46 protein-coding genes, 1 tRNA gene, 1 pseudogene and 1 riboswitch (1 of these 49 running past the window's edge) are annotated in these 57,524 nt (G+C 62.9%); of the genes and pseudogenes, 21 read left to right on the forward strand and 27 right to left on the reverse strand.

The window, feature by feature from the left end; genetic code table 11:
• Nucleotides 1-153 precede the first annotated feature (153 nt).
• Nucleotides 154-1,320 (reverse strand): pyridoxal phosphate-dependent aminotransferase, encoded by a 1,167-nt coding sequence (locus tag NKH67_RS28250; protein ID WP_353032257.1) that lies wholly within the window; start codon nt 1,318-1,320, stop codon nt 154-156.
• 111 nt (nt 1,321-1,431) lie between these two features.
• On the reverse strand, nt 1,432-1,854 hold the full coding sequence (mscL, locus tag NKH67_RS28255) for a large conductance mechanosensitive channel protein MscL (RefSeq protein WP_352488570.1): 423 nt from the start codon (nt 1,852-1,854) through the stop codon (nt 1,432-1,434).
• A gap of 232 nt (nt 1,855-2,086) precedes the next feature.
• Here mscL and NKH67_RS28260 point away from each other — a divergent pair.
• Nucleotides 2,087-5,574, forward strand: a pseudogene (locus tag NKH67_RS28260) (PAS domain-containing hybrid sensor histidine kinase/response regulator).
• A gap of 3 nt (nt 5,575-5,577) precedes the next feature.
• On the opposite strand, the gene NKH67_RS28265 reads toward NKH67_RS28260, so the two are convergent.
• Complete coding sequence (locus tag NKH67_RS28265; protein ID WP_502893818.1) at nt 5,578-6,240, reverse strand: response regulator; 663 nt, start codon at nt 6,238-6,240, stop codon at nt 5,578-5,580.
• Between the two features lie 119 nt (nt 6,241-6,359).
• Nucleotides 6,360-6,791, reverse strand: coding sequence for a hypothetical protein (locus NKH67_RS28270; protein WP_353022806.1), 432 nt, complete (start codon nt 6,789-6,791; stop codon nt 6,360-6,362).
• 126 nt (nt 6,792-6,917) lie between these two features.
• Between NKH67_RS28270 and NKH67_RS28275 the strand changes: the two genes are divergently transcribed.
• Nucleotides 6,918-7,268, forward strand: a complete 351-nt coding sequence (locus NKH67_RS28275; protein ID WP_023677366.1) for a DUF952 domain-containing protein — start codon at nt 6,918-6,920, stop codon at nt 7,266-7,268.
• Nucleotides 7,265-8,341, forward strand: coding sequence for a quinone-dependent dihydroorotate dehydrogenase (locus NKH67_RS28280; protein ID WP_352541314.1), 1,077 nt, complete (start codon nt 7,265-7,267; stop codon nt 8,339-8,341). The genes NKH67_RS28275 and NKH67_RS28280 overlap by 4 nt, the downstream gene beginning before the upstream one ends.
• A 3-nt stretch (nt 8,342-8,344) precedes the next feature.
• Here the strand turns inward: NKH67_RS28280 and NKH67_RS28285 are convergent, their stop codons facing one another.
• Nucleotides 8,345-9,769 (reverse strand): MATE family efflux transporter, encoded by a 1,425-nt coding sequence (locus NKH67_RS28285; protein ID WP_352685317.1) that lies wholly within the window; start codon nt 9,767-9,769, stop codon nt 8,345-8,347.
• Nucleotides 9,770-9,819: 50 nt separating this feature from the next.
• Here NKH67_RS28285 and NKH67_RS28290 point away from each other — a divergent pair, with 50 nt between their 5' ends.
• The gene (locus NKH67_RS28290; RefSeq protein ID WP_353022805.1) at nt 9,820-10,722 is read left to right on the forward strand and encodes a histone deacetylase family protein; all 903 of its coding nucleotides are present in this window, start codon (nt 9,820-9,822) and stop codon (nt 10,720-10,722) included.
• A gap of 4 nt (nt 10,723-10,726) precedes the next feature.
• On the opposite strand, the gene NKH67_RS28295 is transcribed toward NKH67_RS28290, so the two are convergent.
• Entirely contained in the window at nt 10,727-10,990 is a 264-nt protein-coding gene (locus NKH67_RS28295) for a DUF6460 domain-containing protein (RefSeq protein WP_023677362.1), read from the reverse strand.
• A 131-nt stretch (nt 10,991-11,121) separates the two neighbouring features.
• Here NKH67_RS28295 and NKH67_RS28300 point away from each other — a divergent pair.
• A tRNA-Gly gene (locus NKH67_RS28300) sits at nt 11,122-11,195 on the forward strand.
• A 316-nt stretch (nt 11,196-11,511) separates the two neighbouring features.
• Here the strand turns inward: NKH67_RS28300 and NKH67_RS28305 are convergent.
• Nucleotides 11,512-12,501, reverse strand: coding sequence for a LysR family transcriptional regulator (locus tag NKH67_RS28305; RefSeq protein ID WP_352685289.1), 990 nt, complete (start codon nt 12,499-12,501; stop codon nt 11,512-11,514).
• 317 nt (nt 12,502-12,818) lie between these two features.
• Between NKH67_RS28305 and chvE the strand changes: the two genes are divergently transcribed.
• The 4 genes from chvE (at nt 12,819) to araD1 (ending at nt 17,985) form a co-directional block, all read left to right on the forward strand.
• Nucleotides 12,819-13,883 carry a multiple monosaccharide ABC transporter substrate-binding protein gene (gene chvE, locus NKH67_RS28310; RefSeq protein WP_352470121.1) on the forward strand — a complete coding sequence of 355 codons (1,065 nt, stop codon included), beginning with the start codon at nt 12,819-12,821 and terminating at the stop codon, nt 13,881-13,883.
• Nucleotides 13,884-13,982: 99 nt separating this feature from the next.
• Complete coding sequence (gene mmsA / locus NKH67_RS28315) at nt 13,983-15,515, forward strand: multiple monosaccharide ABC transporter ATP-binding protein (RefSeq protein WP_352470119.1); 1,533 nt, start codon at nt 13,983-13,985, stop codon at nt 15,513-15,515.
• A complete protein-coding gene (gene mmsB, locus NKH67_RS28320; protein ID WP_292659525.1) occupies nt 15,512-16,804 on the forward strand; it encodes a multiple monosaccharide ABC transporter permease in 1,293 nt (430 codons plus the stop codon). The genes mmsA and mmsB overlap by 4 nt, the downstream gene beginning before the upstream one ends.
• 188 nt (nt 16,805-16,992) lie before the next feature.
• On the forward strand, nt 16,993-17,985 hold the full coding sequence (gene araD1 / locus NKH67_RS28325; RefSeq protein WP_353032259.1) for an AraD1 family protein: 993 nt from the start codon (nt 16,993-16,995) through the stop codon (nt 17,983-17,985).
• 30 nt (nt 17,986-18,015) lie between these two features.
• On the opposite strand, the gene NKH67_RS28330 is transcribed toward araD1, so the two are convergent.
• Entirely contained in the window at nt 18,016-19,110 is a 1,095-nt protein-coding gene (locus tag NKH67_RS28330; RefSeq protein ID WP_352470117.1) for a 2'-deoxycytidine 5'-triphosphate deaminase, read from the reverse strand.
• A 130-nt stretch (nt 19,111-19,240) separates the two neighbouring features.
• A riboswitch (SAM riboswitch) is annotated at nt 19,241-19,318 on the forward strand.
• Nucleotides 19,319-19,388: 70 nt separating this feature from the next.
• Between NKH67_RS28330 and NKH67_RS28335 the strand changes: the two genes are divergently transcribed.
• Nucleotides 19,389-20,579, forward strand: a complete 1,191-nt coding sequence (locus NKH67_RS28335) for an O-succinylhomoserine sulfhydrylase (protein WP_353032261.1) — start codon at nt 19,389-19,391, stop codon at nt 20,577-20,579.
• 36 nt (nt 20,580-20,615) lie between these two features.
• On the opposite strand, the gene NKH67_RS28340 is transcribed toward NKH67_RS28335, so the two are convergent.
• On the reverse strand, nt 20,616-21,770 hold the full coding sequence (locus tag NKH67_RS28340; RefSeq protein WP_353032263.1) for a ceramide glucosyltransferase: 1,155 nt from the start codon (nt 21,768-21,770) through the stop codon (nt 20,616-20,618).
• A 227-nt stretch (nt 21,771-21,997) separates the two neighbouring features.
• Here NKH67_RS28340 and apaG point away from each other — a divergent pair, with 227 nt between their 5' ends.
• The gene (apaG, locus tag NKH67_RS28345; RefSeq protein ID WP_352470114.1) at nt 21,998-22,390 is read left to right on the forward strand and encodes a Co2+/Mg2+ efflux facilitator ApaG/CorD; all 393 of its coding nucleotides are present in this window, start codon (nt 21,998-22,000) and stop codon (nt 22,388-22,390) included.
• 6 nt (nt 22,391-22,396) lie between these two features.
• On the opposite strand, the gene NKH67_RS28350 is transcribed toward apaG, so the two are convergent.
• The 3 genes from NKH67_RS28350 to NKH67_RS28360 all read right to left on the reverse strand — a co-directional run bounded on the left by NKH67_RS28350 (nt 22,397) and on the right by NKH67_RS28360 (nt 25,695).
• Nucleotides 22,397-23,407, reverse strand: a complete 1,011-nt coding sequence (locus NKH67_RS28350) for an Hsp33 family molecular chaperone (RefSeq protein WP_352501705.1) — start codon at nt 23,405-23,407, stop codon at nt 22,397-22,399.
• A gap of 162 nt (nt 23,408-23,569) precedes the next feature.
• Nucleotides 23,570-24,481, reverse strand: a complete 912-nt coding sequence (gene argF, locus NKH67_RS28355) for an ornithine carbamoyltransferase (RefSeq protein ID WP_352470112.1) — start codon at nt 24,479-24,481, stop codon at nt 23,570-23,572.
• Between the two features lie 14 nt (nt 24,482-24,495).
• Nucleotides 24,496-25,695, reverse strand: coding sequence for an aspartate aminotransferase family protein (locus NKH67_RS28360; protein WP_353032265.1), 1,200 nt, complete (start codon nt 25,693-25,695; stop codon nt 24,496-24,498).
• A gap of 354 nt (nt 25,696-26,049) precedes the next feature.
• On the opposite strand from NKH67_RS28360, the gene NKH67_RS28365 reads away from it, so the two are divergent.
• A complete protein-coding gene (locus NKH67_RS28365) occupies nt 26,050-26,574 on the forward strand; it encodes a GcrA family cell cycle regulator (protein WP_023677348.1) in 525 nt (174 codons plus the stop codon).
• Nucleotides 26,575-26,664: 90 nt separating this feature from the next.
• Here the strand turns inward: NKH67_RS28365 and NKH67_RS28370 are convergent, their stop codons facing one another.
• The 3 genes from NKH67_RS28370 to NKH67_RS28380 all read right to left on the reverse strand — a co-directional run bounded on the left by NKH67_RS28370 (nt 26,665) and on the right by NKH67_RS28380 (nt 29,894).
• Nucleotides 26,665-27,672 carry a magnesium and cobalt transport protein CorA gene (locus NKH67_RS28370; protein ID WP_353032267.1) on the reverse strand — a complete coding sequence of 336 codons (1,008 nt, stop codon included), beginning with the start codon at nt 27,670-27,672 and terminating at the stop codon, nt 26,665-26,667.
• Nucleotides 27,673-27,788: 116 nt separating this feature from the next.
• Nucleotides 27,789-28,514, reverse strand: coding sequence for a phosphate signaling complex protein PhoU (gene phoU / locus NKH67_RS28375; protein WP_353032269.1), 726 nt, complete (start codon nt 28,512-28,514; stop codon nt 27,789-27,791).
• A 117-nt stretch (nt 28,515-28,631) separates the two neighbouring features.
• Nucleotides 28,632-29,894, reverse strand: coding sequence for an ATP-binding protein (locus NKH67_RS28380; protein WP_352501704.1), 1,263 nt, complete (start codon nt 29,892-29,894; stop codon nt 28,632-28,634).
• Nucleotides 29,895-30,091: 197 nt separating this feature from the next.
• Here NKH67_RS28380 and ppk2 point away from each other — a divergent pair, with 197 nt between their 5' ends.
• Nucleotides 30,092-30,994 carry a polyphosphate kinase 2 gene (ppk2, locus tag NKH67_RS28385; protein ID WP_353032271.1) on the forward strand — a complete coding sequence of 301 codons (903 nt, stop codon included), beginning with the start codon at nt 30,092-30,094 and terminating at the stop codon, nt 30,992-30,994.
• 24 nt (nt 30,995-31,018) lie between these two features.
• Here the strand turns inward: ppk2 and NKH67_RS28390 are convergent, their stop codons facing one another.
• The 3 genes from NKH67_RS28390 to NKH67_RS28400 form a co-directional block, all read right to left on the reverse strand.
• Nucleotides 31,019-31,768, reverse strand: coding sequence for an enoyl-CoA hydratase-related protein (locus NKH67_RS28390; RefSeq protein WP_353032273.1), 750 nt, complete (start codon nt 31,766-31,768; stop codon nt 31,019-31,021).
• Nucleotides 31,769-31,783: 15 nt separating this feature from the next.
• The gene (locus NKH67_RS28395) at nt 31,784-32,422 is read right to left on the reverse strand and encodes an acyl-homoserine-lactone synthase (protein WP_023677342.1); all 639 of its coding nucleotides are present in this window, start codon (nt 32,420-32,422) and stop codon (nt 31,784-31,786) included.
• Nucleotides 32,423-32,519: 97 nt separating this feature from the next.
• Complete coding sequence (locus tag NKH67_RS28400) at nt 32,520-33,251, reverse strand: helix-turn-helix transcriptional regulator (protein WP_352470107.1); 732 nt, start codon at nt 33,249-33,251, stop codon at nt 32,520-32,522.
• A 271-nt stretch (nt 33,252-33,522) separates the two neighbouring features.
• Between NKH67_RS28400 and NKH67_RS28405 the strand changes: the two genes are divergently transcribed.
• Nucleotides 33,523-34,374 carry an ABC transporter substrate-binding protein gene (locus NKH67_RS28405; RefSeq protein ID WP_352501702.1) on the forward strand — a complete coding sequence of 284 codons (852 nt, stop codon included), beginning with the start codon at nt 33,523-33,525 and terminating at the stop codon, nt 34,372-34,374.
• Between the two features lie 14 nt (nt 34,375-34,388).
• Here the strand turns inward: NKH67_RS28405 and NKH67_RS28410 are convergent, their stop codons facing one another.
• Complete coding sequence (locus tag NKH67_RS28410; protein ID WP_023677339.1) at nt 34,389-34,799, reverse strand: tellurite resistance TerB family protein; 411 nt, start codon at nt 34,797-34,799, stop codon at nt 34,389-34,391.
• A gap of 238 nt (nt 34,800-35,037) precedes the next feature.
• Here NKH67_RS28410 and NKH67_RS28415 point away from each other — a divergent pair, with 238 nt between their 5' ends.
• A complete protein-coding gene (locus NKH67_RS28415) occupies nt 35,038-36,693 on the forward strand; it encodes a lysine--tRNA ligase (RefSeq protein WP_353032275.1) in 1,656 nt (551 codons plus the stop codon).
• On the opposite strand, the gene NKH67_RS28420 is transcribed toward NKH67_RS28415, so the two are convergent.
• The 7 genes from NKH67_RS28420 to NKH67_RS28450 form a co-directional block, all read right to left on the reverse strand.
• Entirely contained in the window at nt 36,656-37,495 is an 840-nt protein-coding gene (locus NKH67_RS28420; protein ID WP_353032277.1) for a thermonuclease family protein, read from the reverse strand. The two genes, NKH67_RS28415 and NKH67_RS28420, sit on opposite strands and share 38 nt — an antisense overlap.
• Before the next feature lie 11 nt (nt 37,496-37,506).
• Nucleotides 37,507-38,151, reverse strand: a complete 645-nt coding sequence (locus NKH67_RS28425) for a S24 family peptidase (RefSeq protein ID WP_353032279.1) — start codon at nt 38,149-38,151, stop codon at nt 37,507-37,509.
• Nucleotides 38,152-38,233: 82 nt separating this feature from the next.
• Nucleotides 38,234-40,453 carry a 3-hydroxyacyl-CoA dehydrogenase NAD-binding domain-containing protein gene (locus tag NKH67_RS28430; RefSeq protein WP_353032296.1) on the reverse strand — a complete coding sequence of 740 codons (2,220 nt, stop codon included), beginning with the start codon at nt 40,451-40,453 and terminating at the stop codon, nt 38,234-38,236.
• A gap of 12 nt (nt 40,454-40,465) precedes the next feature.
• The gene (locus NKH67_RS28435; RefSeq protein WP_352541294.1) at nt 40,466-41,674 is read right to left on the reverse strand and encodes an acetyl-CoA C-acetyltransferase; all 1,209 of its coding nucleotides are present in this window, start codon (nt 41,672-41,674) and stop codon (nt 40,466-40,468) included.
• 31 nt (nt 41,675-41,705) lie between these two features.
• Nucleotides 41,706-42,875, reverse strand: a complete 1,170-nt coding sequence (locus tag NKH67_RS28440) for an acyl-CoA dehydrogenase family protein (RefSeq protein ID WP_353011848.1) — start codon at nt 42,873-42,875, stop codon at nt 41,706-41,708.
• A gap of 239 nt (nt 42,876-43,114) precedes the next feature.
• On the reverse strand, nt 43,115-44,911 hold the full coding sequence (locus NKH67_RS28445) for an acyl-CoA dehydrogenase (protein ID WP_353032282.1): 1,797 nt from the start codon (nt 44,909-44,911) through the stop codon (nt 43,115-43,117).
• A gap of 237 nt (nt 44,912-45,148) precedes the next feature.
• Nucleotides 45,149-45,610 (reverse strand): MerR family transcriptional regulator, encoded by a 462-nt coding sequence (locus NKH67_RS28450; RefSeq protein ID WP_023677331.1) that lies wholly within the window; start codon nt 45,608-45,610, stop codon nt 45,149-45,151.
• A gap of 551 nt (nt 45,611-46,161) precedes the next feature.
• On the opposite strand from NKH67_RS28450, the gene NKH67_RS28455 reads away from it, so the two are divergent.
• From NKH67_RS28455 to NKH67_RS28470, 4 genes are all read left to right on the forward strand, one after another.
• Nucleotides 46,162-50,019: a peptidoglycan-binding protein gene (locus tag NKH67_RS28455; protein ID WP_353032284.1), complete on the forward strand. Its 3,858-nt coding sequence runs from the start codon at nt 46,162-46,164 to the stop codon at nt 50,017-50,019.
• 191 nt (nt 50,020-50,210) lie between these two features.
• Nucleotides 50,211-51,134 (forward strand): sulfite exporter TauE/SafE family protein, encoded by a 924-nt coding sequence (locus NKH67_RS28460; protein WP_023676949.1) that lies wholly within the window; start codon nt 50,211-50,213, stop codon nt 51,132-51,134.
• Nucleotides 51,134-51,925: a TIGR02186 family protein gene (locus NKH67_RS28465; RefSeq protein WP_352448631.1), complete on the forward strand. Its 792-nt coding sequence runs from the start codon at nt 51,134-51,136 to the stop codon at nt 51,923-51,925. The genes NKH67_RS28460 and NKH67_RS28465 overlap by 1 nt, the downstream gene beginning before the upstream one ends.
• Before the next feature lie 108 nt (nt 51,926-52,033).
• Nucleotides 52,034-53,290, forward strand: a complete 1,257-nt coding sequence (locus NKH67_RS28470; RefSeq protein WP_352470096.1) for an Hsp70 family protein — start codon at nt 52,034-52,036, stop codon at nt 53,288-53,290.
• A 5-nt stretch (nt 53,291-53,295) separates the two neighbouring features.
• Here the strand turns inward: NKH67_RS28470 and NKH67_RS28475 are convergent, their stop codons facing one another.
• Entirely contained in the window at nt 53,296-54,198 is a 903-nt protein-coding gene (locus tag NKH67_RS28475; protein ID WP_353022789.1) for a LysR substrate-binding domain-containing protein, read from the reverse strand.
• A 279-nt stretch (nt 54,199-54,477) separates the two neighbouring features.
• Here NKH67_RS28475 and NKH67_RS28480 point away from each other — a divergent pair, with 279 nt between their 5' ends.
• Both NKH67_RS28480 and NKH67_RS28485 read left to right on the forward strand, forming a co-directional pair.
• A complete protein-coding gene (locus tag NKH67_RS28480; protein WP_353032286.1) occupies nt 54,478-57,408 on the forward strand; it encodes a molybdopterin oxidoreductase family protein in 2,931 nt (976 codons plus the stop codon).
• A protein-coding gene (locus tag NKH67_RS28485; RefSeq protein WP_352470094.1) for a 4Fe-4S dicluster domain-containing protein crosses the window boundary here: on the forward strand, nt 57,405-57,524 show its 5' portion. Its footprint extends 615 nt past the window's final position; only the first 120 of its 735 coding nucleotides appear in the window; it begins with the start codon at nt 57,405-57,407; its stop codon lies beyond the right edge, outside the window. Before NKH67_RS28480 ends, NKH67_RS28485 begins: the two co-directional genes overlap by 4 nt.

The following is a 57,524-nucleotide window of genomic DNA, read 5'->3' on the forward strand; positions in this document are numbered from 1 at the left end:
ACGGACGGCTCCCTTGTTTGAGATCTCAACGAACTCATTCTGGCACATCCGATGCCGTCGGGCGCCGTCCACCCCATCATGCCGTTACAGTGGCCGAGAAGTGCAGCGATCCAGGTTGCCTGCGCCCGTATCCGGCTCCGTCCGACCCGAACCTCACACAGCCTTCATCCATTTCGCCAGCCGGTGCGCGGCTTCCTCGAGCTGGTCGAGACGGCGGTGGAAGCATAGCCTGAGAAAGGATTCGCCGCCGGGGCCGAAGGCGGTGCCGGGAGCCAGGCCGACATTGGCGCGGTCGACCATGTCGAAGGCCGCGGCGCGGGAATCGGTGATGCCGTCGACCGCGAAGAACAGATAGAATGCGCCCTGCGGCACGGTGAACCGCGCCCTGCCGGTTTCGGCGAGAATGCCGCACACCAGGTCGCGCGCCGCCCTCGCCCGCTCCACCTGCTCGACGATGAAGGCGTCGCCCTCATCGAGGGCAACGACGGCGCCGCGCTGCATGAACTGCGCAACGCCGGACGTCGAATACTGGACCAGGTTCTCGAACACCTGCTGCAAGGCGGGATGGATCTTGATCCAGCCGATGCGCCAGCCGGTCATCGCCCAGTTCTTGGAAAAGGAATTGACGAACAGGATGCGATCCTCATCGGCCATGATGTCGATGAAGGACGGCGCGCGACTATCGTCGTAATGAAACAGCGAATAGATCTCGTCGGCGATGATCCACAGGCCCCTTTCGCGGGCAAGGTCGAGGATCGCCTGCAGCGTCTCCTTGTCGGCGGTCCAGCCGGTCGGGTTGGACGGCGTGTTGACGAACAGCGCCTTGGTCCGCGGCGTGATCGCGGCTGCGATCTTGTCGACATCGCAGGACCAGCCATTGCCCGACTGGTCGAGCGTGACCGCGACCGGCACGGCGCCGGCGACGCCGGCGGCGGCGGCGAAGTTCGGCCATGCCGGCGACAGGTAGACGAGTTCGTCGCCCTTGCCGGCCACCGCGTCGATGGCCATCTGGATGGCATGCATGCCGGAGCCGGTGACGATGAATTCCTCGTTGGCGAAAGTCTTGCCGAAATGCCTGGTGTAGTAGCGGGCGAGTGCCTGCCTGAGTTCGGGAATGCCCCGCTGCCAGGTGTAGAAGGTTTCACCGCCGGCGAGTGCCTTGGCGGCGGCATCAGTGATGAAGGCAGGCGTCGGCAGGTCGCCCTCGCCGGCCCAGAGCGGGATCATGCCGTCGCGGCCGCGGCCACGGTTCATGACGGCGACAATGCCGCTTTCAGGCGCCGCCCGCGCTTCGGCGCGCAGAGTATCGATCAGGGTCATGGATGGGTCCGTTTTCGTTTGCTCGACTGCTAGCGTGTTTCAGGGCGGACGAAAACAGAAAACCCCGGCCGCAGGCGACCGGGGTTTTGGTCCAGAAAGTTGCCGCAGGCGCTATTTTCTGGCGAGGAGATCGCGAATTTCGGTGAGCAGCGCGACGTCGGCCGGTGGCGGGGCAACCGGGGCGGCCGGTTTCTCGCGCTCCAGCCGCTGGCGCAGATTGTTCACCGCCTTGACCATCAGGAAGATGATGAAGGCGAGAATGAGAAAATTCAGCGCCACGGTGATGAAGCTGCCATAGGCGAAGACCGCGCCCTGTTTCTTTGCCTCAGCCAGCGATGTGGCGTTAACGGCCGAGGACAAGGGCAGAAAATAGTTGTTGAAGTCCAATCCGCCCAAAATCGCCCCGATGACCGGCATGATGATGTCGTCGACCAGCGAGGTGACGATCTTGCCGAAGGCAGCGCCAATGATGACGGCGACGGCCAGGTCCATCACATTGCCCCTTGAAATGAATTCCTGAAATTCTTTCAGCATTCGACCCTCCTTGTCCTGACCGGCCGTGCTGCCGTCCACGCCTCGGCATCGACCGGCCGGCAGAATAGCAAAAACCTGCGGTTGCGACAGGCGCAAAGACGTGTTTCCCCGGCCTTGATTGTGCGAAGCCGCGGCCATAATGCGCCGAAAGCCGCGATGGACTCGGTCGCCAAGCTGTGATTGCGTCTGCAAGGCCGGATGAAAAAGCCGGCGCAGGGAGGAAGTTCGAGCCGTGCAGGGCTGGTTCATCGTCATCATCGCGATCGCCTACGTGACGTTGCTGTTCGTCATCGCCAGCCTGGGCGACCGGCGCTCGACTTCATCCGGGCCTGGCCGCGCCCGGCCCTTCATCTATGCGCTCAGTCTCGCCATCTACTGCACCTCCTGGACCTTCTTCGGCTCGGTCGGCCTGTCCTCCGAGCGCGGCCTCGAGTTCCTCGGCATCTATATCGGACCGGTGCTGGTGTTTGTGTTCGGTTTTCCGCTGCTACAGCGCATCGTCAGGCTGGCCAAAACCGAGAAGATCACCTCGATCGCCGACTTTCTCGGCGCCCGCTACGGCAAGAGTTTTGCTGTCGCGGCGATCGCCACGCTGATCGCGACCATCGGCGCGGTGCCCTATATGGCGCTGCAATTGAAGGCGATCTCGGGCTCGGTCAGCCTGATGGTCGAGCACTATACCGGCTCGCCGCCGTCGTTCGATCCGTTCGTCAGCGACATCTCGCTGGTCGTTGCCATGCTGCTGGCGCTGTTTGCGGTGCTGTTCGGCACGCGCCACGCCGATGCCACCGAGCACCAGGACGGGCTGGTGCTGGCGGTGGCAGTCGAAACCGTGGTCAAGCTCGCCGCCTTCCTGGCAATCGGCCTGATGGTCATGTTCCTGATCTTCGGTGGGCCAGGCGACATGTTCGACCGGCTCGCCGAAAACACGCAGGTGCGCCAGGCGATGGGCTACAACACCTCGCTCGCCACCTGGCTGGTGCTGACATGCCTGAGCGGCTTTGCCATCCTCATGCTGCCGCGCCAGTTCTACGTCACCATCGTCGAAAATCGCAGCGAGGCCGAGCTGCGCACCGCGACATGGGTGTTTCCGCTCTATCTGGTGGCAATCAACCTGTTCGTGCTGCCGATCGCGCTGGCCGGCCTGGAACTGGTCGGCCCCAGGACCAGCAGCGACCTTTACGTGCTGTCGCTGCCGCTGTTCAGCGGCCACGACGTGCTGGCCATGGCCGCCTTCATCGGCGGGCTGTCGGCGGCGACCGCAATGGTGATCGTCGAAAGCGTCGCGCTGTCGATCATGATCTCCAACGACCTGGTCATTCCGCTGTTCGTGCGCCGGCTGCTGCGGACCACGACATCCGAGAACGAGGACTGGTCGACGCTCATCCTCAATGTACGGCGGGCGGCGATCTTCATCATGCTGTTCATCGCCTTTCTCTACTACCGCGAGAGCACCAATAGCGCGCGGCTGTCCTCGATCGGCCTGATGTCGTTCGCCGCGATCGCGCAGTTCGCGCCGGCAATGATCGGCGGCCTGATCTGGCGCGGCGCCAACGGAAGGGGTGCCGCACTTGGCATGGTCGCCGGCATCGTCGTCTGGAGCTATACGCTGCTGCTTCCCTCGCTCGTCGCGCCCGATACCGGCATCCTCGTCCACGGCCTGTTCGGCTTCGATGCATTGCGGCCGCAGGCTCTTTTCGGCACCGTCGCCGAGCCGCTGAACCATGGCGTGCTGTGGAGCCTGTCGATCAACACGATTTTTTTGTGTTCGGCTCGCTGTCGCGCGCCTCCGTGCCGCTGGAACGCATCCAGGCATCGATCTTCGTGCCGCGCGAGGCGGGGCCGCTGCCGAGCCTGCGCCGCTTCCGCACCACCATAACCGTCAACGACCTCAAGGACACGATCGCGCGCTATCTCGGTGTCGAACGCACCGAGCGGTCATTTCAGTCGTTCGAAAAGAGCGGCGGCACTTCACTGCACGGCAACGAACAGGCCAGCATGGATGTCATCCGCTTCTCCGAGCAGCTTCTGGCCAGTGCCGTCGGCTCCTCTTCGGCGCGGCTGATCCTGTCGCTACTGCTGCGCCGCAACGACCGCGAATCCAAGGACGCCTTCCGCCTGCTCGACGACGCCACGGAGGCGCTGCAGCACAATCGCGATCTGCTGCAGATCGCACTCGACCAGATGGAACAGGGCATCACTGTCTTCGACCGCGATTTCCGGTTGATTTGCTGGAACCGCCAGTACCGGGCGCTGTTCGACCTGCCCGACGAGATGGGCCAGGTCGGCGTCTCACTCGATCGTATCCTGCGCCACCTTGCCGAGCGCGGTGACATACCGGCAGACCAGCGCGTCACCATGCTCAACCGCCTGACCAGCTTCGTCAGCCCATGGCAGATGGAGCTGAAGACCAGCGGGCGCATCCTGGAATTGCGCTCCAATCCGATGCCGGACGGCGGCATCGTCGCCACCTACGCCGACATCTCTGGACGCGTCGAGCAGGATCTGGCGCTGAAGCGCGCCAACGAATCCCTGGAACAGCGAGTGAAGAGCCGCACCGCCGAGCTCACCCGCGTCAATGAGGAGCTGGCGCAGGCGCAGATGCTGGCCGAGGAGGCCAATCTCGGCAAGACCCGCTTCCTCGCTGCCGCCGGCCACGACATCCTGCAGCCGCTGAACGCCGCCCGCCTCTATTGCTCGTCACTGATCGAGAAGACTGGCAAGGGACCTGCCGGCAAGGCGGCGATGAACATCGAATCGTCGCTGGAATCGGTCGAGACCATCCTCGGCGCGGTGCTCGACATTTCGCGCCTCGATGCCGGCGCGATGAAGCCGGACGATACGAGCTTCGGCCTCGACGGGCTGCTGCGCCAGATCGGCAACGACTTCCGGCCGCTTGCCGCCGAAAAGAAGCTCGAACTCTCGATCATGCCGTCGTCGCTCAGCGTCATGACGGACCGCAATCTGCTGCGCCGGCTGATCCAGAACCTGGTCTCAAACGCCATTAAATACACGCGCCATGGCCGCATCCTGGTCGGCGTGCGGCGGCGCGGCGAATTGGCCGAGATCCAGGTTATCGACACCGGCATCGGCATTGCCGGCGACAAGCTCAACACCGTCTTCCGCGAATTCACCCGGCTCGACGAGGGCGCACGCGAGGCGGAAGGCCTCGGCCTTGGGCTCTCCATTGTCGACCGCATCGCCCGCGTCCTGCGCCTCGAAATCCGGATCTTCTCCAACCCAGGCAAGGGCACACGCTTTTCCGTGTTGCTGCCGGTGGTGGCCGTGCAGGCACCGCGGCGCGAGGCCGAGGCGAAGCCGCCTGCCCGTGCCGCGGCCTCGCTTGCCGGGCTCCATGTGCTCTGCATCGACAACGACGCCCGCATCCTCGACGGCATGCGGCTCCTGCTCGAGGGTTGGGGCTGCAGCGTCGACACGCTTTCCGGCGCGGAGGATCTCGACAGGTCCGGCATGCATCGGCCGGACATCGTGCTTGCCGACTATCATCTCGACAACAGGACCGGCCTCGAATTGATCGCCCAGTTGCGTGCGATCCATGGCGAGGACCTGCCGGCCGTGCTGGTCACCGCCGACCGCTCCAGCGAGGTTCGCGGCGCTGCCGGCAGGCTCGACGTGCCGGTGATCAGCAAACCACTGAAACCGGCGATGCTGCGCTCGATGATGGCCAGGGTCAGGCCGCTGGCGCCGGCGGCCGAATAGGAATCAGCCGGCCGCCTGAACCGGGTCGCTGCCGATTTTGGACAAAAGGATGACCGCCTGCGTGCGGCTGTCGACCCCGAGCTTCTGCAGGATAGCCGAGACATGCGCTTTGATCGTCGCTTCGGAGACCCCGAGTTCATAGGCGATCTGCTTGTTGAGCAGTCCCTCAGCCAGCATGCCGAGCACGCGCGTCTGCTGTGGGGTCAGCGCCTGCAGCCGCTTGATCAGGTCGGAAATCTCAGGATCGCGCTCGACGCCGAGATCGACCCCGGCGGGTGCCGCGATATCACCTGCGAGCACCGACTGCACAGCATTGCGGATCTCCTCCATGCTGGCCGATTTGGAGATGAAGCCGGAGGCGCCGAGATCGAGCGCGCGCCGGATCGTCACCGGGTCGTCATGCGCCGAGACCACCATCATCGGCACCGCCGGATGGATGCCGCGCAACGAAATCAGGCCGGAAAGGCCGCTTGCCCCCGGCATCGAGAGATCGAGTAGCACCAGATCGACGTCCTCATTGGCCAGGACCAGCGCCTTGGCGCTTTCGAAATCGCCGGCCTCGTGAATGGCGGCAACGTCTCCGATGCCCGCGAGTGCCTCCCTCAATGCACCGCGAAAAAGCGGATGATCGTCGGCAATGACGAATGTGTAGCCCAACGGTGATATCCCTCCCCGAATCCCGTTGGCGATTTTCCGCCTTGCAGGATCTGAACGATCATAACGCTACGCCTGCTGTTCGGCGTGGCCGGCTTGCTATTCCCGCCCCAGGTCTTTTTGCGAATTGCCTAGGTCTTTTGCGAATTGGGCTTGGCGCCGTCTTCGTCCCTGTCCATGTCCTTGACGATGTCCATGAAGCTGCGCAGGAAGCGCTCCATGTAGCCCATCGTCTTGTTGAAATCCTCCTCGCTGGGCAAAGTCGATTCGAAACGCGCGGCAAGCGAATTTTCGAGCTTGGCGACGCGCTCGTCGAGCGCCTTCACCGAATTTTGCAGCCGGTCGACCTCATCCTGGAGGGCGGCACGTTCGTCGGCCGCCGTCTTGCAGACGAGCTGGCCGGAGCGTTCCTCGCAGAGCGACATGGCGCCGGTTTGCGTATCCATGCGGACATAGCCATTGGCCGATTTCTCCAACCGGTAGCGATCGGCTTCCTCGGAAAAGGCCGACGCCGCGACAAGCGACACCACTGCTGCGGGGATCAAGACGTGTTTCAGACGCATGTTTTCCTCCATGAGCCAGTCAGCGCAATCTATCACAGTTTGCGCCTGAAATGGGGATGAACCTGAAATGGGGAAGAACACGGGCCTGCCCTTCCCCGCGTGGTCGGTTCGGACTATAGCGCAACGATGTCCGAGATCATCTACAAGATAGTTCCCGAGGCGCTGTGGCGCGAGGCTGAAAGAGAAGGCGGCTTCACCGGCGCGCCGATCGACGTCGCCGACGGCTTCATCCATTTTTCTACCGCCGGGCAGGTTCGGGAAACGGCGGCCAAACATTTCGCCGGCCAAAGCCGGTTGCTGCTGGTCGCCGTCGATAGCGCGCGCCTCGGCGATGCGCTGAAATATGAGGTCTCGCGCGGCGGCGCCCTGTTCCCGCATCTCTATGGCGGGCTCGGCCTCGATGCGGTCGTTTCGGTGCAGGCATTGCCGCTCGGCGCTGACGGCCGGCATGAATTCCCGGCGCTGGAGGCCGAATGAGCGCGTTCGACCGGATCGGCCAGAAACTGCTGTTTACGCTCGATCCGGAAACCGCGCATGGGCTGTCGATTGCCGCGCTGAGATGCGGGCTGCCGGTCGCCGGTCGTCCGCCGCACGACAACAGGTTAAAGGTCAGCCGTTGCGGGCTGGATTTCCCGAACCCGCTCGGCATGGCCGCGGGTTACGACAAGAATGCCGAAGTGCCGGACGCGCTGCTCGGCCTCGGCTTCGGCTTCGCCGAGGTCGGCACGATCACGCCGCTGCCGCAGACGGGCAATCCGAAGCCGCGCATCTTCCGGCTGCCTTCGGACGGGGCGGTGATCAACCGGCTGGGCTTCAACAATGAAGGCCACGCCGCCGCAGAGAAGCGTCTTGCCGCCCGAAAAGGCCGCCCCGGCATCATCGGCATCAACATCGGCGCCAACAAGGACAGCGCCGACCGCGTCAGTGATTATGAGCGCGGCGTGATCCGATTCGCGCGATACGCCGGCTATCTGACAATCAATATCTCCTCGCCGAACACGCCGGGCCTGCGCAACATGCAGGCGCGCGAACAGCTTGGCGAGCTCCTGTCGCGGGTCATGGCCGCGCGTGCGGCGGCACCGGCAAAACCGCCCGTGTTCCTCAAGATCGCGCCGGATCTGGTCGAGGCCGAGCTTGAGGACATCGCTGCCGAGATCAGCGACAAGCAAATGGACGGCGTCATCGTCTCCAACACAACGATCGCGCGAGCCGGCCTGAGCAGCGCCGGCCTTGCCGGCGAGACCGGCGGGCTTTCGGGGAAACCCTTGTTCGAGCGCTCGACTATCGTGCTGGCAAGGATGCGAAAACTGCTTGGCCCGGATCCCACTATCATCGGCGTCGGCGGCGTCGATTCCGCCGAGACGGCGCTGGAAAAGATCCGTGCCGGCGCCGATCTCGTGCAGCTCTATACCGGCATGATCTATGCCGGGCCCGCGCTGCCGGGGCGCATTCTTTCCGGCATGGCCCGTTTCATGGACAATCAAGGGCTGAAGTCGCTGTGCGAGCTTCGCGACAGCCGCCTCGATCACTGGGCGGCGAAACCGCTTTAGCGATCAGTTAAAGGCTGTGCGCACCCGCAGCCGCAATATGGCGAGCAGGCTGAAGCCGCGTACCAGCAGGAAGACATGCAACGCCGCCCACAAGCCGTGATTACCGAAGGCCGGCGCCAGGATCAGCAGCGCGGCGCTGAACGCCAGGAATGACAACAGCATCATGTTGCGCATGTCGCGCGACCATGTTGCGCCGATGAAGACACCGTCCATCTGGAAAGCCAGCACGCCGCTGAGCGCGGTGAACGCCGCCCAGGGCAGGTAGATGTCGGCAATGGCGCGGACGTCCGTCGAGGTCGTGATCAGGGCGATCAGATCCGTGCCCTCCAGCAGGAAGAAGAGCGTCGCCGCGCCGGCCAGACCGAGCCCCCAAAGCAGCGTCAGACGCACCGCCTGATCAAACGCCGTGGCGGCACGGGCGCCGATGGCGCGCCCGGCGAGCTGTTCGGCAGCGGTGGCGAAACCATCGAGGAAATAGCCGGCAACCAGAAAGAGGTTCATCAGCACGGCGTTGGCGGCCAGCGTCAGAGTGCCGAATTGTGCGCCCTGGCGCGTGAACAGCGCGAAGGCGGCGAGCAGCGAAAAGGAGCGGATCATGATATCGCGATTGAGCGACATCATGCGCAGGAATGCCGGCAGATCGAGGACGCGGTGGCGCGGCAGCCTGGGCGCCGCCCAAAAGCGCCGGCCGACAATGGCGAGACCAAGCAGCATGGCGACGAATTCGCCGGTGACCGTTGCCCAGGCAACGCCGGCAACGCCCCAGCCGAGCTCCAGGCCAAGCAGGAAGCAGAGGACGATGTTGATGCCGTTCAGCATCAACTGCAGCATCAGCCCGAGCCCGCCCTCGCCGCGCCCAAGCACGTAACCGAGGATGGCGTAATTGATCAGCGAGAACGGTGCCGCGAGCATCCTGATGCGGATATAGACGTCCATCGCCGCGCTGACGCGCGGTTCGGCGCCTATGAACCATTGCCCGGCGGTGGAGACCAGCGGCGCAAGCGCGGCAAGCACGACGCCGGCGACGACCGCGATCAGCACGGCGCGCCAGAACACCGCCTGCTCCTCCAGCGCATCGCCGCGCCCGAAGGCCTGGGCGACGAGGCCGGTGGTGCCGGAGCGCAGGAAATTGAAGGTGGTGAAGACGACATCGAAGATCAGGGCGCCGGCCGCCAGGCCGCCGAGAAGGGCGGCGTCGCCGAACTGCCCAACCACCGCCGTGTCGACAATTCCGAGCAGCGGCGTCGTCAGATAGGCAAGCGTCATCGGCACGGCGATGGCGAGCACCGAGCGGTTGGTGACGACGAAGGCCCCGGCTTCGGTGGCGTGGGCTTCGGTGGGTAAAGCCTGCTCCAAACGCGTGTTGCTTCCTGTTGCGGCTTGATCGGCCAGCCGATGTGCCCCAGTTTGCGGACCTCGCGCAACCATCCACCCCGTTATGGTCAACCGAAATCCGCCTCTGGCGCACCGGCCGCCCCATGCCCTTGCAGATCGTTCATCATCCCGACTATGACGCCGGCTTCGCCGTCAACCACCGCTTCCCGATGAGCAAATATCCGCTGCTGATGGATGCGTTGCGGGCACGCGGCCTGGCACGTCCCGAAGCGCTCAACAAGCCGGAGGCGGCGCGGCCATCATGGCTGAAGCTTGCCCACGCGGCAGACTATGTCGACCAGGTGCTTGCCTGCAAAGTGCTGGTGGCGATCGAGCGCGAGATCGGCTTTCCCGTCGGACCGCGGGTTTCGCTGAGGGCGCAGCTCGCAACGGCCGGCACGGTGCTGGCGGCGCGGCTGGCGTTGCTGAACGGCATCGCCTGCAACACCGCCGGCGGCAGCCATCATGCACGGCGCGCGCAAGGCGCCGGCTTCTGCACCTTCAACGACGTAGCCGTTGCCGCGCTGGTGCTGCTCGCCGAAGCTGCTGTCCAAAACATCCTGGTCGTCGACCTCGACGTGCATCAGGGCGACGGCACGGCGGATATCCTGAACGACGAGCCGCGCGTGTTTACCTTCTCCATGCATGGCGACCGCAACTACCCCGCGCGCAAGATCGCCTCCGATCTCGATGTCGCCCTGCCCGACGACGCCGGCGATGCAGCCTATCTGGAGCGGCTGGACGCCATCCTGCCGGAGCTGTCGGCGCGAAGGCGCTGGGACCTCGTCTTCTACAATGCCGGCGTCGATGTCCATGTCGAGGACCGGCTCGGCAGGTTGTCGCTCACGGATGACGGGCTGCGCGCCCGCGACGATATGGTGATCCGCCATTTCCGCACGCTTGGCATACCGGTATGCGGCGTTATCGGCGGCGGCTATTCGACGGATGTCGCAGCACTTGCTGCACGGCATGCCATCCTGTTCGAGGTGGCGGCGGGCTACGCCTGAAAATTCACTTCCGGTAGTTAGCGATCCTGAGCAGGATGAAGGCCGGCACGACGATCGCGGCACCGAGCAGGATGTAGCCGAGAAAGCGGTCGATGGCGTGGAAGCCCAAATTCCACAGGTCGATGAAGAATTTGCGAATGCCATAAAGCACATCCATCGGCGACCAGCCGAAGGCATTCATGACCAGCCCGACGAGGAACGACACCACAAGCAGCTTCAGGATCACCCGGAGCGGCGTATCGCCGAGAAAGCGGTTCAGTGCGGACAAGCCTGTCTCCACAGTCGGGTGCCGCGATTCGGGCACATGCCTAGAAATACGCAGTTGATAGCCCTGCATCAAGCCGAGCCCTCAAACCGGATTGCGCATCGGCGCCGGGCCATGATATCGGAGGAACCAGCGCGGGTATGATGTAATGGTAGCTTGTCAGCTTCCCAAGCTGAACGCGCGGGTTCGATTCCCGCTACCCGCTCCAGCTTTTGCCCCCCGGTGCATTGCACTTGTTCTGGCCAAGCTGAAAACCAGCGGATTTATAGGCAGTTTTACAGCCCGGGCTGGCCGTCTTTCATCTGTTTGGCCGATGTGCCAGTTCGTGGAATATCTCACATTGAGGGTCGGCGGGGCCTCGAATGACCCCAACCGGAAAGTCTACCCTTGGTCCGCTGGCTTCTGCTGGCGGGCCTTTTTTGAGCATCAGGCAGTAGTGGCCGACGTGCATCGGCGCCGCTGCTGGCGGGCCTGTCTGGTCGTCTGGCCGGCCACGGGATGCGCTCCGCTTGCCGCTCCAGCCCTTATCCCACCTCCCGCAGAATAAAGTCGTGCAGCATCTTGGCTGCCGGTGACAGCGCGCGGTTCTTCACCGTGATCAGGCTGTAGGGCCTGACCTCGATGTCGAATTCAGTCTGGACAACATCGATGGCGCCGGCCAGGCCTTCGGGGTTCTGGATGAACTTCGCGACCTGGATCGAAACCGGCGCAATGGCGTCGGATTGCGCGACCATGACCAGAGTCAATAGCAGCGAGCTGGTGTTGAGGATGCGGTCCGGCAGCGCGATGTTGCGGTTCAAAAAGTTGCTTTCCATCGCCTGGCGCAGCGGCGAGCCGCCCGACTGGAAAACCCAGTCATAGGCGGCGGTGTCTTCCAGCCGCACCGCCTTGCCCTTGGTCAGCGGGTGGCCGCGGCGCACGATCAGGCAGGCTTTCTCGACGCCGATGACGCGCGCTTCGAACAGCCGCGGATTGAGGTCGTCGGGGATGCGGGCGATGATGAAATCGTGGCGCGAGGCGATCAGCTCGCGTGCCAGGACGTTCGAGGTCTCGACCTGCATGGTGATTTCGATGCGCGGATAAAGGCGCCGGATCTCGCGGATCGCCGGCACCGCCAGCTCGATCGCCGGTGCTGTCACCGCGCCCAGGAATACCGAGCCGCCCTTGCCCGCCTTGAGCTCGAAAATCTCGCGGTCGACCTCACGCATCTCGAGCAGGATCGATCGCGCGCGCCGTGCCAACGCCTTGCCATAGGGTGTCAGCGTGATGCCGCGCGGCAGCCTTTCGCAGAGCTTGACGTCGAGCACGGCCTCCATCTCGGCGATCATGCGCGAGGCCGCCGGCTGCGAGATGTTCATGACCTGGGCCGCGGCGCTCACTCGGCTGTGCTCGTCGAGGGCTGCGATCATACGCATGTGACGCAGGCTCAAGCCGCTGCGCAGCAAGGTTCCGCCATCACCCGGGATTTCATCGTAACTGGCTGATATTCCGCCAGGATTTCGCAGCGCTGCCATGATTCTTCCCTACTCTTACGCCCAGCGCCCTGGCAGGATCCGGCAGCGTCGTCACTAGCCTAAGCCATATCAGTCTCGATATAGCAACCATCAAAGATCGCATTTGACAGTTATGGCAAAGCGACACACCCTTCGCGCGTCCTGAGGCTTGACGGTCGGTGACGAGGGAAAACTCGTATCGATTGAAACCAGAGTCTCGGGGCCGATTGGGAGGATACCGGAGATCGATTGACGGCAGCGGCGCGTTTGGCGCTCCTGCACGATTGCGCGGCCCACGAAACCCAAGGGTACGCGTCCATCAACCAGGGAGAGTTAATGTGAAGATTATCAAGACACTGGCCGCCGTCGCGGCCCTAGGCATCGCGGCCATGACGCTGCCGGCGCAGGCGGGCGAAGGCCTGATCGGCGTGCTGATGCCCACCAAGACCTCGCAGCGCTGGATCAACGACGGCGACGCCGTCAAGTCCCAGCTCGAGGCTCTGGGCTACACTGTCGACCTGCAGTACGCGCAGGACGACATTCCGAACCAGCTCAGCCAGCTGGAAAACGAAATCACCAAGGGCCCGAAGGCGCTGATCATCGCTTCGATCGACGGCACCACGATGGGCGATGCGTTGCAGAAGGCGAATGACGCCGGCGTTGTCGTCGTCGCTTACGACCGCCTGATCAAGAAGACGCCAAATGTCGACTACTACACCACCTTCGACAATTTCGGCGTCGGCGTCATCCAGGCCAAATCGCTGCTCAAGGGTCTCGGTTATCCCGAGAAGAAGGGCCCGTTCAACATCGAGCTGTTCGGCGGTTCGCCGGACGACAACAATGCGTTCTTCTTCTATAACGGCGCCATGTCGGTTCTTCAGCCGCTGATCGACGACAAGACCCTCGTCGTGAAGTCCGGCCAGATGGGCATGGACAAGGTCGGCACGCTGCGCTGGCTGGCGGCAACCGCCCAGGCCCGCATGGACAATCTGCTCTCCGCCAACTACTCGGACGGCAGCCGCGTCGATGGCGTGCTCTCGCCCTATGACGGCCTGTCGCGCGGCATCATCGCTTCGCTGCGCGCCGTAGGCTACGGCACCGCCGATCAGCCATGGCCGATCGTCACCGGACAGGACGCCGAGACCGCTTCGGTCAAGGCGATCATCGCCGGCGAACAGTATTCGACCGTGTTCAAGGACACCCGCGAACTCGCCAAGGCGACGGTCGAACTCGTCGACAAGGTGCTCTCGGGCGGCAAGCCGGAAGGCCTCGACACCACGACCTACAACAACGACGTCAAGGTCGTTCCCTCGATCCTGTTGACACCGCACGACGTCGACAAGTCGAACTATCAGTCCCTGGTGGTCGATTCCGGCTACATCAAGGCCGAAGAGCTGAAGTAATCGCGGTTACAAAGCCTGGGGTCCTGCGCAGGCAGGGCCCCTTTTCGTTGGCGAGCCAGCCCGGTATTGTTTGCGGACCTCGCAGGAGTGGTATTCTCAATGGCATCGACGATTTTGGAGATGTGCGACATCACCAAGACGTTTCCCGGCGTCAAGGCGCTGTCGAACGTCAAGCTCATGGTCGAGGAAGGCGAGATCCATGCCGTGGTCGGCGAGAACGGCGCTGGCAAGTCGACGCTGATGAAGGTGCTGTCGGGTGTGTATCCGTCCGGCACCTATGACGGCCAGATCATCTATCGCGGCGATGAGTGCCATTTCAAAGGCATCCATGACAGCGAGCGCAAGGGCATCGTCATCATCCACCAGGAGCTTGCGCTGGTGCCGATGCTGTCGATCGCCGAAAACATCTTTCTCGGCAACGAGCACGCCAGATACGGCGTCATCGACTGGAATGCCAATGAGGCGCGCACCAGCGCCCTGCTCAAGAAGGTCGGCCTCAAGGAAGACCCCAACACGCTGATCACCAATATCGGCGTCGGCAAGCAGCAGCTGGTCGAGATCGCCAAGGCGCTCAGCAAGGAAGTGAAGTTGCTCATTCTCGATGAGCCGACCGCGAGCCTGTCCGAAAAGGACAGCCAGGCGCTGCTCGATCTGCTGCTCGAATTCAAGCGGCAAGGCATCACTTCGATCCTGATCTCGCACAAGCTCAACGAGGTGAACCGGGTCGCCGACAAGGTCACCATCATCCGTGACGGGCGGACTATCGAGACGCTGGCCAAGAAGGACATCTCGGAGGACCGCATCATTACCTCGATGGTCGGCCGTTCGCTCGACGACCGCTATCCGCCGCGCGAGCCGAAGATCGGCGAGACCGTTCTCGAAGTGAAAAACTGGTCGGTCTACCACCCCATCCATGCCGAGCGGCAGGTCATCAAGGGTATCAACCTCAACGCCCGCAAGGGCGAAGTGGTCGGCATTGCCGGGCTCATGGGTGCCGGCCGGACCGAGTTTGCCATGAGCCTGTTCGGCCGGTCCTATGGCCGTCGCATCACCGGCGAGGTGTTCCTCAACGGCAAGCCGATCGACGTCTCTTCGGTGAGCAAGGCGGTGGAACACGGCATCGCCTACGTTACCGAGGACCGCAAGACCTACGGGCTCAACCTGATCGACCACATCAAGCACAACATCACGCTGGCCAACCTGCCCGGCGTGTCGCGCCACGGCGTGATCGACGATTTGCGCGAGCTTTCGGTCGCCAACGATTATCGCGGCAGGACCAATATCCGCGCCTCGAGCGTCTACCAGATGACCGGCAACCTTTCTGGCGGCAATCAGCAGAAGGTGGTGCTGTCGAAATGGCTGTTCGCCAATCCGGAAGTGCTGATCCTCGACGAGCCGACACGCGGTATCGACGTCGGCGCCAAGTATGAAATCTATACGATCATCGCGCGTCTCGCCTCCGAGGGTAAGGCAATCATCGTCATCTCGTCGGAAATGCCCGAACTGCTCGGCATCACCGACCGCATCTACGTCATGAACGAAGGACGCATCGTCGGCGAAATGGCGGCAAGCGACGCCAGCCAGGAAAAGATAATGCGCGCCATCGTCCGCGGAGAAGGAAAAGCATCATGAGCACCGAAAGCGCTCCCGGGCCGCAGACCGGCGTTGCCCAGGATCTACAACAGGGACCTCGCATTGCCGTCTCGGCGCTGGTCACCAACCTGCGCGAATACGGGTTGGTGCTGGCGTTGATCGCAATCATGGTGTTCTTCCAGTTCACCACGTCCGGAACGCTGTTCAAGCCGGTGAACCTCAGCAATCTCGTGCAGCAGAACAGCTTCATCATCGTGATGGCGCTGGGCATGCTTCTGGTGATCGTTTCGGGCCACATCGATCTCAGCGTCGGCTCCGTCGCCGGCTTCATCGGCGCGCTGGCGGCGATGATGATGGTCATCTGGCCGCTTGGCCCATTGAGCAATCCGCTGGTGGTGTCGATCATCTGCCTGATCGTCGGTGGTGCGATCGGCGCGGCACAAGGCTACTGGATTGCCTATCACCGAATACCGAGCTTTATCGTCACGCTGGCGGGCATGCTGATCTTCCGCGGCATCTGCCAGGCGCTGCTGGGTGGCGGGTCTTCCGTAGGGCCGCTTCCCGTCGGCTTCAAGGCGCTCAGTTCCGGCTTCATTCCGGACCTGATCGGCCCATTGACGCTGATACCGCCAACCGTGAACGCCGCCGGCAAAACCATTGTCGGCAGCGGCCTGACGCTGCACCTGACGACGATCGTGATCGGCCTCGTCGCCGTGCTCGCCTATGCCTATTTCGGGCTCAGGGCACGGCGCACCCGCGAGAAGCATGGCTACGAAGCCGAGCCCTTCTCGCTGTTCGTCGTCAAGACCCTGGTGATCAGCGCGCTGGCGCTGTTTCTCGTCTACCAATTCGCCACCTATAGGGGCCTCCCCATCGTTCTCATGGTGATGGGCGTGCTGATCGCGTTGTTCGTCTTCGTTACCAAACGCATGACGATCGGCCGTCGCATCTATGCGATGGGCGGCAATGCCAAGGCAGCCCAGCTATCGGGCATCAAGACCGAACGGCTGACGTTGATGGTGTTCATCAATATGGGCGTGCTGTCGGCACTCGGCGGCCTGATTATCGCAGCGCGCCTGGGGCAGGCTGTGCCGGCGGCCGGCCTCGGCAGCGAGCTCGACGTCATCGCCGCGGTGTTCATCGGTGGCGCTTCGGCGATGGGCGGCGTCGGCCAGGTGATCGGCGCGGTGGTCGGCGGCTTCATCATGGGCGTCATGAACAACGGCATGTCGATCATGGGCGTCAATGTCGACTGGCAGCAGGTGGTCAAAGGCCTGGTGCTGCTCGGCGCCGTCGTCTTCGACGTCTACAACAAGAACAAGGCTTGAGAGGCAACCAGGAGGCATACGGGTCACATCGCGGCGCTGCCGGGCGCAAAGAAGTCCCCCGAGGGACCTGATCCGCGAGCGCAATCCGGACGAAGAATTTCAACCGAGGCGCGGACAGGGGTCCGGGCCGCGCAGGGTAGGGTTTGCCGAGAAAGGGCAGGCCAGCCCACAATTCAGAGAGGGTTACCATGCTGATCTCACAAATCCTCGACGACGCCGAGACGATCCGCGTCGTTGCCCGCAACGGCGGCAAGACCCGCGTCATCAACGGCGCCCGCAGCGTCTATTCGCTGGCGATGGAAGCCGCGCGTACCGGCAGCGGGCTTGTCGCCCTGATCGAGCGCAAGGGCTTCGGCGAAACCGTCGATCTCGACGCAGCCTACAAGAAGGGCCGGCTGCTGTCGCCGATCAACCATCCCGATCCGGCGCATCTCCATCTCACCGGCACCGGGCTGACGCATCTCGGCTCCGCCGCGACCCGCGATTCCATGCACAAGAAGCTCAGCACGGACGGCGAGGAACAGCTGACCGATTCCATGAAGATGTTCCGCATGGGGCTTGAGGGCGGCAAGCCGGCGAAGGGCCAGATCGGCGTGCAGCCGGAATGGTTCTACAAGGGCAACGGCACCATGGCGGTGGCGCCCGGTGCGGCGCTTATGTCGCCCGCCTTCGCCCAGGATGCCGGCGAGGAGCCGGAAATCGCCGGTATCTATGTGATCGGCGACGACGGCGCCCCGTTCCGCGTCGGCTTCACGCTGTCTAACGAGTTTTCCGACCATGTCACCGAGCGTGTGAACTATCTCTTCCTTGCCCATTCCAAGCTGCGCAATGCTTCGTTCGGGCCGGAGATCCTGATCGGCGATCTGCCGTCCGATATCCGCGGCACTTCGCGCATCCTGCGCGACGGCAAGCTGCTTTGGGAAAAGCCGTTCCTGTCGGGCGAGGCGAACATGTCGCACACCATTGGCAATCTCGAGCATCACCACTTCAAATACTCAGCCTTCCGCCAGCCGGGCGACGTGCATGTGCACATGTTCGGCACGGCGACGCTGTCCTTTGCCGACGGCGTCAGGACCAAGGCCGGTGACGTATTCGAAATCGAGGCGCAGGATTTCGGCCTGCCACTGCGCAACCCGCTTGAAATCGAGCAGCCGGTGAAGGTCGCCGTGAAGGCACTTTGAGCCGGGCGTAGCCCGGAAGTGAGAGGAAGGTCAGCGCGCGGCGCGGAAATGCTTGGACAGTTTCAGGCCCTGTGCCTGATAGTTCGAGCCGAGATCAGTGCCGTAGAGCGCCCGCGGCCGTTTCAGCATGTGCTCATAGACCAACCGTCCGACGATCTGGCCGTGGTCGAGGATGAACGGCACTTCGTGGCTGCGTACCTCGAGCACCGCCCGGCTGCCGGTGCCGCCCGACGCCGAATGGCCGAAACCCGGGTCGAAGAAACCGGCATAATGGACGCGGAACTCGCCGACCAGCGGATCGAAGGGCGTCATCTCGGCCGCGTAGAGCGGCGGCACATGCACCGCCTCGCGCGACACCAGAATATAGAATTCGTCCGGATCGAGCACCAGCTCGCCGGCACCGCTCTTGTAGAGCGGCTCCCAGAAATCGACGACATCCTGCGCGGCGCGCTTGTCGACGTCGACGAGGCCGGTGTGGTGCTTGCCGCGATAGCCGACCAGCCCGTCCTTGTCGCCGTCGAGGTCGATCGATAGCGCGATGCCCCCGCCTGAGATGTTGGGTGGTTCGGTGGCGACCAACATTTCGGCGCGGTGCAACTCGTGCAACTCGTTTTCCGACAAGAGCGCATTGCCGGTGCGGAACCTGATCTGCGACAGCCGCGAGCCGGTCCGCACGACGATCGGGAAAGTGCGCGGGCTGACCTCCAGGTAGAGCGGGCCTTCATAGCCGGCGGCGATCTTGTCGAACTCGTGGCCGCGGTCGGTCATTACCCGAGTGAAGATATCGAGCCGTCCGGTCGAGCTTTTCGGGTTGGCGGAGGCGGAAATATGGGCGGGCAGCGCCAGGCTTTCGAGCAGCGGCACGATGTAGACGCAGCCGGTTTCCAGCACAGCACCTTCGGCGAGGTTGATCTCGTGCAGCTTCAGCCGGTCGAGCTTGTCGGCAACCCTGTGGTCCGGGCCGGGCAAGAAGGAAGCACGCACCCGCCAGGCCTTGTCGCCGAGCCTGAGGTCAAGGCTGGCCGGCTGGATCTGATCGGCATCGAGCGTGCGCGGCGATTTCAGCGCGCCCGTCTGGAACAGCGCGGAAATATCCTGATCGGGAAGAATGCCTGTCTGCCGCAAGGGTCTGGCTCCGTTCGAACGCCGGGCGAGGTTCTGTCGCAGGTCCGACCGTGGACGCGTTTGGCACCTGCTTGGTACAACCCTCTTAATCATGCCGGCAATTGACGCAAGCGTGGCGCGGGTCTAAAGCTCGTTATCCCGTGGTGATTTGGCCGGTCGGCTTGCAGCCACGTTAAACAAGTCGCTAAAGGACCGTCGGGCCGCAAGGCCATATGGACCGGTTGCGACTTTCGCGACCGGTTTTTTGTTGTTTGGACCAATTTTGGTGTTTGGATGGAATGATGACCAAGAAGCGCGACTGGAAGCCTCAGACCGCACTCGTGCATGCCGGAACGCTGCGTTCCGGCTTCGGCGAGACCTCCGAGGCGATGTATCTCACCCAAGGCTATGTCTACGAGACGGCGCAAGCGGCGGAGGCCCGCTTCAAGGGCGAGGAGCCGGGCTTCATCTATTCGCGCTATGCCAATCCGACGGTCGACATGTTTGAAAAACGCATGTGCGCGCTGGAAGGAGCCGAGGACGCGCGCGCCACGGCATCCGGCATGGCGGCGGTGACGGCAGCACTGCTGTGCAGCGCCAAGGCGGGCGACCATATCGTGGCGGCGCGCGCGCTGTTCGGCTCCTGCCGCTGGGTGGTCGAGACGCTGGCGCCGAAATACGGCATTGAGGCAACGCTGGTCGACGGCACCGACATGGCCAATTGGGAAAAGGCGGTCAAGCCAAACACCAAACTGTTCTTCCTGGAAAGCCCGACCAATCCTACGCTGGAAGTGATCGACATTGCCGCCGTCGCGGCACTTGCCAATGCGATCGGCGCCAGGTTGATCGTCGACAACGTCTTCGCCACGCCCTTGCAGCAGAAACCCCTGCAGCTCGGCGCCCACATCGTCGTCTATTCGGCCACGAAGCATATTGACGGCCAGGGGCGCTGTCTTGGCGGCATCGTTCTGTCGGACAAGAAATGGATCGACGAGAACCTGCATGACTATTTCCGCCACACCGGCCCAAGCCTCTCGCCCTTCAATGCCTGGACGCTGCTGAAAGGCCTGGAGACGCTGCCGCTACGCGTACGCCAGCAGACGGAAAGTGCCGGCCGCATCGCGGATTTCCTGGCCGAGCGCCCGCAAATCGCCCGTGTCATCTATCCCGGCCGTGCCGACCACCCGCAAGCGGCCGTAGTCAAGAAGCAGATGTCGGGTGGCTCGACGCTGATTTGCCTCGATGTGAAGGGCGGCAAGCAGGCGGCCTTTGCCTTCCAGAACGCACTCGACGTCGTGCTCATTTCCAACAATCTCGGCGACGCCAAGAGCCTGATCACCCATCCGGCCACGACGACGCACAAGAACTTGACCGATGAGGCCCGCGCCGAGCTCGGCATCGGACCGGGAACGCTCAGGCTGTCAGTTGGCCTTGAGGACGCCGACGACCTGCTCGAAGACATCGAGCAGGCACTGAGAGTTGCCGGATAAGGGCTGGCCGAACAGAGGCGAGCGGGGACGCGCCGATCAGGCGCCGGACGGGGTCTCTTCCAGCTCCGCGACGGCCTTGGTCTGGATAGTCATCACATTGCCGCGCCAGTCGACGGCGCCGCTCAGCCATCCGCGCGCCCAAATGGCGGGAAGCATCAGGTCTCGCGCCATCATCGCCGGGATCGTGCGCGGCGACAGCTGCCATCCCTTGGCCGAGGCCAAGGCGCATTCCGGCAGGTAGGCCGCGACCAGCACGGCGATGGCGGTTGCCGGCAGGCTGACGCCGGCGTCAGCCGCCGCGATCAGCGCAAGCACCAGCGGCGGCGCCGCGCCGATCAGGATCTCGGGGGCGAAGAACAGCGCGAAGGTGACGCGGCGCAGCCGCGCCCAGCGCGCCTGCCGCGACCAGATCTCGCCAAGCGTGCGCCGGCCGAGCGGCTGTTCGAAGGGCGAGGCGACAAGATTGACCCGCAGTCCGAGCCCGTTGACCAGCTTGGTCGCGGCGGCGTCCTCGGCGATCTCGGCGGCAAGCGCGCGGATGCCGCCATTGGCGTCGAGCATCGGCTTGTTCCACAACATGCTCTTGCCCTGCGCGAAGCCGAGGCCGAGCGCCTCTCCAGCGTACTGCCAGCGTGCCTGCAGCGTGTTGAGAAAGGCGCATTCGACCTCCCCCCAGAAGCCGTCCGGCCGTGAGCCGATCGGCGTCGAGCAGACGAGGCCAGTGCCATGCCGCCATGCCGCCATCAGCTGCTGGACGTAGTCGCTCGGCATAAGCACATTGGAATCGGCAAGGATGACCCAGCGATAATGCGCCGCTTCCCAACCCTTCACGCAATTGTTGAGTTTTGGATTGCCGCTGATGCGGTCGTCACCGACTAGAAGGCGGGCGCGAATAGCTGGAAAGCGCGCCATTGCGGCGGTGATCGGCTTGACCACCGGGTCGTCGGCATGGGCAACGCAGAAGATGAGTTCGTAGCGCGGCCAGTCGAGTGAGAAGGCGCGCTCCAGCGTCTCTTCGGCAAACGGCTCGACGCCGCGCGCCGGGATGACGATCGATACCGGCGGCGCGTTGGCCGCGGGCGATGCGATCCTGGCTGGTCGCTTCAGCTTCAGCGAAGCCAACAGGATGCTGGCGAGATTTGAAAGAAGGAGGGCTATGGAAAGGAGAGCGGCTGCGAATGTCGGTTCCATCGAGATCTGGTCACTCCAGAAGTGCCGGCCGCATGACGGCCGTTTTCAACAATTCGACAGAACGCTGAGTCGCCCGGCACAAGCCTGCACACCATCATTGTCATGTGTCACTTAAATGACATTGTTTTTCGGCACCTGCGCTCGAGTCGGGCAAGGAGATGACGCGCATCGTTGATCAAACTGCGCTGAGCGTCGAAAGTTCCATCTACATTGCTTTGGAGCAGTTTATGTACAGCGCCGTCACCCGCAACATCGAAGTGCAGGTCAGGCCGTTCTATCTGGAGGATCACTCCGACCCTCCGCAAAACCGCTATGTCTGGGGATATCAGGTGACCATCGACAATCAGTCGGATGAGTTCGTGCAGCTTCTGTCGCGCTACTGGCACATTACCGACGGCACCGGCAAGGTCGAGGAAGTGCGCGGCCCCGGGGTCGTCGGCGAGCAACCCGGACTCAACCCCGGCGACAGCTATCAGTATACGTCTGGATGCCCGCTCTCGACGCCGTCCGGCATCATGGTCGGGCACTACACCATGCGCAACAGGCGGGGCGAGACGTTCGACGTCGCCATCCCCGCCTTCTCGCTCGACTTGCCGGGAATGCGGCGCACCGTCAATTGACGGCGGTCATCCGGCCGCTGCAAACTCCGCCGGGTCGAAGTCATATTGCTTCGAGCAGAATTCGCAGGCGACGTGAATGCTGCCATCCTCGGTGCTGTCCCTGATCTCCTCGGCGGAAAAGCCTTCGAGGATGCCGTGGATCTTCTCCCTCGAGCATGAGCACTGGTCGGCGACCGGCACCCCGCCGAACACGCGGACGCCATGCTCGTGGAAAAGCCGGTAAAGCAGCCGTTCGGCGCCGATCGTCGGATCGATCAGCTCGGTCGGTTCAATAGTACCAAGCAGCGCCAGCAGCTCCTGCCAGGAATTGTCGGTCGGGTCGTGGATTTCCTCGCGCGGATCGCCGTCGCCACCGGGAAGGTCGGGTACGCGCATGCGCTCCGCCGACTGCGGCAGGAATTGTGCCAGCAGGCCACCGGCCCGCCATTGCTCGCGAGCACCGCCGACGCCCGGCGTCAGAAGCTTGGCAACCGAAAGCCGGAGGTCGGTCGGAATCTGCTCCGACTGGCGGAAATAAGTGCGTGCGGCATCTTCCAGTGTGACGCCGTCGAGTTGGACGATGCCCTGGTAGCGTTGTGTGTGAGCGCCCTGGTCGATGGTCAGCGCCAGGACGCCGCTGCCGAGCAGCGTCTGCGGTGACGTCTCGCCGGCAGAAGTCAAAGCCTGCAGCCGGTCGGCATCGAAGCGGGCATAAGCGCGCAGCGCGTGCGGCGTGGAGAAATCCGCGACCAGCATGTCGACCGGCCCGTCGGTGCGGGTCTGCAGAATGAACTTGCCCTCGAACTTCAGCGAAGTTCCGAGCAATACCGTCAACACACAGGCTTCAGCCAGGAGCCGGGCGACCGGCTCGGGATAGTCGTGACGGCTGAGAATAGCATCGAGCATCGGCCCGAGCTGGACGGTGCGACCGCGCACGTCGAGCGGGCCGACCTCGAACGGCACGACATGGTCGTCGCCGGCGTAGCCGAATTCGCCGAGCTTGGGTTTATGTTCAGCCAATTGATGAGTTTCCAACATGACAAAGCTCCGGGGCGCGGCGATGCCGCCCTCCGGGGTGCATGCGACGAGACGCGCTCGATTTGCGTGATGCGCCTGAGATAGGCACCACCAACTCCCGGATCAAGGCGGCCCAGATCAAGGCGGCGCAGATCAGGCCGGCCCGGATCACCGCGGCTCGTATCAAGCGCCCAGGCACCAGGCCAAGACCGCCTTCTGGGCATGGAGCCGGTTCTCGGCCTCATCGAACACCACCGAATGCGGTCCGTCGATGACCTCGTCGGTAACCTCCTCACCGCGATGCGCCGGCAGACAGTGCATGAACAGCGCATCCGGCTTGGCTTTCGCCATCAGTGCCGCATTGACCTGATAGGGCAGGAAGACATTGTGGCCGCGGGCACGGTGCTCCTGGCCCATCGACACCCAGCAGTCGGTGACGATGCAGTCGGCCTCGTGAACGGCCTCCTCGGGCGAACGGGTGAATTTCAGCTTGCCGCCATTGGCTTTCGACCAGTCGACATGCTTCTGGGCCGGTTCGCTGCCCTCGGGCACGGCGACATTCAGCTTGAAATGGAACCGCGCGGATGCCTCCAGCAGCGAATGCAGCACGTTGTTGCCGTCGCCGGTCCAAGCGATCGTTTTACCGGCCACCGGACCGCGGTGCTCTTCGAAGGTCATGATGTCGGCCATCAGCTGGCAGGGATGGGTCTCGTCGGTCAGCCCGTTAATGACGGGGACCGTAGCGTTTTCCATCAGTTCCAGCAGCCGGTCATGCGAGGTGGTGCGGATCATGATGGCATCGACGTAGCGCGACAGCACCTTGGCCGTGTCGGCAATGGTCTCCGAGCGGCCAAGCTGCATCTCGGTGCCGGTCAGCATGATCGTCTCGCCACCCAACTGCCGCATACCGACGTCGAACGACACGCGCGTGCGCGTCGACGGCTTGTCGAAGATCATCGCCAGCACCTTGCCTTCGAGCGGCTTGCTGCGTTCGCCGGCCTTGAGCCTTGCCTTTCGCACCGCTGCGTCGTCGAGCATGAAGCGCAGATCGCCTTCGGAAACGGCGGAAAGATCGGTGAAATGGCGAAGGGACATCAGGAATTCCAGGATTACTTCGCAGCGGCAGCGACGATGGCATCTGCCAGGCTCTTGGCGCCGGCACGAATGCGCTCGAGCGCTTCGTGGATCTCGGCGTCGGTGACGGTGAGAGGCGGCAGCAGGCGGATAACGTTGTCGCCGGCCGGAACCGTCAAGAGATGCTGGTCACGCAGTGCCACCGTGACCTTGGTGTTGGGCATCGCGCATTTAAGCCCGAGCATCAGGCCGGTGCCCCTGATGCTTTCGATAACATCCGGAAATTCGTCGGCGACGCCAGCGAGCCCCTGCTTCAACAGCAGTGCCTTGCGCTGGACGTCTTCGAGAAAGCCGTCTTCCAGTACCACGTCGAGCACGGCGTTGCCGACCGCCATTGCCAGCGGATTGCCGCCGAAGGTGGTGCCGTGCACGCCGGCGGTCATGCCGACCGCTGCCTCGTCGGTGGCGAGGCAGGCACCCATCGGGAAGCCGCCGCCGATGCCTTTGGCCACCGCCATGAGGTCGGGGGTGACACCCGCCCACTCATGCGCGAACAGCTTTCCGGTGCGGCCGACGCCGCATTGGACCTCGTCGAAAATCAGGAGCAGTCCGTGCTGATCGCAGAGCTGCCTGAGCCGCTTCAGCGATTGCGTCGGCACTTGCCTGATGCCGCCCTCGCCTTGCACCGGCTCGATCAGGATCGCCGCGGTTTCAGGCGTGATCGCCTTCTCGGCGGCATCCACATCGTCGAAACCGACCTGGTCGAAGCCGTCGACCTTGGGGCCGAAACCTTCCAGATACTTGTACTGACCGCCGGCGGCGATGGTCGCCAGGGTGCGGCCGTGGAAGGCGCCTTCGAAGGTGATTGTGCGGTAGCGCTCGGGATGGCCCTTGACGAAGTGGTAGCGCCGCGCCGTCTTGATGGCGCATTCGAGCGCCTCTGCGCCGGAATTGGTGAAGAACACCTTGTCGGCGAAGCTTGCGTCGGCCAGCCGCTCGCCGAGCCGGCTCTGTCCCGGAATCTCGTACAGATTGGAGACGTGCCAGAGCTTGGCGGCCTGCTCGGTGAGGGCCGCGACCAGATGCGGATGGCTGTAGCCCAACGAATTCACGGCGATGCCGCCGGCGAAATCGAGATATCGCTCGCCCTTGTCGGTGACCAGCCAGGTGCCTTCACCGTGGTCGAAAGCCAGGGGTGCGCGAACAAAGGTCTCGAAAAGCGCCGAACCGCTCATTATATGCGTCTCCGGAACCGGAAAAATCAAAAAGCCGCCAAAGCGGCGGCCCTTGTGGCTTATCGTGTTTTTCGGCCGTGAAGTCAACGAAAAGGTCGCGCAAGGTCGCGCGGCAAGCCCCCAGCATAACGCCGGCTCCTAAGCGACCGGGCAAGTTGGGGAAAACCGAAAAAACCGATTCGTGTTGGCCTTGGGACTCTTGTCACCGAGTCAGCGCATAAGGTAATTGTAGCAGAGAAATAACTAGATTTCGTGCGGCGGACCTAATCACCCGATATATGTGGTGTCTGCCCGGCAGAAGCCGGGTCGGGGATGGATTCCGATTGCCGCACGTTTCAGCAGGAGCGCGGTCTCATGAACTGGACTGACGAGCGAGTCGAACTTCTCAGAAAATTGTGGTCGGAGGGCCTCAGCGCCAGCCAGATCGCCGCACAGCTTGGCGGGGTCAGCCGCAATGCGGTCATCGGCAAAGTGCACCGGCTGAAACTGTCCGGTCGCGGACGCACGACCGCCTCACCGGCACGCCAGAAGAAGACGGTGCAGGGATCGACGATCCAGAAATCGGTGTCCCGGGCAGCAAGCGCCACGCGCCATGCCACCACCTCGATGTCGATCGGTGCGACCGCGCTCAAGGCGCAGTTCGATGCCGAACCGGTGGCGCGCCACTATATCCGCCCGGTCGAGAACGTCGTCGTGCCGATCTCACGGCATCTGCAACTTGTCGAACTCAACGAGCGCACTTGCAAATGGCCGAACGGCGATCCGCTTTCGGAAGACTTCCATTTCTGCGGCAACGACGCCGCCGAAACCGGCCCCTACTGCAAGTACCACGCCCGCGTGGCGTTCCAGCCGGCATCGGAGCGGCGGCGGAGCAGGTGAATGGTGAATGGTGAATGGTGGCGGGCTGAGCTTGGAGTAAGAAAGCAAGGCTCTTGCCTAGCCTTATTCACTATTGATCATTCACCCACTTCATAGCCATCCATTCTTGCGAAACCGCCAGTAAAGAAACGTGCAGATCAGGGCAATTGCCGCCAGGACGGCCGGGTAGCCATATTCCATCCTCAGTTCCGGCATGTCGCTGAAATTCATGCCGTAAATGCCGGCGAATGCCGTCGGCACGGCCAAGATTGCGGCCCATGAGGCAAGCTTCTTGGAGATCGCCGTCTCCTGGCTTTGACCGACCAGAAGGCTCGCCTCGAAGGCGAAGGCGAGAACCTCTCGCAGGCTGTCGATCTTTTCCTGGACAGTGCGGATGTGGTCGGTGACGTCGCGAAACAGCGGGTGCATGGCTGTGTGGATTTGCGGCAGATCGGCGCTGGTGAGCCGCCGGCAGACCTCCACCAGCGGCAGGGCCGCATTACGCAGGCGCAAGAGATCGCGGCGCAGCATGTAAAGCCGTTCGATATCGGAACCGGTCATCGGTTTCAGCAGAACCTTGTCCTCGATCGCCTCGACCTCGTTTTCGATCTGCTCAAGCACCGGCATATAGTTGTCGACGATGAAATCGAGAATGGCGTAGAGGACGAAATCCTCGCCCTTGGCAAGGGAATGCGGGCAGCTTTCCCAATGCTGGCGAACGGCGGCGTAGGAGGTCGACGGGCCATGCCTGACGCTGACTATGTAGCCCGCGCCGACGAACAGATGCGTCTCGCCGAAGGTGACGCGGCTGTCGATCAGCTGCGCCGTGCGGGCAACGATGAACAGGGCATCACCATATTGCTCGATCTTCGGTCGCTGGTGCGGATGCTCGGCGTCCTCGATCGCCAGCTCATGCAGATGGAATTGCGCCTGGACGCGCATCAACAAATTGCGGTCGGGCTCCAGCAGTCCGATCCAGACCACGTGGCCCGGCTTCCCGGCCCATTCGCCGGCTTCCTCGATCGGAATGTCGGCGATGCGCCGCCCAGCCGTATAGACGCCGCAAGCGATTATACCCGACATCGGCGGCGCAGGAGCAAACTCGCGGACATATTCCATCGCAGCCTCCTGAAGGCAGGGCCTTCATCGCGGAACTGAGAAGTCGGCGCGTCGAAAGCTTAGCGCAATTTTCTGTCGGGTGGCGAATCCGAAATTCGCATCAGTGCTGAGAGAACTCACTTCGCTGGTTGGGTTGCGGAAAGAATAATCTTGTCCGTCTTATCGCCCTTCGGACGATCGGCCGGCATCTGGTCGCCGGTGACGATATAGTAGATCGTCTCGGCGATGTTGGTGGCGTGGTCGCCGATGCGCTCGATGTTCTTGGCGCAAAACAGGAGATGTGTGCAGGGGGTGATGTTGCGTGGGTCTTCCATCATGTAGGTCAGCAATTCGCGAAACAGAGAGGTGTACATGGCGTCGATCTGGTCGTCGCGGTCGCGCACGAAACCGATTTTCTCCACCGACCGCGACGCATAGACGTCGAGTACTTCCTTGAGCTGGGTCAGTGCCAGATTGGCCAAAGCCTCGAGGCCGCGGAACAGGCTGTTCGGCTGGCGCCCGTCTGCGACGGCAACCACCCGCTTGGCGACGTTCTTGCCGAGGTCGCCTACCCGTTCGAGGTCAGCCGAGATGCGGATCGCGCCGACGATCTCGCGCAGATCCGTCGCCATCGGCTGGCGTTTGGCGATGATGATGATCGCCTTGTCGTCGATCTCGCGCTGTCCCTCATCCAGAACCAGGTCGTCCCGAATGACTTTCTGGGCAAGCCCCGGATCCGCATTGACCAGCGCCGCGACCGCCTGCTCGACCATGCGCTCGGCATGCCCGCCCATCGCAGCGATGCGCTTCGACAGATATTTCAGCTCCTCGTCATAGGCGCTGACGATATGCACGGACTGCATGGACGAAATGCCTTCCCGGGATCTCGTGGTTGAGTCGTTCCCTCGAATCCCCGCTGATACGCTAGCCGGATGACAGAAAAAAGAAACGGCCCATTATGTGCTAGAGATAGTACTACGTTAGCGAGCCGGCAAATGGACCGTGAACGCCGCACCCTTGCCGATCTCCGACCTGATGGAGAGTCTGGCGTTGTGGCGGGTCAGGATATGCTTGACGATGGACAGGCCAAGGCCGGTGCCCTTCTGGGTTCGGCTGTTCTCGACATCGACGCGGTAGAAACGCTCGGTGATGCGCGGGATGTGCTCTTCGGGGATGCCGGGGCCGAAATCCCTGATGGTGACGTCGATGCCCGGTTCGGGATCGCTGTCGCTGCGTATGATCGACACCACGACACGTCCGCCCGACTGACCATATTTGCAGGCGTTTTCCAGCAGATTTTCGAAGACCTGGAAAAGCTCGTCCCGATCGCCGGCCACGTCGAGCGGCCCTTCCGCGAAATCACGCTCGATGACGACGCCGTTTTCCTTTGCGAGCGGCCCAAGCGAATCGATGACGCTGTCGATGGCCTGGCGCACGTCGACCTCGGTTCCCGGCTTGAGATAGGGCTTCATCTCCAGGCGCGACAGCGACAGAAGGTCGTCGATGAGGCGCGCCATGCGGCTGGTCTGGTTCTGCATGATCTGCAGGAACTGCTCGCGCGCCGCGGGGTCGTTGCGGGCCGGCCCGCGCAGCGTCTCGATGAAGCCGGCGATCGAGGCGAGAGGCGTGCGCAGCTCGTGGCTGGCATTGGCAATGAAGTCGGCACGCATTCTGTCGATCCGGCGCGCCTCACTCTGGTCCTTGAACACCAGCACGTAGAGATCCGTGGCATGGCCGACTGAAGACGCGCTCACCCGATAGGCTCGTTCGACCGGCAGCTTTTCTATGTAGTCGACGCTGTCCGAAGCGACGTTGCCCGCCAAGATGCTATCCAGCAAGGCCTGCATTTCCGGCGCGCGGAATTTCAGCGACAGCGACATGCCGGGGGCAATCCCACCGAAGGCGGCAAAGGCAGCGGCGTTGGCGTGGACGATGGCGGCGGAGCGATCGAAAATGATCAGCGGATCGGCAACCGCCGCCGCGAGATATTCGCCGGAAAGTTGTTGCACGCCCGACTCGATGGCCGCGGCATTTTCGGTCGATTGGCGGGCGATGCCGGCCGGCAGCATCGCAGCGGCAACCAGCACGGCGCCAGCCAGCAGCACCACATAGCCAGACATGCCGGCAAAACCATAGACCATCAGAACCGCAACGAGACCGGCCGCCAGCAGCCAGCGGCTGTTCCACAGCCGCATGGCGACGGTTTGCGCCCTGCCTCTCCGCTCTGTGCCGATGTCGGCCATTGGCGCTCCGTCTGCGGCCACTTCAAGAACTTCTTGCTGGACCGGCGCTAGAGCGCAGTGCGTCCAATTGGGCGCACAAAGGACGCTCTACCTCTTTATCTGCTGCATCGTTCTTTCCGAAAATCGATTCCGATTTTCGGGCCGATGCAGTAAGGCTCCCAATAGCACGAGTCCGGAAGCTGGAAAGGTTCGCCTCGATGAAAAACGCCAAGGAAAGCCCCGCCGCACCCTCATCGGGGCCGCTGAAGATCATGATCGGCGGCAAGGAGAGGGCGTTCGACATCGAGGCCCCCGCGCTTCCCGACTGGGTCGAGGACCGCAAGCTCACTGCCGGCGGTTACCCTTACGACAAGAAGATGAAGAGCGAGGAGTATGACGAGAGGCTAGAGAAGCTGCAGATCGAGCTGGTCAAGGCGCAGGCGTGGCTGCAGTCGACGGGCAAGCGGGTAATGTCGCTGTTCGAGGGGCGCGACGCTGCCGGCAAGGGCGGCACGATCTTCGTTTTGCGCCAGTATCTGAACCCTCGCACGGCGCGCAACGTGGCGCTGACCAAGCCAACGCCCACCGAGCTTGGACAATGGTACTTCCAGCGCTACGTCGACCACTTCCCGACGTCGGGCGAATTCGTCACCTTCGACCGCTCCTGGTATAACCGCGCCGGCGTTGAACCGGTGATGGGATTCTGCACGCCCGAGCAGCACGAGCAATTTCTGGACGAGGTTCCGCATTTCGAGCGGATGATTCGCAACGAGGGCATACATTTCTTCAAATTCTGGCTGAACATCGGCCGGGAAACGCAGCTCGAGCGATTCCACGACCGCCGCTGGAGCCCGCTGAAGAGCTGGAAGTTTTCGCCAATCGACATCGCCGGCATCAGCAAATGGGACGAATACACCAAAGCGCGCGACCTGATGGTCGAGCGCACGCACAAGGAGTTCGCGCCCTGGATCATTGTGCGGGCGAACGACAAACGGCGCGCGCGGCTGGCCGTCATGCAGCGCATTCTCCTTTCGCTTCCCTATGACGGCCGCGACCTCGACGTCATCGGCAAGGAGGACAAGAAGATCATCGGCGAAGGGCCGACTTTCCTCGAAAAATAAGCTCACCTCATCGATACGCGGCTCTCATGCCGCCAGCCGGGCAATCCGCTGCAGTCGCTTCAGCGTGGTGTCGTCCTGCAGCGCCTGCTGGAAAAGCGAGATCTCCTGATCGATGCGGTCGCAGAGCGCGCCGGTGTCGCCCCTAAGCAGGTCGCGCGTCTGTAGCAGCGCCGCGACAGGCTTCTTGGCGAGTTGCCTGGCTGTTGCCAACGTGGCTTCCTCGACGCTGCCGTCCGTCACGATCTCGCCGACAAGGCCCAGTGCCCTGGCATCTTCGGCGGCGAGCGTGTCGCCCAGGCAGAAGAAGCGGAACGCCCCGGCATAGCCGAGCTTCTGCGGCGCCAGAATGCTGGTCGCCGCGTCCGGCACCAGGCCGAAATCGACGAACGGCACCCGAAACGTGCTCTTGCTCGAGGCGATCACCATGTCGCAGTGGAACAGGATGGTGCAACCGACGCCGACGGCGTCGCCGTCGACACAGGCAAGGACCGGTTTCGGAAACGTCGCCAGCGTGCGGAACATATCGGTGACGGCGGCGATCAGTCGCCGATGTTTGGTGGCGTCGAGAAATTCGGAGAAATCGGCACCGAGGCAGAAGCACCCGGCCAAGCCGCGCAGGACCACTACGCGGACGTCGTCGTCGACAGCGGCTTCGTGGAATGTCCTGGCCAGGCTTTCATAGGCCCGCCTGTCCAGCACCGGGCGGCCGTCACCCGACGATACCGTGACGATCAGCGTGTGATTGCGGAATTCTGCTTGTGAGTGAACGTTCATGGCCTCTCTCCAATCTCACGAGGCGCGTCTCTGTCCGAGCATGTCCGGGTACCCTCTGGCCAGCACCGGCGCAAAGTGGTTGCGGCGCGAACGCACCACGTCGAGCGTGTGCTCGTTGAAGGTGAGCAGTGTGGCAACCACCTGCTGGTTGCCATAGGTACGCTGGTAACCGAGCGGCGTTGCCAGGAAATGCAGCTGCAGCGCGCGAAGCACCCACATCGGCTCGAATTCGATGATCACCTGGTTGACGTTGCGCTTCAGACCCCACTCGACGAAGCCGGCGATCAGCTCGGTGCCGACTGTCGACACGCCGCGCCGACCGTCGCGGAATCCCGGCGCAACCGCATAGCGGGTCAGTTCATAGACATTCGGGCCCGACGGTGGGGTTCCCTCATAAAGGTCCGCCAGCACATCGGTTAGAAGATGGGCCCGGGTTGTCGGCAACATCCGCTGATAACCGGCGAGCTCGCCATTGCGGATGACGATCTGGTGCACTGCCTCGTCGTGGTCGAATTGATCGATCTCGAGGCCATCAGGGCGCTGCAGATCGGTCCATCCCATCTCTTCGACGAAAACTCTGTAACGCAAACGATGAACTGCCTCCCAGAGGTCGGGCCGTTCCATCAATTCCTGGGTTGTGAGGGAAAAAAGCATTTGCCGTCTCCTAGTTTCAATAGGAAGATACGGCCGTGCTTTCCCAAAAAAATTACGCGATCACGCAAGCAAGAATTTCTAGGCCGGCGCGGCCGACCTAGTTAATATAGCCGCGCCTTATCGCTTCCGCGACGGCCTGGACCCGGTTGACGGCACCGAGTTTGCTTTTGGCGTTAAGAAGGTGTTTCTCTGACGTGTGTTCCGAAATGCCGAGAATTTGCGAAATCTCCCATTCGGACTTGCCAACAGCAGCCCATTGCAGGCATTCGCGCTCACGCGGCGTTAATTCGACATGATCGATGGTTTTGCCCGCCATGGTGTGGAGCTGCATTGCGCGGCCAATCGCATAAGTCGAGACCAGCGACACCAACCCGAAATCGGCGCTCGACAATTCGACAGCCTCGCCGCCTAGCGACACCATGACGATCTGGCCATCAAGCGTGATTAGCGGAAAGGCCAACCCGTCGCGCAGCTTGAATTCCCCGGCATCGCCCATCACCTCGCCGCCGCTCTTGCCGATGCGGATGCCCTGAGATGCTTCCCGCCACTGGAATGGCGCTTGAAGCTGCTTCATGTGGCTGACGACGGGGTCGTGATCGACGTAGTTGCGCGCGACGTAGCGCTCAAGCCATTCAGCCGGCCAGTCGCAGAGCAGCACATGGTCCTTTTGCTGGTTTCTCGGCGTGCCAGGTTGCGGAACCGTCCCGGCCATCAGCGCCGTCAGCCCGAACCCGCTTGTTACCCCCAACAGCTTTTCGCAGACGGCGGCGGCTGTGCCGGCGTGCTGCAACTGATCTATCAACTCCAGCGTACGATCGAAATGACCCATCGCAACATCTACCCCATGTTGCCTTCCGCTCTTGAGGCCAATGGCAGTGATCAACCCGCACCACGCCATCAACCCCGGACTGCAAAGCTGCCTCCCCCGTGCGTCCTACTGCTCCTCTTCAGCCGGCATCACGCAGTCACTTGCAAACTCACTAAACAATATCCCTAAATTGCAATGATGAAACCAAAAACCGTCGCACCTGTGTTTTTTTCGTACAAAAACCTGTGTTATTTCGTACGAAAGCCGGGGCAAGACCGAACGGAGTCGTCGCGTGGCGTTTCGGCGCATATCCATTTCATTGATCTCGATATTGATCGGAGCGCAATCGCTTGCGGCTGCTGCGCTCGCCGCGGAGCCGCAGGTGCCCGTGTTCTGGGACGCCAAGGAGCGGCTGCCAAAGCCGGACCTTTCGATGCTGCCGCGGCTGCGATTCCTGACCACCACGGATTTCCCGCCGTTCAATTTCCTCGATGGGGCAGGCCGGCTGTCGGGCTTCCATGTCGACCTGGCGCGCGCCATCTGCGCCGAGCTCGGCGTTGCCGAAAAATGCCAGATCCAGGCGCTGCCCTGGGCCGAGCTCGAAGGTGCGCTCGGGAAAGGCGAGGGCGAAGCGATCATTGCCGGCATCGCCGCGACGCCGGAGTCGCGGTCGAAATACGCATTTTCACGCTCCTACCTGCAATTTCCGGCCCGCTTCATCATGCTGAAGACACAGGCGCTGACCGAACCAATGTTCGACAAGCTGCGCAGCAAGCGTGTCGGCGTGATCGCCGGCTCCGCGCACGAGCGGGTGCTGCGCGATTATTTCGGCGACGTCCAAATCGTCCCGTTCGCAAAGCCGGAGGAGCTTTATGGCGAGCTGAAAGCCGGCAAGATCGACGCCGCCTTCGGCGACGGCATGCGTTTCGCCTTCTGGCTCGGCGGTTCGGATGCAGCGGGCTGCTGCCGCTTTGCCGGCGGCCCCTATCTGGCGCCCGAATATCTCGGCTCAGGCATGGCAATCGCCACCAGGGCCGACGATCCGGCACTGGCCGCCGCTTTCGACTACGCGCTGCAGGAAATCTCGGTGAAAGGCACGTTCGCCGAGTTCTATCTGCGCTATTTTCCCGTCAGTTTTTTCTGAGCTTGGCCGCCGGCTCAGGTCAGCGTGCGAAGGCGGGCCTTGGCGGCTCGCGCAATGGCGGCGACCGTCAGCGCATCGAGGTCGAGTTCCCGGCGGACGAGCTGCAGAACGCGTACCTCCTCCAGGCGCATTTCGAGATCGACAGCTGCGACCTCGAAGGCGGCGGCATAGGCGGTGTCACGCAGGCGTTCGGGCAGCGCCTCGGCGACGCGCGCCAGGACGCCCTCCAGCCCATCCTTTTCATGCAGCATTTTCTGGCAGGCCTGGGCGACCTCGACCAGCCGCTCCTGGTTGAAATCCTCAAACACCGGCCAGGATCGAACGACGTCGCCGATCCGCGCCAGTTCGACGTCGGTCATGTCGCGGTCTGACGCCGAGGTGATGACCATCAGGTAGATCATGGCTTCGTGTGGCGACAATGGCATTTACAACTCCTTGAGATGGTCCCGAAGTTAGGAACGAGGGACCGGCGCCGCAAGGAAAAACAGCCGCGATCGTTGGCGCTCCGATCACGCCTTGGAAGTTGATCCATCCTGACTATCGGGACGGGGGCTTCTTGCCTGATCACGGTCCTGCCCGAAAACCGGGTTCCACTTTTCGGGATCATGGTCTAGAGCATGCGGCTGCCGGCATCGATGCTGGCAACGTTGCAGGAATAGCATCATGGCCGAACAACAGCCGATCGATCTCAGCCCGGAAGTCCTCGCCGCCGCCGCCGAAAGCAAGGCGTGGCCATTCGAGGAAGCGAAAAAGATCGTCGCCCGCTACGCGAGCAGCGGCTACCCGGAAACGGTGCTGTTCGAGACCGGCTACGGCCCGTCCGGCCTGCCGCACATCGGCACGTTCGGCGAGGTGGCGCGCACATCTATGGTGCGCCACGCCTTCCGCGTGCTGACTGAAGACAAGGTCAAGACGCGGCTGCTGTGCTTCTCCGACGACATGGACGGATTGCGCAAGGTGCCTGACAATGTGCCTAACAAGGACATGCTGCGCGCCTATCTCGGCAAGCCGCTGACCAGGATACCGGACCCGTTCTCCAATGAGTATCCGTCCTTCGGCGCCGCCAATAACGCACGGCTGCGCACTTTCCTCGACCGTTTCGGCTTCGATTACGAATTCGCTTCCTCGACCGACTATTATACTTCCGGCCGCTTCGATGCGACGCTGCTCAAGATGCTCGAGCGCTTCGATAAGGTGATGGCAATTATGCTGCCGTCGCTGCGCGAGGAGCGGGCGCTGAGCTATTCGCCCTTCCTGCCGATCCATCCCAAGACCGGCATCGTCATGCAAGTCGCGATCGACCAGCGCAAGCTCGACGCCGGCACCATCGTGTGGCGCGACCCGGACACCGGCGAGCGCTTCGAGACGCCGGTGACCGGCGGTCATGCCAAGCTGCAATGGAAGCCAGATTGGGCGATGCGGTGGGCAGCACTCGGCGTCGATTACGAGATGTCCGGCAAGGATCTGATCGATTCCGTCAAGCTCGCCGGGCAGATTTGCCGCGCGCTCGATGCTCCGGCACCGGAGGGCTTCAATTACGAGCTGTTCCTCGATGAGAACGGCCAGAAGATCTCGAAGTCGAAGGGCAATGGGCTGACCATCGACGAGTGGCTGACTTACGCGCCGACCGAGAGCCTTAGCCTTTATATGTTCCAGCGCCCGCGAACCGCGAAGAAGCTCTATTTCGACGTCATCCCGAAGGCGGTAGACGAATATTACACGTTCCTCTCTGCCTATCAGAGGCAGGACTGGAAGGAGCGGCTGGGCAATCCGGTCTGGCACATGCATGACGGCAATCCCCCGGCAGTCGACCTGCCGGTTCCGTTCTCGCTGCTGCTCAACCTGGTCAGCGCCTCGAATGCGCAGAACAGGGACGTGCTGTGGGGTTTCATTTCGCGCCACGCGCCGGGTGTGACGCCGACAACCCATCCCGAGCTCGACCGGCTGGCCGAATATGCCATCCGCTATTTCGACGATTTCGTGAAGCCGGCGAAAGTGTACCGTGCTGCCGACGCGGTCGAGCGCGAGGCGCTGACCAAGCTTTCGGTAGCGCTCGCCGCGCTGCCGGCTGATGCCGACAGCGAGGCAATCCAGAACGCTGCCCTCAATGTTGCGCGCAAGATCGAGCGCTACCAGGACCATTCCAAGCAGAGCCCGGAGGGCGGACCCGGTGTCTCCGTCGCCTTCTTCCAGATGATCTATCAGGTGCTGATAGGTCAGGAACGCGGACCGCGCTTCGGCTCCTTCGCTGCGCTCTACGGCATCGCCGAAACGCGCGAGCTCATTCAGCGGGCGCTGGCTGGTCAGCTGGCGGCATGAGGACGCCGTCTTGCTCCTCCAGGATCGAGCTAGGCGCTACAGGCGCGGATCGCGACGCAGCAGCCGGGAGCGGCGGCAGGCCTGAAACGCTCGGCGCCGGCCCGAAGACGCCTTTTTTTGCTGCACGCGCCTTCTCGCCGGCTTCTGCGTAAGGGCCGCCCTTGGCGGCGCGCGCCCAGCCATTTTCGACCAGCCATTGGCCGATATCCTGATTGCCGATCCGGCACTCGGCGGCGATCAGATCACGACCGCCTTCGGGCGGCACTGCACAGACCACCGCACGACTGCGGAGAAAGGCGCGGAAGGCCGTTCGCGCCCGAATGCCGCAATTCCAGGACTCGCCGCCGTCGGTGCAAGTCTCCTCCTGCTTGACGATGTCGATACCGGAAACCGCAATCGAATAGCCCTTTGCTTCGATGAGCCCGGCGGCCGACGCGACGGGCTGGAATAGTTTCGTGCCTTTCCAGTCGTCAGGCATTTTCGTTTTTGGCGGCTTGGGCGGTCCGGCCAATGCCAGATCGCTCAACGGGGCGCGCGGCTCTATCCGTTCAAGCTCGTTGGAACCGGGCTGCGGCGGCACCACGATGTCTGGATCGATTGCCCTCGAATGCGCCGCCTGCTTGGCCGGCACTGGTTTCGGGATGGCCGACGTAGCCGGCGCGGCGGGCTGCGGTTCAGCGCCGACCTGGATTTGCTCCCAGGGGCCGCCGCTTTCGCTCTGGACGGCGCGGCCGCCGGCGACAATTGCCGTGGCCATCGCCGGGATCGCCAGAACAGCCAAGGCAAGGTGAGGCAGACGCACCGGCCCCGCGCCTACTGGCTTGCCCAGACAATCCGCGCCACCCATTCGACATCGCGCATGGGGATGTCGCGGTCCGGGTGATCGGGATTGAGGGAGACCAGCGCGATCGACCTCGGTGTCTGGCGGTCGAGCACCTTGGCCATCACCTCGCCGGCATTGGTCTTGACGACGACGCGATCACCCTTTCGTATGGTAGCCCCTGGCTCGACGATCAGGACATCGCCATTGCGATAGAGCGGCAGCATGGAATCGCCCTGGACCTTCAAGGCATAGGAGGTCTCGGTTGCCCGTGCCGGAAGCTCGATCAGATCCCATCCCTGCCCCGCTGGAAACCCGGCGTCGTCGAAGAAGCCACCGGCGCCCGCCTGGGCGAAGCCGAGCAGCGGCACCGACGATCTCTGCGCAGGTAGTGCGCCGGAACTACCCCGACCCTCGACCAGCCCCGCAAATTCATCCAGCGAGGCGCCGGTCGCCTCGATGATCTTGGCCAGCGATTCGGTCGACGGCCAGCGCGGCCGTCCATCTGAGGACAGCCGCTTCGATTTGTTGAAGGCGGTCGAGTCGAGGCCAGCGCGCCTGGCCAGTCCAGAGGCCGAAAGCGAATAACGCTCGGCAAGAGCGTCGATGGCGGCCCAAACGCGGTCGTGCGAGAGCACCTTGCTCTTCCTTCGAAACAGGAAAAAATACCTTCCCTGTTCTATCCCTTGGCCGCCATCTTGTCCACCGTCGAAGACGGCGTCACGCCGCCTCCTTGGCCTCGTTTCTGGTATAAGGATCGAAGCGCTCGTAGAAGGTCTCGCCCTTCTCGGCCATGTCGAGCAGCAGCTTCGGCGCCTTGAACTCGGCACCGTATTTCTTCTGCAGGCCTTTGGCGATCTTAGCGAATTTTTTCGCGCCGATGCCGTCTATGTAGGACAGTGCACCGCCGGTATAGGGCGCGAAGCCGAAGGCCAGGATCGAGCCGACATCGGCCTCGCGCGGATCGGTAACGATGCCCTCCTCCATCACCCGTGCCGCCTCAAGCGCTATGGTGACCAGCAGCCGCTGCTTCAGTTCCTCATAGTCGACATTCTCTGTCGCCAGCTGCGGGTAAAGATCCCTGAGGCCTGGCCACAGCTTCTTCTTGGCCGGTTTTGCCGGATAGTCATAGAAGCCTTTGCCGTTCTTGCGGCCCAAGCGACCATGCGTGTCGACCATCGTGTTGATCAGCGCCATCTGCTTCGGGTCGACCGCCTTGTCGCCGAGGTCGCGCATGGTCTGCTTCATGATCTTCTGGGCAAGGTCGATCGCAGTCTCGTCGGTCAACGCCAGAGGACCGACCGGCATGCCGGCGGCCTTGGCCGCGTTTTCGATCATCGGCGCCGGAACACCTTCGATCAGCATCTTGTAGGCTTCCGACATGTAGCGCAGCACGCAGCGATTGACATAGAAGCCGCGCGTATCGTTGACGACGATCGGCGTCTTGTTGATGGCGCGGACGAAGTCGATCGCGGTGGCCAGCGCCTTGTCGCCGGTCTTCTTGCCGAGGATGATCTCGACCAGCATCATCTTGTCGACCGGCGAGAAGAAATGAATGCCGATGAAATTCTTTGGCCGCGCCGAATTCCTGGCCAGCGATGTGATCGGTATGGTCGACGTATTCGAGGCGAAGATCGCCGACTGCTTGAGCACAGCCTCGGCCTGTTCGGTGGCATCCTTCTTGACGGCCGAGTCCTCGAACACCGCCTCGACCACAAGATCGCAGCCGGCAAGATCCGCGTAATCGGCCGTCGGCGTGATCAGCGACAGCAACCGATCCTTGTCCTGCGGCTTGGCACGGCCCTTCTTCACCTGATCCGAGATAAGGGTCTCGGAATGCGCCTTGCCCTTGGCGGCGGACTCCATGTCGCGGTCGAGCAGCACCACCGGAATGCCGGCCTTGGCCGTCACATAGGCGATGCCGGCGCCCATGAAGCCGGCGCCGAGTACGCCGATCTTCTTGAACTTCGTTTCCGGCACACCGGCCGGGCGGCGCGCGCCCTTGTTCAGTTCCTGGAGCGACACGAACAGCGAACGGATCATCGCTGCCGCTTCCCTGGTCTGCATGATCTCGGTGAAATAGCGTTGCTCGATCCGCAAGGCGGTGTCGAACGGCACCAACAGGCCCTCATAGACGCATTTCAGGATGGCGGCAGCGGCGGGATAATTGCCATAGGTCTCGCGGCGCAGAATGGCGATGGCCGGGGGCCACAGATTGGCACCGGCCACCGAATAGATCGGGGCGCCGGGCAGCTTGAAGCCCTTTTCATCCCATGGCGCCACCGGTTTCAAGCCGTTCCTGATCATCGCCTTGGCGGTTTCGACCAGCTTGTCCGGCTCGGCAATCTCATGGATCAAGCCCATCGACTTGGCCTTCTGAGGCGACAGCGTCTGGCCGGACGTCAGCATTTGCAGCGCCTGCTGCTGGTCGGTCAGCCGCGGCACGCGCTGGGTGCCGCCGGCGCCCGGAAAAATGCCGATCTTCACTTCGGGAAGCGCCATCCTCACTTTGTCTGAATCGGCCGCGACACGGCCATGGCAGGCGAGCGACAATTCGAACGCGCCACCCATGCATGTGCCGTTGATCGCCGAAACCCATGGCTTTCCCGACGTTTCCAGCTTGCGGAACAGGCCGTTCATGGTGCCCGCATTGTCGAACAGGGCCTTGGTCGCCTTCTCCGGGTCCTTCGCCTTGTCGGCGGCGAGGGTCGCCAGCATCTTCTGCAGCATGGTGATGTCGGCGCCGCCCGAGAACGTATCCTTGCCGGAGGTGATCACCGCGCCCTTTATCGCTGCATCGCTCGCCACTTTGTCGACGATGGTATTCAGTTCGAGCATCACCTCCTCGGTGAAGACGTTCATCGAACGGTCCGGCATGTCCCAGGTGACCAGCGCAATGCCGTCGGCGTCGATGTCGAGGGTGAAATTGGTGTAGCTCATCATCTCTCTCCGTCAGACGCGTTCGATGATCGTTGCAGTGCCCATGCCGGCGCCGATGCAAAGCGTCACCAGCGCGGTGTTGAGGTCGCGGCGTTCCAATTCATCCAGCACCGTACCGAAAATCATCGCACCGGTGGCGCCGAGCGGATGGCCCATGGCGATGGCCCCACCATTGACGTTGATCCGGTCATGCGGAATGTCGAAAGCCTGCATGTAGCGCAGCACCACCGAAGCGAAGGCCTCGTTGAGCTCGAACAGGTCGATGTCCGACAGCTTCATCTTCGCCCGCTTCAACAGCTTCTCGGTGACGTCGACGGGGCCGGTCAGCATCAGCACCGGTTCGGAGCCGATGTTGGCGAACGCACGGATGCGTGCGCGCGGCTTGAGGCCGAGCGTCTTTCCCGCCTTTTTCGAGCCGAGCAGCACGGCCGCCGCGCCATCGACGATGCCGGAGGAATTGCCGGCATGGTGGACGTGGTTGACCTGTTCCACCTCGGGATGCTTCTGCACGGCGACGGCGTCGAAGCCGCCCATTTCGCCGGGCATGACGAAGGACGGGTTGAGCGCGGCAAGCGACTGCATGTCGGTCGAGGGCCGCATATGTTCGTCATGGTCGAGGATGGTCAGGCCGTTCTGGTCCTTGACCGAGATCACCGAATTCTTGAACCGGCCCTCGCCCCACGCCTTGGCGGCACGCTTCTGGCTTTCGACTGCGTAGGCATCGACGTCGTCGCGCGAAAAGCCGTATTTGGTGGCGATCAGGTCGGCCGAGATTCCTTGCGGCACGAACCAGCCGGGTAGGCCGACCGATGGGTCCATGAACCAGGCGCCGCCGGAGGCGCCCATGCCGACGCGCGACATCGATTCGACGCCACCGGCGATGACGACCTCGTCGGCGCCCTGCGCGATCTTGGCGGCGCCGAAATTGATGGCGTCGAGGCCCGAGGCGCAGAAACGCGATATCTGCATGCCAGGCGCCTTGGTGTCGTAGCCGGCCTCGAAAGCGGCGGCACGTGGAATGACCGCACCCGCCTCGCCAACCGGATCGACACAACCGAAGATGATGTCGTCGACGGTGCCGGTGTCCAGCCCGTTGCGGTCGCGGATGGCCTCGAGCACCTTGGCGCCGAGCCGCACCGCCGGCACTTCGTGCAGCGAGCCATCCTTCTTGCCCCTGCCGCGCGGCGTGCGCACGGCATCATAGACATAAGCTTCGGCCATTTTCCTGCTCCTTGGGTTTGCTGAAACTCGCTCAGAGCGAGCGCCCGATCAGCAATTTCATGATCTCGTTGGTGCCGCCGTAGATGCGCTGGACGCGGGCGTCGCGGAACATGCGCGCAATCGGATATTCATTCATGTAGCCATAGCCGCCATGCAATTGAAGGCATTCGTCGACGACTTTTCCTTGCAGGTCTGACAGCCAGTATTTGGCCATCGAAGCGGTCACCGGGTCGAGGCCGCCGTTAATGTGGCGGGCAACGCAGTCATTATAGAAGACGCGGCCGATGGTCGCCTCGGTCTTCAATTCGGCAAGCTTGAACTGGGTGTTCTGGAATTCGATGATGGCCTTGCCGAAGGCCTTGCGCTCCTTGACGTAGTCGATGGTAAGCGCCAGCGCCCGCTCGACCATGGCAATAGCAGTGGTGCCGATCTGCAGCCGCTCCTGCGGCAATTGTTGCATCAACTGGACGAAGCCCTGGCCTTCGTGGTTGCCGAGCAGGTTCGAGGTCGGCACACGTACGTCGTTGAAGAACAGTTCCGACGTGTCGTTGGCCTTGAGGCCGATCTTGTCGAGGTTGCGGCCGCGCTCGAAACCCTCCAGCTCGTCGGTCTCGACGACGATCAGCGAGATGCCCTTGGCGCCCTTCTCAGGATCGGTCTTGGCAACGACGATGATGAAATTGGCGAGCTGGCCGTTGGTGATAAAGGTCTTCGAGCCGTTGAGCTTGTACTGGTTGCCGTCCTTTTCGGCGCGCGTCTTGACGCCCTGAAGGTCGGAGCCCGCACCGGGCTCGGTCATGGCGATGGCGCCGATCAGCTCGCCGCTCGCCAGCCTCGGCAGCCACTTCTTCTTCTGCTCCTCCGAGCCGTAGTGGAGGATATAGGGGGCAACGATCGAATTGTGCAGGCCAATGCCGAACCCGTCGACGCCGACATGGCCGATCGCCTCGATAATGGCGCTCTCATGCGCGAAGGTGCCGCCCGATCCGCCATATTCCTCCGGCATCGAGGCGCACAGCAGGCCGGCAGCACCCGCCTTCAGCCAGCTCTCGCGGTCGACCATTTCGTTCTTCTCGAACTCGTCGTAACGCGGCGCGATCTCTTCCGACATGAAGCGGTGCGCCATGTCGTAAAGCATGCCGACCTCGTCCGCCGCCCAGGCGGGCTTGGGAAGGCCAAGGATTTCGGCGGGGTGGGTCATGGTTTCTCCCTCGCGCCGACGTTCCCCTCCCCCTCGAGGGGAGGGTGGCCGCGAAGCGGCCGGGTGGGGTCGCCGATGACTTGCTCGACCTTATCTTTTACAACCTGCGCCATGTGCCACGGCATTGCGATCATTTTCCTCACAGGGCATGCACCAGAATGGAGGTCGGCGCACTGCACGCAGGACCCCTCCCGGCCCTTCGGGCCACCCTCCCCTCGAGGGGGAGGGGAACGCCGAAGCTAGAACGCTTCCGCCGGCAGTGCCATCAATGTGTCGGCACCGCTGGAGATGCGGGCAAGATGCGCCGACGTCTCCGGCATGATCCGCTCTATGAAGAAGCGCGCCGTCACCAGCTTGTTGTCGTAGAAAGACGAAGCGCCGTCGGCGCCATTCGCCAATTTCGCTGCGGCCACCCTGGCCATCTGCGCCCACATATAGCCCAGCGCCACCAGGCCGAACAGATGCATGTAATCGGTCGAGGCGGCACCGGCGTTATCGGGCTTGGCCATGCCGTTCTGCACCAGCCACATCGTCGCCGTCTGCAGATCGTTGAGGCCCTTCTTCAGCGCCTTGGTGAAGGGCGCCATCGTCTCGTCGGTGCGGTTTTCCTCGCAGAACTCTCCGACTTCCTTAAAGAAAGCCTGGACCGCGCGGCCGCCATTCAAGGCCAGCTTGCGGCCGACGAGGTCGAGCGCCTGGATGCCGTTGGCACCCTCATAGATCATGGCGATGCGGGCATCGCGGACGAACTGGCTCATGCCGTGCTCTTCTATATAGCCGTGGCCGCCGAAGACCTGCTGCGCCATTACCGCATGATCGAACCCCTTGTCGGTGAGCACGCCTTTGACCACCGGCGTCATCAGGCCGGTGTAGTCGTCTGCGACCTGGCGATCTTTGTCGTCACCGGAGCGGTGAGCGATGTCGGACTTGATCGCCGTCCACAGCGCCAGCGCGCGGCCGGCCTCGTTGAAAGCCTTCATGGTCATCAGGCTGCGGCGGATGTCCGGATGGACGATGATCGGATCGGCCTTCCTGTCCGGCGCCTTCGGCCCTGACAGCGAGCGGCCCTGCAGACGATCCTTGGCGTAGGAAACCGCATTCTGGTAGGCAACCTCAGATAGCGAAAGTCCCTGCAGGGCGACGCCAAGCCGCGCCTCATTCATCATGGTGAACATTGCTTTCAGCCCGCCATTGGCCTCGCCGAGCAGCGTGCCTTCAGCGTCGTCGTAATTCATGACGCAGGTCGAGTTGCCATGGATACCCATCTTCTGCTCGATCGAGCCACAGGAGACGGTGTTCTTCTCGCCCGGATTGCCTGAGGCATCGAGCTTGAGCTTCGGCACGATGAACAGCGAGATGCCCTTCACGCCATCCGGCGCGCCCTCGATACGGGCCAGCACCAGGTGGACGATATTGTCCGACATGTCATGCTCGCCGGCCGAGATGAAGATCTTCTGACCGGAGATCCTGTAGGTGCCGTCGCCATTTGGGACGGCCTTGGTGCGCAGCAAGCCAAGATCGGTTCCGCAGTGTGGCTCGGTCAGGTTCATGGTGCCGGTCCAGGCGCCCTCGACCAGCTTCGGCAACCATGTTGCCTTCTGCTCTTTGGTGCCATGGGTGATGATCGCAGCGATCGCGCCTTGCGTCAGGCCGGCATACATCATCAGCGACATATTGGCCGACACCATGTATTCGGCAACCGCAGTGTGCACTGCGTAGGGCAAGCCTTGCCCGCCAAACTCGACAGGTGCCGCGAGCCCCATCCAGCCGCCTTCGCGATACTGGTCGAAAGCTTCCTTGAAGCCTTTCGGCGTCGTTACCGAACCGTCGTCATGGCGCATGCAGCCTTCCACGTCGCCAACGCGGTTCAGCGGCTGCATCACGTTTTCGGCGAGCTTCGCGCCCTCGGCAAGGATGGCCTCGAGCACATCCGGCGTCGCGTCGGAAAATCCGGGAAGATTGGAATAACGCTGATATCCCAGCACTTCGTTCAGCACGAACAGCGTGTCCCGGACCGGCGCTCTGTAGATCGGCATGCGTTTCCTCCACCATGCGGTCTTGGCCCTGAAATCAGCCCCAGCATATGAGGATGGCAGACGGACCAACGTTGTGGTCGAGATAACAAATATTGACGTTTGCGTAAACGTCAATTCGGCGGTGCGGCAAATTTTGTCCCGCGCGCCAGGACGACAAACGACAAAGTACGGCAAACGACGAAGAACCGCGCAGCGAAAGCCACGCGGCTCTTATTCGTCACAAATCGAAAGCTTAGTTTAGCTCGCTACGCTGGCCTGCGGCGTCGAGCGCTCGATCAGCATTTGCCGGACGGTCGACATCGAAGCACTCAGTTCGCTGATGGCGTCGTCGATCAGCGCCCGCTGCTTCTGCAGACGGGCAAGCTGCTTCTCCGACTTGTCGAGCGCCAGCCGCAATTGCTTGGTGTTGGAGCCGTTCGGATCATAGAGGTCCATCATCTGCTTGACGTCGCGCAGCGAGAACCCGACCTTGCGGCCAAGCAGGATCAGCTTCAGCCGGGCCCTGTCGCGGCGTGTATAGAGACGGGTCGAGCCGTCGCGCTGCGGGTTGAGCAGACCCTTGTCCTCATAGAAACGCAGCGTACGCAGCGTCACTCCGTATTTCTTGGCCATTTCGCCGATGCGGACAAGCTCTTCACCGGCTTCGCTCGACATATCGTTGGTGTTGGCCGCGGCTTGGCCGGGCGAAATGAGTTTCATGGTCACTGGCTTTCCCCGTCTGGTGGCGTCGCGGTCGCCGACCTTGCGTCGCCTGAGTGAAAGCGGGGGCGTGCTTCCACTCGTGGTTTCAACAAACAAATCGCAAACGGCGTAATCCGCTCATTTACGTTTACGTCAATTCTATATCGATAGCCGCCTCAGCACGCAAGAGTGTTCTGGTCTTGCAACTTTATGCCGCAGCACCAGCGGACAACCTAAAAGGTCGTTGCCGATTTCGGGAGCGATCATGCGGCTGATCAAAATTCTACAACGTCTTTTGCGCGTCCAAAAAAGACACCCGGCGCCGTCGGCAGCCAGCCGACAAAGTTGCAACTTCTTAAGCTTGGTTAACGCGTTGTTTACCACGTTGGGGCGAAATGTGCGCATGTCGGTTACCCGTGTCTATCCTGTACTGAATTTTTCACGGTTTTTCGGAGCGCGGATGAGACCGGGAAGCTCGTCTTCCACTGCAACAAGCCAAGCAGTCGCCTTCGTCCCGGCAGGACTTTGGGAACCTGGTGAAAGCCAGCAATTCTGAAACGGGCGCATTGATGAACAGCAAGCGGTCCTACCTCGATACACTCAACGCCGGCAGGCAACGCCGGCCGCACACGACGCTTGAAGAGCTCAACCGCTCCCTGGAAACTCTGGAGCAGCGGCTGGAGCGGACGCGCGAGGAGACGGCAAGCCACCCCGATCCGCGCCGACCAGCGGCAGAACCACGCTATCCCAGCGCCCAACCCTATGGCCAGCAGCGCCGGTATGAGGATCCACGCGCGCAGCGGCCGAAAGGTCCAGCAGCGGCTTTCGACCAGAATTACCAGGCGATCGCCCGCGATATCGACCGGGTGCGCGGCCAGGAGGACGGCGTCGCCCTAGCCGGCAAGATCGCCGGGGAATTGCGCGGCCTGCGCGAAGAGTTGCGCCAGCAGATGACCTCCGGCCTGCAACGCGAGTTCGAGGTACTGCGGAAGAATATTGAGCGAGCCTTCCAGTCAAATGGCGGCGGCAAAGGCAGCGCCGAACTCAGCGTCGAATTCGAGCGGCTTTCCGGCGCCATCCAGACACTGGCCGAAAAAAGCGACGACAGAAGCGTCAATATGCTGCGGCTCGAGCTTGAGCAGGTCAAAGCCGCGCTCGATACGCTAGCGCGCGAGGAGAGCGTGCAGGCGGTCGGACGCCGCTGGGACGATTTCGACCGCCGCTGGAACGCTTTCGAGGATCGCGTCGAGGCCGATCAGCGCAAGCGTTCCGATGCACCCGGCCTGTCGGCGCTGACGGAGCGGCTCGAACAGATCAGCAATGCCGTCAGCAATCTGCCGGAATCGCTGTCGCTGCGCTCGCTCGAGGAAAAGGTCCGCACGCTTGCCGGAGCGGTCGACCATTTCGCCCGCCAGCAGGACAATCGCGGCGGCGACACATTCAGTCAGATCGACGAGCGGCTCGACGAGATTTCCCGCGCGATCGTCGCCTCGACGGTTGCTGCGCAAGCCAATTCGTTCGACCCCGAGCCCTTCGAACGCATCGAGAAGCGGATCGATTCACTGGCCCAGCAAATCGAAGAAGTGTCGCAGGATCGTCCGGGTCGGGAGGTCATCGACCGTCTCAACACATTGTCGAGCCGCGTGGATGAACTGGCCGGCCGAGCCAATCTGCCGGAACAGGCGATGGAGCGCCTTGCCAGGCAAGTCGCGCTTATTGCCGACAAGATCGACCACGCACCTGCCATGCCCGACGCCGACTACATCTTCCAGGGGCTCGAGCAGCGCTTCGACGTGCTGTCCAGCATGATGGAACGTCGCCAGGGCGACGCAATCGAACAAGGCAACATGCTGTTTCGCGACCTTGAGCGCCGGTTGGACGAGGTCGCCGACAGGCTGGACCAGCGCATGCCGCAGGTCGACGCCGGCATCATGGATGCCATCGACGCCCGCTTCACCGCGCTGGCCAAGCGGATTGAGACGCGCGTTCCAGATCCCGCCAACGAGGCGGCGATCCGTGGCCTGGAGAGCCGGCTCGAAGACATCTCAAGCCGGCTGGATTCGTCCGCGGCACAGGTCGCCAGCATCGACCCGGCGTTGATCCGCAGCCTTGAAGCGCAGGTCGCCGGCCTGACGGCGCATCTTTCCAAGCCTGGCACGCCGCTGCCGGAATTCGACGACATCAGCCCGCGTCTCAACGAAATCGAGAAGTCGCTGGCCGGAACCCGCGATTCCATCCTCGGCGCGGCGCGCGAGGCGGCTGAGAGCGCCGTCCGCTCACTGGCCGGATCAAGCGCCAACACGGCGGCCGTTACCGGCCTCGCCCAGGACCTGAAGACGCTCGAGGCACTGACGCGGCGTTCGGACGAGCGCAATTCGAGAACGTTCGAGGCTATCCACGATACGCTGCTCAAGATCGTTGACAGGCTTGGTTCATTGGAGACGGGCGAACCGGCAAGCGCGGAGTTGAGCAAGCGTTTCGGCCGGCCATCCAAGATCTCGGTACAGGACGCACCGTCGATGGACCTCGACCAGCCGCTGCCGTTGACAGGCAGCATGGCCGATCTCGACGGCCGCGCCGCGGCGCTCGTCCGCGACGAGCCAGGTCCGCGTACGCCAGCCGAGGCCGCCGCCGCAGCAGCCCTGGCGGCTCTCGGTTCAGACACGACGCGTGAAAAATCCGAGCAAGGCGGCGGCAGGAAATCGATGTTAGGCGGGCTGGCGCGCGCCTTGAAGGGCAAGAAGGACGCCGAGATGCCGCCGCTTGCAGGCTCGGCGCAGAGCGCCGAGATACCGAGCGTCGATCTCGACGAGCCCCTCGACCCCAAGCTCGCCAACCGGCCACTGGAACCCGGCTCCGGCGCACCCGACCTCAGCGCCATCATGAAGCGCGTGCGCGACGAGCGCGGGCAGCCGACCCGGGAAGGCGGCGCTGAGGCGGCAAAATCGGACTTCATTGCGGCAGCCAGACGGGCTGCGCAAGCGGCGGCTGCCGAGGCGGACGCCCTCAAGCGCCAGTCGACGATGAAAGGCCCGGTCAAGGCACTCAGGATCGGCGACCTGCTCAAGGCGCGGCGCAAGCCGATCCTGATGGGGGCAATCGCCATCATGCTGGCGCTTGCCGGCCTGCAACTGGGCAAAGCCTTCTTCTCCGACCCGGTCGAAGTCACCAACAATGAGGCGGCACCGGCCGTGGCCGTACAGCCGGTGGAAACCAATTTGGCCAGCGTTGCCAGCGAGCCGAAGGCGGACGCGCAGACGACACCACAGGAGAGCGCGCCGTCGCCCACCGTCAGGCAGGCAGAGCCATCCGCATCGATGACCAAGGACGACACGGCGGCGCAAACCGGCCCCGCTACACCGGCAGCCGAGACATCGACGGCGCCCTCGGCTTCCGCGGAGCCCGCTGACCTGGTGGCGCAAGACTCCGCGGCCGCAGTGCCCACGCCGGCAGCGGCGACGGCCAGCGACGCCGAGCCAATGGCTGCCGCGCCTGCTATAGCCACCGCTGCGACGCAGGACTCGACCGGCACGGTGCCACCGGCGGATGCTGCCGCGGCAGGCGTTGCCAAGATCGACGTTCCGGCCGATGCCGGTCCGGCCGCCCTGCGCGATGCAGCGGCGGGCGGCGACGCCAAGGCGCTGTTCGAGATCGGCTCGCGCTACGCCGAGTCTCGCGGCGTCAAAGAAGACATGGCGGCGGCGGCCAAATGGTATGAGAAAGCTGCCGAACTCGGTTTCGCGCCGGCAGAATACCGCATCGGCAATTTCTACGAGAAGGGCATCGGCGTCGCACGCGACATCAAGAAAGCGAAAACCTGGTACCAGCTTGCCGCAGCGCAGGGCAATGCCAGCGCGATGCACAATCTTGCCGTGCTGTTTGCGATGGCGGCGGATGGCGTGACCGACAATGAATCGGCAGCGCGCTGGTTCCAGGCGGCGGCGGATCTCGGCGTCAAGGATAGCCAGTTCAATCTCGGCATCCTCGCGGCGAAGGGCGTCGGCATGAAGCAGAACCTCGAGGAGAGCTACAAATGGTTCGCACTCGTCGCCAAGACCGGCGACAAGGATGCGGCGGCCAAGCGCGACGAGATCGCCAAGGCGCTGAGGCCCGAGCAGCTGGAGCGTGCGCGGGCCCAGGCTGAACTGTGGAAGGCCAAGCCGCTCGATCCAGCCGCCAATTCGGCCGACGTTCCTGAATCGTGGCAGGACGGCACACCGCAGACGACCGCCGGCATCGACATGAAGAAAGCGGTCCAGAACATCCAGCGCATTCTCAACAAGAACGGCTACGAGGCCGGCAATCCCGACGGCATGATGGGCCAGAAAACCAAGAACGCGATCATGGCCTTCCAGGCCGACAACGATATGAAGGCAACCGGCGCGATTGACGAAAAGCTGGTCAAGGCGCTGCTTGCGCGTAAATAACGGCGGATGCGTCGTTTCCGCGACGCCCTTGCCACAGATTTGCCTGTTAACTGATTGAGTTGTTTTTTGTTTCGGCGGTGCGGCGAAGTTTGACTTCACGGCCCGGCCGGCGCAAGAACGAGATAGCCTTCTGACGCAAAATGCCCGCAACGGTTGCATTCGCCAGGAGGCAAACTGATCGAGACTGACGGGTGGGCATCTATCTCCCGATCGCGGAAATTTCCGTCAACATCTTCGTGCTGCTGGCCATGGGTGCGGCGGTGGGTTTCCTGTCGGGCATGTTCGGCGTGGGCGGCGGCTTTCTCATTACGCCACTGCTGATCTTCTACAACATACCGCCGGCAATCGCGGTCGCCACGGGCGCCAACCAGGTCATCGCTTCCTCCTTCTCCGGCGCCCTGTCGCACATGAAGCGCGGCACGCTCGACTTCAAGCTTGGCGGCGTGCTTTTAGCCGGCGGCATCGTCGGCTCGACTGGTGGTATCTATGTCTTTGCGCTCCTGCGCCGGCTCGGCCAGCTCGACCTGTTCATCTCGCTGCTCTACGTCGTGCTGCTCGGCACCGTCGGCGGACTGATGCTGGTCGAGAGCGTCAATGCGCTGCGCGCTACTCGCAGCGGCGCCGCACCGGTGTTGAAGAAATCCGGCCAGCATAATTGGATCCACCGCCTGCCGCTGAAGATGCGGTTCAGGGCCTCAAAGCTCTTCGTCAGCGTCATTCCGGTGCTTGGGCTGGGCGCGGCGATTGGCTTCCTGTCCTCGATCATGGGCGTCGGCGGCGGCTTCATCATGGTGCCGGCCCTGATCTACCTTTTGAAAGTGCCGACCAACGTCGTCATCGGCACCTCGCTGTTCCAGATCATCTTCACCTCGGCTTACACCACGCTGGTCCACGCCACCACCAATCAGACGGTCGACGTCATGCTCGCCTTCCTGTTGATGGCAGGCGGCGTCGCCGGCGCGCAATATGGCGCCAAGGCTGGTCAGAGGCTGCGGGGCGAGCAACTCAGGGCACTGCTGGCGCTGCTCGTGCTGGCGGTAGCCATCCGGCTTGCCATCGATCTTTTCGTCACGCCGCCCAATCTCTATTCTCTGTCCGGCGTGGGCCTGAGCTGATGGCCGGCCTAAGGACGCTCGCGGCCGCCGTCTTGCTGTCGCTGCTGGCTGCTGCGCCACCGGCGAAGGCGCAGGCGCCACTAACCGAAAACATCCAGATCGGCCTTTCCACCGACAATGTCTCGATTACCGCCGGCTTTTCCGGCGCCGACCTGACCATTTTCGGCTCACTGGAAAATGCCGATCCGCTTGTCGCGCGGCAAGGGCGCTACGACGTGATCGTCGTGCTGGAAGGCCCGGCTCGGCCGGTCGTCGTGCGCCGCAAGGACCGGGTGCTCGGCGTCTGGGTCAATCTGGAGTCGGAGACCTTCAAAAACGTACCTGTCTCCTATTCGGTGGCGACGACGCGGCCGCTGCAGGACGTCACCGATCCGAACAGCTACAAGCAGCTGTCGCTTGGCGCCTCCAACCTCTATTTGCAGCCGGCCGACGCGGAGGACAGCCCGGCGACAATCGAGGAGTTCACCGCCGCGCTGCGCGAACGCAAGGCGGCGACCGGCCTCTACAGCGAGAATGTCGGCGGTGTGCAGTTCCTGTCGCAGAACCTGTTCCGCGCCACCGTCAGGCTCGCCCCAAACGTTCCGGTCGGCACCCATAAGGCCCGCGCCTTCCTGTTCAAGAGCGGCTTGTTCATCAAGGAAAGCTCCGCCCAGCTCGAAATCCGCAAGTCCGGTTTCGAACAGTCGATCTTCCGCGTCGCGCACGACTATTCCTTCCTCTACGGTGTCTTTGCCGTATCGCTTGCCATGCTGACCGGCTGGCTCGGAAGACTGGTGTTCAGGAAAGACTGAACTCTCGTAAAAGTGGTTTCCCTTTCCGAGGGTATGGGTTAGACCGCGACCCCCGGCCCGACCGGACACGAGCTGCTGCTCCCCAAATCAGAAATACAGGAACGCACGATGCGACCAGCATTCGCCGGGATCGACTTCGGCACTTCGAATTCCACCGTAAGCGTGGTCAGGAACGGGCAGCCGCGGCTGGTGGCGTTGGAAGACGGCCAGGTCACGCTGCCCAGTGCGGTATTCTTCAATTTCGAGGACAACCACACCTATTTCGGGCGACGCGCCCTTGCCAATTATACGGACAGTATCGAAGGCCGCCTGATGCGCTCGTTGAAGAGTGTGCTCGGCAGCTCGCTCGCCCACGAAAAGACGCGCATCAAGGCGCGCTCGATCGGCTTCATGGAGATTGTCGGCCTGTTCGTCGGCCATCTGAAAAAGAAGCTGGAAGAAGAAGCCCATGACGCGGTCGACAGCGTCGTGCTGGGACGGCCCGTGCAGTTCGTCGACGACGATGCCGAGGCCGACGCCAAGGCGGAGCACGAACTCGAAAACGCCGCTCGTGCCCACGGCTTCAAGCAGATCGCCTTCCAGTTCGAACCGATTGCCGCGGCGCTCGACTACGAACAAAAGGTGACGCGCGAGGAACTGGCGCTGATCGTCGACATGGGCGGCGGCACGTCCGACTTCTCAATCGTGCGGGTCTCGCCCGAGCGCGCCCGCTCGCTTGACCGCAAGGACGACATCCTGGCCAGCCGCGGCATCCACATCGGCGGCACCGACTTCGACCGGCTGCTGAGCATCGCCCATGTGATGCCGCAGCTCGGCTATCTCTCACCGACCAAGGATGGCAAACGTAATCTGCCGGCGAGCTACTTCATCGACCTGGCGACGTGGCAGCGCATCAACCTGGTCTATACCGCGAGGGCGATGACGCATCTGCGCCAGATCCGCTATGAGGCGGAGCACGCAGACCTGGTCGACCGCTTCATCCACATCGTCGAGCATCGTTACGGCCACGCGCTGGCGGCGCTGGTCGAAAAGGCCAAGATCAAGCTGACGGACCGATCGTCGGCCGATGTCGAGGTCGCGCTGCCCGAGGTGAGGTTCACGGCAGAAATCACGCGCAAGGGTCTCGAAGCCACCATAGCCAGGGACATTGAGCGTGTTGCGGCTACGGTCGAGCAGACCATCCGCGACGCACAGGTGAAGGCCTCGGACATCACCGCGGTGTTCCTGACCGGCGGATCGACCGCGATCCCGCTGGCCAGGCAGCAGATCCTGGCGCTGGTGCCGCAGGCGTCGGTAATCGAAGGCGATGTGTTCGGCTCGGTCGGGCTTGGGCTGGCGCTCGACGCGCAGCGGAAGTTCGGCTGATCGGCTTAAAGCGGCGCGGATCTCTCAGCTTTGCCGCCAAGATGCGCCTTGAGCGCCATCTGGGCCAAGCTTGGCTGCCGGTCGCGATGCGTGATCATGGCAAATTCGCGCTTCGGCAGATCGACCGGCACAGAACGCAGGCTGCCTTCGGCGACCGCGCGGGCGACGACGAGTTCCGAGATGATGCTGGCGCCGGCTCCGGCCTCGACCGCCTGGCGAATAGCCTCATTGCTCGGCAATACCAGGAATATCTGCAGGTCCGCGAACGAAACCCCGTCGCGTCGGGCAAGGTCCTCCAATGCCTCGCGCGTGCCCGACCCGCCTTCGCGAATGATCCAGCGAAGCCCGCCAAGGTCGGGATGTCCAGGCGAAACTTCCGCGATCTCCGGGTGCGAGCGCGCCACGACCAGCATCATGCGATCGATATCGACCTTGGCACGCCGCAAAATGTCGGATTCGGTGCGCCCCTCGACCAGGCCAAAATCGGCTACGCCATCAAGTACATTGGTCTCGACCTGCCTGGTGTTGCCAATGCTCACGCTCAGCCTGACGGCAGGATAGGCTTCGTGGAAAGAGGCGAGCCGGCGCGGCAGCCAATAGCTGGCGATGGTCTGGCTGGCAGCTATCGAGAGACTGCCTGATATCGTCTGCGAGACATGCTCCAGCACATTGTGGGCCGCCGCAGCCCGCTCGAGGACCGCCTTGGCTTCGGGCAAGAATCGGCGTCCGGTCTCGGCGAGCTCGATGTTGCGGCCGACGCGGTTGAACAACTGGACGCCATGCTGCTGTTCGAGCGAGCGGATGGCGGCCGACGCGGCCGACTGTGAGATGCCCAGCAACTCGGCCGCTTTGGTCATGTGCGCCCGTTCGGCGACGGCAACGAAGATCCGCAACTGGTCCAGGGTCATTCCGACACTAAGAAGCAAATCCGATTGGAATTACAAGAGCAAGTTGTTAGACGGATCGGTCGCTTTGTTCTAAATTTTGACCCGAAATTGGAAAAAAGTCGCGCCAGAGCAGTCGAGGGTAGAATTGGTGGGGCGGTTCAAATCCGTGTTTGCGCACTGGACCCGCAGCCTGCGGCGGCGGCTCTTGGGTGAACGCTATCGGCCGGAAGAGCATTACATGCGCGGCCCCGGCCCGAAGACGAGAGCCAAGGTCGCGGAGCGCAAGAGCATCACCGGATCATGACCAACAACCTGCTGCGCGGAGCCAATTCGGCACCATCACAACGGCCGCTTGCCGATACGCGCGCGCCCTCTGAACGCGACGGCGTCGATACTTCGCCTGATGTCTCCGACAGCATCGCCAAGACGACCTGCTATATGTGCGCCTGCCGCTGCGGCATCGACGTCCACATCAAGGACGGCAAGGTCCGCTACATCAACGGCAACAAGGATCATCCGGTCAATCGCGGCGTGCTGTGCGGCAAGGGCAGCGCCGGCATCATGCAGCATTACAGCCCGGCCCGGCTGAAGAAGCCGCTACTGCGCACCGGCCCGCGCGGCTCGGGTGAGTTCCGCGAAATTGAGTGGGACCAAGCTTTGTCGATCGCGGCAGAACGGCTTTCGAACATCCGCCGAACCGATCCGAAGAAACTCGCCTTCTTTACCGGCCGCGACCAGTCGCAATCGCTGACCGGTTGGTGGGCGAGCCAGTTCGGCACACCGAACTTCGCCGCCCATGGCGGCTTCTGCTCGGTGAACATGGCAGCCGGCGGCCTCTACACGATTGGCGGCTCGTTCTGGGAGTTCGGCGAGCCCGACTGGGACAACACCAAGTATTTCATGCTGTTCGGGGTTGCCGAAGACCATGATTCCAATCCGATCAAGATCGGCCTCGGCAAGCTCAAGGCGCGTGGCGCCAAGGTGGTTTCAATCAATCCCTGCCGCACCGGCTATAATGCAATTGCCGACGACTGGATCGGCATCCGGCCCGGCACCGACGGCCTGTTCGTATTCGCCCTCATCCATGAATTGCTGAAGGCTGGCCGCATCGATCTCGAGTACCTCTTGCGCCACACCAATGCCCACATCCTGGTCGTTCAGGAGCCTGGAGCTGTCGATGACGGGCTGTTCATGCGAAATGGCGACGGCAATCTGCTGGCTTGGGACAGGGTGGCGAAGATGCCTGTCAATGCCAGCGATGCCGACGCGAAGCCCGCATTGACCGGCAGCTTTCTCGTAGACGGCCGCCGCTGCGTGCCGGTCTTCCAACTCGTCGCCGACCGTTATCTGGACGAGAGCTATTCACCGGACGCCGTCGCTGACCGGTGCGGCATCTCCGCCGACACCATCCGACGCATTGCCGCAGAACTCGCCCATGTCGCCTTCGAACAGCAAATCGAATTGCCGGTGGCCTGGACGGACTGGGCTGGCCGCCGGCACGAGACCATCAAGGGCCGCCCGGTGTCGATGCATGCGATGCGCGGCATCTCGGCCCACTCGAATGGTTTTCACTCTTGCCGGGCCATTCATCTGCTTCAGGTGCTTCTCGGCACGGTGGACGTGCCGGGCGGCTTCCGCTTCAAACCTCCCTATCCGCGGTCCGCGCCGCCGGGTCCAAAGCCCGCCGGCAAGAATGTGAAGCCGATGACACCACTCGAAGGCATGCCGCTCGGCTTCATCTGCGGGCCGGAAGACCTGCTGATCGACGGAGGCGGCAAACCGATCCGTATCGACAAGGCCTATTCCTGGGATGCGCCGCTGGCTGCACACGGGCTCATGCACACGGTTATCCGTAACGCCTGGGCCGGCGATCCCTACACGATCGACACTCTGTTCATGTACATGTCCAACATGGCCTGGAACTCATCGATGAATACGGTCGAGACGATGGCAATGCTGACCGATATTGATGCGTCGGGTGAGTACAAGATCCCGTTCATCATCTATTCCGACGCTTATTATTCCGAGACCGTACCTTTTGCCGATCTGGTGCTGCCGGACACGACCTATCTCGAGCGTCATGACTGTATCAGTCTGCTTGACCGGCCGATCAGCCATGCTGACGGTCCGGGCGACGCCATCCGCCATCCCGTCGTCGAGCCGGACCGCGACGTCAGGCCGTTCCAGACGGTGCTGATCGAACTCGGCGCGCGGCTCGGTCTGTCCGGCTTCGTTCATGACGACGGCTCCGCCAAATACCGCGACTATGCCGACTACATCGTCAATCACGAGCGCACGCCAGGTGTCGGTCCGCTCGCCGGCTGGCGCGGCAAGGACGGGGCCTCGGTCGGCAAGGGCGAGGTCAATCCCGACCAGTTGCAGCGCTACATAGATAATGGCGGCTTCTGGCACCAGGATTTCGCCGCCGATCAGCGCTACTACAAGATGGCCAACCGCTCGTATCTCGAATTGGCTGAGAGCATGGGCTTCATGCCGAAGGCCGAGCCGATCGTCTTCCAACTCTATTCGGAGCCGATGCAGCGCTTTCGCCTTGCGGCGCGCGGCCATGGCGGGGTGCTGCCGCCGGAGGCGGAGCGCAGCCGCATCGAGACCTATATGGATCCGCTGCCGTTCTGGTACGCGCCCTTCGAAGAGGCTGCGGTCGACAGCCAAGCCTATCCGCTGCACGCGCTGACGCAGCGGCCGATGCACATGTACCATTCCTGGGGCGGGCAGAATGCCTGGCTAAGGCAGATCACCAGCCAGAACCGACTGTTCGTGCACTACCGGACGGCAGCCGGCCTCAGCCTTGTCGACGACGATTGGGTTTGGATCGAGAGCATCAACGGCAAGGTCAAAGGACAGATCAAGCTGGCCGACGGCGTCAACGCCGATACGGTGTGGACCTGGAACGCGATCGGCAAACGGCGCGGCAGCTGGGGGCTCAAGGACGACGCGGCCGAATCCAATCGCGGCTTCCTGCTCAACCACATCATCGGCGACCAGACCTCCGCCGATGCCAACGGCAAACGCTATTCGAATTCCGACCCGGTGACCGGCCAGGCCGCATGGTTCGACCTGCGCGTGCGCATCGTCAAATGCGCGCCCGAGGAAGCGGGCTTCACCGAACCGCAGTTCGAGCGGTTCCGCCAGCTGCCGGACTCTGAGCTCTCGCCCGACAAACTCAGTTTCGGCGCCGAGTTCCGCATGAAAAGAGAAGCCGCCGAATGACTTGCCTTCCCGCCCATACCGACAAGAAGCTCGGCCTTGTCATCGATCTCGACACCTGCGTCGGCTGCCAGGCCTGCGTTACCGCCTGCAAAGAATGGAACACCGGCGGCCATATG

The organism is Mesorhizobium sp. M0968 (assembly GCF_040319065.1).
Taxonomy (GTDB): Bacteria; Pseudomonadota; Alphaproteobacteria; order Rhizobiales; family Rhizobiaceae; genus Mesorhizobium.

Excerpts from the sequence above, each read along its gene's own strand:
- phoU (WP_353032269.1), bottom strand. The coding sequence starts at position 28,514 with ATGCAGTCCGTGCATATCGTCAGCGCCTATGACGAGGAGCTGAAATAT.
- NKH67_RS28445 (WP_353032282.1), bottom strand. The coding sequence starts at position 44,911 with ATGCCGATCTACAGAGCGCCGGTCCGGGACACGCTGTTCGTGCTGAAC.
- NKH67_RS28380 (WP_352501704.1), bottom strand. The coding sequence starts at position 29,894 with ATGGCCGACATCGGCACAGAGCGGAGAGGCAGGGCGCAAACCGTCGCC.
- araD1 (WP_353032259.1), top strand. The coding sequence starts at position 16,993 with ATGCTGATCTCACAAATCCTCGACGACGCCGAGACGATCCGCGTCGTT.
- NKH67_RS28360 (WP_353032265.1), bottom strand. The coding sequence starts at position 25,695 with ATGAGCGGTTCGGCGCTTTTCGAGACCTTTGTTCGCGCACCCCTGGCT.
- NKH67_RS28340 (WP_353032263.1), bottom strand. The coding sequence starts at position 21,770 with ATGGAACCGACATTCGCAGCCGCTCTCCTTTCCATAGCCCTCCTTCTT.
- NKH67_RS28475 (WP_353022789.1), bottom strand. The coding sequence starts at position 54,198 with ATGACCCTGGACCAGTTGCGGATCTTCGTTGCCGTCGCCGAACGGGCG.
- NKH67_RS28250 (WP_353032257.1), bottom strand. The coding sequence starts at position 1,320 with ATGACCCTGATCGATACTCTGCGCGCCGAAGCGCGGGCGGCGCCTGAA.
- mmsA (WP_352470119.1), top strand. The coding sequence starts at position 13,983 with ATGGCATCGACGATTTTGGAGATGTGCGACATCACCAAGACGTTTCCC.
- NKH67_RS28440 (WP_353011848.1), bottom strand. The coding sequence starts at position 42,875 with ATGACCCACCCCGCCGAAATCCTTGGCCTTCCCAAGCCCGCCTGGGCG.
- ppk2 (WP_353032271.1), top strand. The coding sequence starts at position 30,092 with ATGAAAAACGCCAAGGAAAGCCCCGCCGCACCCTCATCGGGGCCGCTG.
- NKH67_RS28470 (WP_352470096.1), top strand. The coding sequence starts at position 52,034 with ATGCGACCAGCATTCGCCGGGATCGACTTCGGCACTTCGAATTCCACC.
- argF (WP_352470112.1), bottom strand. The coding sequence starts at position 24,481 with ATGTCCCTTCGCCATTTCACCGATCTTTCCGCCGTTTCCGAAGGCGAT.
- NKH67_RS28370 (WP_353032267.1), bottom strand. The coding sequence starts at position 27,672 with ATGGAATATGTCCGCGAGTTTGCTCCTGCGCCGCCGATGTCGGGTATA.
- apaG (WP_352470114.1), top strand. The coding sequence starts at position 21,998 with ATGTACAGCGCCGTCACCCGCAACATCGAAGTGCAGGTCAGGCCGTTC.
- NKH67_RS28430 (WP_353032296.1), bottom strand. The coding sequence starts at position 40,453 with ATGAGCTACACCAATTTCACCCTCGACATCGACGCCGACGGCATTGCG.
- NKH67_RS28395 (WP_023677342.1), bottom strand. The coding sequence starts at position 32,422 with ATGCTTTTTTCCCTCACAACCCAGGAATTGATGGAACGGCCCGACCTC.
- mmsB (WP_292659525.1), top strand. The coding sequence starts at position 15,512 with ATGAGCACCGAAAGCGCTCCCGGGCCGCAGACCGGCGTTGCCCAGGAT.
- NKH67_RS28270 (WP_353022806.1), bottom strand. The coding sequence starts at position 6,791 with ATGCGTCTGAAACACGTCTTGATCCCCGCAGCAGTGGTGTCGCTTGTC.
- NKH67_RS28400 (WP_352470107.1), bottom strand. The coding sequence starts at position 33,251 with ATGGGTCATTTCGATCGTACGCTGGAGTTGATAGATCAGTTGCAGCAC.
- mscL (WP_352488570.1), bottom strand. The coding sequence starts at position 1,854 with ATGCTGAAAGAATTTCAGGAATTCATTTCAAGGGGCAATGTGATGGAC.
- NKH67_RS28350 (WP_352501705.1), bottom strand. The coding sequence starts at position 23,407 with ATGTTGGAAACTCATCAATTGGCTGAACATAAACCCAAGCTCGGCGAA.
- NKH67_RS28365 (WP_023677348.1), top strand. The coding sequence starts at position 26,050 with ATGAACTGGACTGACGAGCGAGTCGAACTTCTCAGAAAATTGTGGTCG.
- NKH67_RS28305 (WP_352685289.1), bottom strand. The coding sequence starts at position 12,501 with ATGGCAGCGCTGCGAAATCCTGGCGGAATATCAGCCAGTTACGATGAA.
- NKH67_RS28450 (WP_023677331.1), bottom strand. The coding sequence starts at position 45,610 with ATGAAACTCATTTCGCCCGGCCAAGCCGCGGCCAACACCAACGATATG.
- NKH67_RS28410 (WP_023677339.1), bottom strand. The coding sequence starts at position 34,799 with ATGCCATTGTCGCCACACGAAGCCATGATCTACCTGATGGTCATCACC.
- NKH67_RS28435 (WP_352541294.1), bottom strand. The coding sequence starts at position 41,674 with ATGGCCGAAGCTTATGTCTATGATGCCGTGCGCACGCCGCGCGGCAGG.
- NKH67_RS28275 (WP_023677366.1), top strand. The coding sequence starts at position 6,918 with ATGTCCGAGATCATCTACAAGATAGTTCCCGAGGCGCTGTGGCGCGAG.
- NKH67_RS28390 (WP_353032273.1), bottom strand. The coding sequence starts at position 31,768 with ATGAACGTTCACTCACAAGCAGAATTCCGCAATCACACGCTGATCGTC.
- NKH67_RS28465 (WP_352448631.1), top strand. The coding sequence starts at position 51,134 with ATGGCCGGCCTAAGGACGCTCGCGGCCGCCGTCTTGCTGTCGCTGCTG.
- NKH67_RS28480 (WP_353032286.1), top strand. The coding sequence starts at position 54,478 with ATGACCAACAACCTGCTGCGCGGAGCCAATTCGGCACCATCACAACGG.
- NKH67_RS28415 (WP_353032275.1), top strand. The coding sequence starts at position 35,038 with ATGGCCGAACAACAGCCGATCGATCTCAGCCCGGAAGTCCTCGCCGCC.
- NKH67_RS28285 (WP_352685317.1), bottom strand. The coding sequence starts at position 9,769 with ATGGTTGCGCGAGGTCCGCAAACTGGGGCACATCGGCTGGCCGATCAA.
- NKH67_RS28290 (WP_353022805.1), top strand. The coding sequence starts at position 9,820 with ATGCCCTTGCAGATCGTTCATCATCCCGACTATGACGCCGGCTTCGCC.
- NKH67_RS28280 (WP_352541314.1), top strand. The coding sequence starts at position 7,265 with ATGAGCGCGTTCGACCGGATCGGCCAGAAACTGCTGTTTACGCTCGAT.
- NKH67_RS28335 (WP_353032261.1), top strand. The coding sequence starts at position 19,389 with ATGATGACCAAGAAGCGCGACTGGAAGCCTCAGACCGCACTCGTGCAT.
- NKH67_RS28455 (WP_353032284.1), top strand. The coding sequence starts at position 46,162 with ATGAACAGCAAGCGGTCCTACCTCGATACACTCAACGCCGGCAGGCAA.